We start from the raw sequence: 45,889 nt of genomic DNA on the forward strand, positions 1-45,889 counted from the left end.
CTTCGGCCAGCTGTAGTACGCTCAGCCGCTTGTGCGCTACTTTCTCGGCGGGGTCTTTGGTGGTTATTCGTGTCTTCATGACTTAACTTTTTTCTAAATTTAATAAACTTAAATCGTTATGCATGAAGACTAGCTGTACATATAAAATATTAGTTCCAAACTATCGCCTGCAAAATTAGCCATTAAGACAAATGCCTTGTCTGCCTAGACGAAAAGCCAAATAGTTTAGACAGAGGCTTGATTTATCAATCTCCTAACAGCGTGTGGGCACTGCTGCTATTTGCATACGTACTGTAGCGGTATTTTGGGCTGAACGAATCAAACAGAGAACTGGACGCCAGGAAAAGGATTAGGTATCAGAAAAAATACTTGCTTATAGTTAGGCATTTATGCCTATTAAAGTCTCTGAAACCACGTACCGCACCCCCAGGATCGTTCATATATTTAGGTGGCGCTAGGCCGGTCGGGCTTGGCCGGCCCCTTGCTTCCAGTCCCACAACCTATCGCAGCTTGCTGGCTTCCAAGATCAGAATGCTCTCCTGCACCAATGCAAGCACTAGTTCATCCGCATGGCCGCAATGCTCATACCATACCAAATACCGAACCTGCTTTAGTTCCTCCCCGACCAGAATACCTGGCATAGGCACGAGCAAGTACCCACTGGCAAAGCCAAGCTGAACAAGTGGGGGGCCGCCTGGGTGGGCGGGGCAATTGAGGAAGAACAATCTACTCCCTCCCAGATAATAGTAGGGTAGCTGATAAGCAGTCCGCAACTCAAGCCGAGGGTCCGCGTGTCGCAGCAGTTCATCCAGCTGGTAGAGGCGCTCCTGCTGCCAACCCAGCTGCCTTGCGCCAAAGTCATCCAAGATGCTCACTTACCCTTACGCTTCAGCACAATCTCTATGGTATACAGCAGGATGCGAATATCCCAGCTTAGGGACATGTTCTCCAGATACAAGAGGTCGTACCGCATGCGTTCAATCATCTCATCCACGTTGCTGGCATATCCATAGCGTACTTGGCCCAGGCTGGTAATGCCCGGCTTTACTTTCAGTACATTCAAGTATTCGGGCGCCTGCTCGGTTATCTGGTTTATCCAGAACTGCCGCTCGGGCCTAGGCCCTACCAGACTCATATTCCCGATAAGCACGTTCCAAAATTGCGGTAACTCGTCCAGCCGGGTCTTGCGGAGAAACCGGCCAACAGGCGTAATACGGGGATCCTGGTCTTGGCTCAGTGCCGGACCTGCTTCTTCAGCATTCGTAATCATGCTGCGAAATTTATAGATGCGGAAAGGTTTTCCATTCTGCCCGATTCGCTCCTGGCTGTAAAACACAGGGCCACGGCTGCCAAACTTGACCACACAGGCCAGGATAAAATACACGGGGCTAAGCAGTACCAAGGCAAAGAGACTGGCAAAAATGTCCATCAATCGCTTTTGAAAAGCAGCGAACGGTTTCTGGAAAGAGGAGTCTATCTCCACCAGCGAATAAACCATATCGCTGCGAATATGAACCTTACCTAGTAGAGTATCATACATCTCTGGCACTGCCGCCACAAGCACCTGGGCATTCTGTAGTGCTTTCATTACCTGCAAGTACTGCCTATGGTCGGGCTCATCGAGCGCGAGTAGTACTGCCTCGGCCTTGTATTGCTCTATCATCTGAGGCAACCCCCTTAGCCTACCCAACAACGGCAAGCCGGGTAGCACCGCGTGGTCCACATCCAGCTGCACGCAGCCAAGAAGCCGATAGCTAGGCCCTTTGGCATATTGATCTATCTCAACAATGAGTTGCTGCATCCGTGGCCCCGTGCCCACAACCAGGGTAGGAAGTTGAATCCTTCCCCGCTGCAAGCGGCCGTGGATGCTGGTAGTAATGGCAAATCGGCTAGTACCAATCAGGACGGATTGCACCAAAAAATAATATAAGATTGCAAGCTGCAAGTCCGCGTAATTCTGAAATGGATCATCGAAAAGGAGAAAGAACGCTAGCACCACTACCCCCAGGATGTTGGACTCTAGCAGTAGGCCAAGCTCCTTGGTCCGGCTATCGCGATAGGTATCCCGGTACAGTCCAAAGGCCTTATATAGACCCAGCCAACCAAGGCCTACCGCTATGCACTTCAGGATCAGCGTGCCATTGAGTTCACTCGCATATCCGCTTGAAAACAGACTACTGCGCAGATACCACACCAGCAGCCAGCTGAATGCGCTCAGCACAAAGTCAGAAATCAGGTAGGGTATTCGAAGGCGAGTACGTCGCATTCAGGTAAATCTTATTGGAAGTGCAAAATTCGAATGTCATCCAGATACAGACTGCGATCGGATCCGTCTGATATGGCAAAAAGACGGGCCCGAAATCTGGCACCGGGAAATCCGATAGACAAATAGTTGGTCAAGTCAAAATAGGCGGCTCTCCACTGCCCGTCATCCGTATAGCCATCGGTCATGAGCAGTAGGGGCATCTCCCCGTCGGTGATGCCAAAACCCTCGGCTACCAACGCAAAAGCGAACCTGATATTGCCCCGAAATTTCACCTCGGCCCACACAGGGCTGGTGCCACGGGGTAGATCGAGGGTACCGGTACTTACTACGTCGAAATAGGTCCTATCAGCATCAAAGTGCACCACGCCACAGGCTGCTCCCCGAAAGGGACCGAGGGTGGTGCGCCTTAGGTTTGCAGTATCCAGGCGCGTGGGATTAAAGGGTTGCAATGCCTGGTCCTGTCTCTCAAAGTTTTCGTCATAGGCATATTCAATCAGGGTATCCGGGAAATAACGAAACACAGGCTGAAAGCTCACAGACTGGCCCAGAGATAGCTGCTGCCTCAGTGTATCAAACCGCATAAATGGATAGGCAGCATGAGACTGGCTGTCGAAGTTTCTCCACACACCGGCTTGGGCAAAAAGCTTGTTTCTTCCTGCCTCCTCTACGCGGACAAAGGGCAAGCGGGTGGGAGGCACAAAGGTGCCATAGTAGTCATTACCCTGAAAGAGCCACACATCTGGTACCACATTCTGGAATGTATCGCCATCCTCCACCAGCAGGGGTGCCTCCAGCCGGGCAAAGGCGGGGGCTGGCTCCTCGGGATTTATGGCGTCGCAGGCACACAACAGGGCTAGCCAGACGAATAGGCCATACCGCATTAGGCCGGGAAAGGGTTGATTTTTTCCAGAATCTGATGGGCTACATCCAGCGCACGGTAGCCATCGTGAAAGCTAACCGGAGGCTGCTGGCGCGTGTGGATGGCAACAGCAAAATGCTTTAACTCCTCCTGAATGGCATTGGCCTCGGGCACTGGGGGATGGCTTACCTGCAGATACCGAGTAGCCCCCTTTACCTCGAAGGCGAAGGGAATGCCAGACTGTGCCGGCTGGTCACCTATCTGGTATATCTCGGTTTTACGCTCCAGGAAGTCGAGACTCACATAGGCATGCTGCTGAAACATACGCATCTTTCGCATGTTTTTTACGCTAATCCGGCTGGCCGTCAGGTTTGCTACCGCTCCATTGTGAAACTCGATACGGGCGTTGGCAATATCCGGCGTATCGGTAATAACAGCTACACCACTGGCACTAATGCGCTTGACTGTGCTCTGTACCAGGTGTAGTACAATATCAATGTCATGTATCATCAGGTCCAGCACCACCGATACATCTGTGCCCCGGGGATTCCACTGTGCCAGGCGATGCCCCTCAATAAACATGGGGTTCATGGGCTGGTCCTTCATGGCCAGCATACAGGGGTTGAAGCGCTCCACATGCCCTACCTGAGCCACCACACCGGCCTCCTTGGCCAGGGCTACCAGCCTGCGTGCTTCCTCCACGGTATTGGCTATGGGCTTCTCGATGAAGATATCCTTGGACTGGCGGATGACGTAGTTGCCAATATCAAAGTGGCTGAGTGTGGGGGTTACCACATCCAGGGCATCCGCGGCCTGCACCAGCTCTTCCAGGCTACTCCAAGCCTTCAGCCCTAGCTCGGCGGCTACGGCTGCTGCCTGCTGTGCGCTCTGGTCGTAGAAGCCCAGTAGCTCATACTCGGGCAGGTCCTTGAGTATACGCAGGTGGATCTTTCCCAGGTGCCCGGCCCCTATAACTCCAATCTTGATCTTCGACATAATAAATGGCAAATAGAGGTAGTTCCTGTTGTCCGCGCGCCTGTTACTTAACGTGTATCACCTGCTTTTCCACTACATAGTAGTAGTCCTCTTCTCCATCGCGGCGCAGCATCCACAGCACGGTATTGTTCCCCCTCTGTAGTTCCAGTACATCGGGCAGGTTATAGGTAACGCACACTTCTGTCTCCTCGCGCTTGTATTGAAAGCTCTGCTTGGCTGTATAGGCCTTCTCGCCATCGGTGGTGGAGAAATAGCCACTGCCCATGGAGGGGGTATGGTATATCTTTCCGTCTGGGCCATATAGCAGCATGTACAGGGTTTTCAGTCCCACTTCGGCTACATCGTTTTTCACCAGGGTCAGGCAGCCCTTGAAGCCACGCATCCGGCGCTGCTTCAGCTGGGGCCCCAGCTCCTCCTTACCACGGCTATTGATGCTGTAGGTCTGTACCCCGCCTGCCTTCAGCATGCTGGCTACTTTTAGCTTCTCGCGCTGTACAATGTTCTGGCCCTCCAGGGTATAGGTCAGCGTCTGCAGGCTATCCATGCCTGCTGTCAGCTCTGTAATGCGGCCTTCCTTCTGCCGCAGCACATCCTCCAGCTCCTTTATCTTCTCGCGATACTTTTCGTTGTAATAAGCCAGCTGGCGATACTTGCCCTCATACTCCTCCTTCAGGCGCTTATCCAGCGTACCCTCATCTATCGCCTTTTGCAGGCGCACCTTTAGGTACACAATCTCCTCATTCAGCTTCTTCACCATCTCCCGCTTCTCCTCGTTGTCCAGCTGGGCCTGGCCTAGTGCGCGGTCCAGCTCTTCCACCTTCAGGTCCAGCTGCTCCAGTTCTGCCTTCAGGTCATCGTTCTGCTTTTCCAACTTGTTGTTATCAGCCTGTATGGTCTCCTTTTGGGTAAAGGTGTAGATAAGCAGGGCACCAAGGATAACCAGCAGGGTAGCCAGAACGTACGGGAAGCTGCGATTCTTTTTGGGCCTCTTCGGATCCCCGGACGGGGGGGCCAATGGTTGTGTTTCCTCCATAAAACAAAATTAAATGCATTCGAGATTCCCTGTGTAGTCGGGGCAGAAATCTTTCGACAAAGCTACCAAAAAAAAGATCGGCCACCCCTGTGTGGCCGATCTGTTCTTGGTGCTTTACAGCAGTAAACCAAGCTTACTGCTTAACAATCTTCTTCAGGGCTACTCCCTGGTCCGTCTGTATACGTACCAGGTAGATGCCGTCGGGGTAGCTTTGCAGGTTTACATCGTAGGTGTATTCGCCTACAGCATAGCTCTGCGTGCGTGCTACCGTGCGGCCCTGCAGGTCCATTACTTCCAGGCCAACCGTGGTAGGCTCATCAAAGTAAGTGTCTATGCTCAGGCTGCCACTGGTGGGGTTGGGATACACGCGTACCAGGCTGCTAAAGTCCTTCAGCTGGCTGGCGCGGCTTACGGGCAGGCAGGTGGTAGGCTGAGTACCATTGGCAGCGGTGGTAAATACCACGCGCAGGGTGTCGCAGCAGCCCTCTACACCCGGCTGGGTGCTGCTGGGCGGGGCCGAGCAGGTAACCAGCGAGATGGCGCGTGTACCGGTATTTTCCCAGTAGAAGTCCAGAATATCCGTGCCCTGCTGGCTTACAGAACCCAAAGTACCATCGGCAATTTGCAGCCGAGTGTTATTTGGCTCAGGTAGCCAGTACTTATGGGTGATGGGGGTAATGCCGGCGGTGGAGGTATTCGTAACCCGTACACGGCAGGCAGAAGACATGGACAGCGTCTGCGGGATGTTGCTCGTGAAGCTTACGCGGGTGCTATCCCACAGCGTTACGGTCTTTGTAGCCTGTGCCGGGGCATTATCCGGTATACAGTTTAGTGTCGCCTCGTCTTCGGGCCGTGCCTGTAGCACAAGCTCGGTGGTATGTGTTTGCAGGTAAGTACCCTCCTGAGTATTGGGAAACAGGGGACCGATGGCCGGGTTTTTATTCTCGCGCACAAAGTTGACCGCATTTCCGCCAAAACCCGCAGTGCCATACGCACTCGGCTTAGCCGTTACCTCCCATCTGTACACGGCGTCATCAAAATTGCCCGTTGCGGCGGTAGCGCCATTCAGGACGAAGGTAGAGCCGTTCCGATTGTAGAGGCAAGCCGTGGAGGGCTGGGCATTCAGATTGGCCTGCAGATCTGCGGATGTGATATTCCACACACGCAGCTGGAGCGTCTGCTCTGTAAAGCAACCCGTATTGTTGTTTGTTACCCGTGCGGTGTATTCGTCGCTCTGTGTTACCAATATCGGGCTGGGGGTGGTAGTGCTGGCAACAAAGGAGACCCGATTGCCTACCGGGCCGCGAAACCACTGTACGGCATATCCATCCGGGTTTCCGGCGGGCACAATACTCACGTTCATACCAGCTGCACCACACACCTGGTATTTGCCATTCACCGGGGCGATGGCAGCACCACCGCCTACGGCTGTTACGCTCAGGCTGGTGGTGGGCACGGGCTGAATCAGTATCTCTGTGTCGTCCGTCACCGAGTTGCAGCCAGCAACGGTAGAGGTTACTACCACACGGACGTTGTGGTTGTATGCAGTTGGGCTCACAGCGGGGCTGTACACCAGCGTACGCCCCTGATTGGCGGGACCATTGGTGGTACTGAATCCCACCAGGCCTGGATCTCCCAGTGGCAGATAAGGACCTGTTTTGCCTAACTGCACACTCCAGCTGAAGGTATAGGTATTGCCACCTACATTCTCGAGCCCCGTCTCTATGGTTACTCGCTCGCAGGCCTGTATCAGGTTTGAGGCAAAGACATTGTTATTGCCTCCGTTCACAACGACGCGCCTGCTGCAGAGGGTGTTGTTCTGCAGCTTTCCATCGTTGTCGCAAGACACTATGGCGCGCATCTCGTAGGCGCCGGTGGTAGCAAAGTTGGCAAGTCCATTAGCGGGCACAGCACCCTGCCAGTTCCGCAGCCCGGTCTGGTTTGCAGGTGTATTGTCAAAAACAACATCCAGTGTGGCGCCTACGGCCAGCGCACTAGCAAGCTTCAGGCGCCGGATGCGGTAGGTGGCCAGGTCATTGTTCACGATATAGGCTACTGAAATGGAATCCAGCGTGCTGGTACCACTGTTCCTCACCCGGATGGTAACGGGCTGAGTGCCCACACCGCAAATGTTTTCGCCGGGGGCAACAATGCTGACAATCTCCAGGTCGCGGGTAGTGGATTCAAATTCGGCGTCGGTGTAGTTGCGGTCGTCTATGTAGTAGAATTTTACCGGCTGGTCCGCATTGCCATCGGGGGCCATAAAGACGGTGGGCTGCTCATAGGTGCCGCTGGTACCCAGCACGGTGGGTGCACAGGTGGGGAAGTAGATTTCGTTCCGGAACGTGATTCCTGAGCCAGTTGTCTCGCTCTTTACATCGGTAGTGGATTCGTCCGATACGTCTCGTGCGCGGCCATACAGGTTAGGCTGCATGGCGGTTGCAGCCCGGTTGCGGGTTGTGTCATCCACCCAGCTGTAGAACACTTTGTCTCCAGCTTCCGTACGGCTTATCTGCGGGTAAGGGCCGAATGCGAGCTGATTATTGGAGTTCTTTACAACCCCAGACTGCTTAAACAGTGCACTCACAAACTGGGGAGTCCAGCTGCACCCACCATCATAGGTGGTGATATCCCACAGGCCTGGTGCTACCGAAGGATAGAAGCGAAAATCTCCGAACGCAGCATCTGTGGCGGCATTTGCCTTTACACCATTAATGGACGTACTGTCTGCAGCCAGGCGAATCTCGGTGAGCATGTGTGGATTTCCGGCTTCGTCTACCACGATGTCAAATGACAGGGGAAGTGGAATACGAGTGGAGGTTACCGTAGAATCCTGCCCCTTCGAACCCGTAACCGTGAAATTCCCGGCCAGGGAGTCGGTAATGGAGCTGTATTCGCTGAGGTGCACAATATAGGGCCCGGTCCAGTTGGTACCACCGTCTTCAGTTTTGTAGAGGATTGGCTTGGGCGCTACATCATTTGGGCGGCTATCGCTGCGCACCAGGGCCACCAGGGCCAGCCAGCCTACACGGCCATCGGGCGAGAAGGCCATGTTGGGACCCTCCAGAAAGCTGATACGTATGTTATTGTTACTTCTTAAGCGCACATACGGTGGCTTGAAAGAACGATAGTAGGCATACGCCACCGAATCGTTCGAGGTATTATACGTACCCCTGAACAGGAGCACGCTGTCCAGCGTAGTACCACTGTTGTTGCCCGAAGGGCGGAAGGCCAGATCCGCAAACCAAACGTGCTGGTCTACACCGCCCATGGTCTTGCTTACCGTCAGCCCACCAGGTAGTAGCACATTATTGCTGTTGTTGTTGTTACTTAGGAAGCCAAACTTTGCGGTAGAGCGTTTTGCGCCCGAACCAAATGGGGTAGCATTGGTGGAGCCATTGGTAAGAGTAGACTGAAGGCCAGTTGCGTTGCCCCACAGGTAGTTGCCCCAGTTAGTGCCATCCGTAGCCGGAGAGATCCACGCAAAGTGGCTACCATCTACCGTGCCCGTATTCTCGGGGTCGAAACGGACAACCTGCGGATAGCGCGCCCGGGCCGTATTGGGGTAGGGCACAGGGTTCAGCGGGCCGGCATTTTGTATCCAGCTGGTACCCCCGTTGGTAGAATAGGCGATGCGCGAGATCCCGTTGGAGGTAGTGCCAGGCGCAGGCTCCGGACTGATCTGGTCTACGTTCTGGCGGTGAATGAACGCCACTACAGCGGGGCTATTGCTGGCAACAACCTGGCTCTGGCGATTCTGTATAATGGTATAGGCATTGGAAGCGGAGCCGATTAACCGAAACGCACCAGCCTGGGTTTTATCCAGCCCTGTTGCCTTGTTTAGCACCGGTGCTACCGGCGGCCCCAGCTCTCTGCTCATCTCCGCACGCAGGTAGTCGGCTTGCCAGTTTCGAACTGGTTGTGGGCCCGCCTTCCCAATATTGCTGAGCGGGCGCGCATCTTGCGCCCTGGCCGTGGCCCCAAGCGAAAGAAGCAAGAGAAGTAGATACTTCCGTCTCATAATCATTTTTACTTTAGAATTTAAACCGTGAAATTGATGCAATTAAAGTGTGTGAACAAGCACACCCTAGCAAAGATCATAACAAGTATAGCGCATTCGGGTGAATTAAAATATTCACGGCTGCAACTTACCCAAAAATTCACATTTCGCCAGTACACGTGTGTAGCTATCCACACTAGCTGCAGAGTGGTGGATGCCCGCTGTAGATAGAATATATATACAATATACCTAGCAGGCAGACAACTACACAGCCGGGGGCCGTACCTTTGCACCTGTGCGCACAGCCACCAGCCTCTCGTACCTACGCATTGGGCTAGCCTGCTCCGTCATCGTTCTTGCCTCGCAGCTGCCTACCGCCCTGCGGGCACAGCAGTTGCCCGCATTTTATGAGGCCCAGGCCACCTATTTTGATGCGCTTTCGCTGTTTCAGAAGGAAAGCTATGCGGCGGCCTACGAGAAGTTTCGCACTTATCTGGGCGAAACAGGCCAAGATGACCAGGCACCCCAGCTGCAGCAGCCGGCAGCCAGCCTGTTGCTGTCCGACGCACGCTTCTACGAGGCACTATGCAGTTTCTATCTCCTGCGCAGCAATACGGAGCTGCTCTTCACCCGCTTTCTACAGGATTATCCCCTGCATGCCAAAAGCACGCTGGCCCACTTCTACAAGGCCAAGCTTCTCTTTATAAAGCGCTACTACAGCCAGGTTTACCCGGAGCTGGAGCAGATGAACTGGCAGCAGCTGGACGAAGCCCAGCAGGCCGAAGCCAGCTTCATGCAGGGCTTCAGCTACCTGGATGCAAGCAAGCTGGACCAGGCCGCACAGGCGCTATACCCCCTTACGCAGCAGCTGGGGCCCTGGCACGACCAGGCAAACTACTACCTGGCTATCGTATACTACCGGCAGCAGCAGTATGCCGAAGCCTTCCGGCTCTTGCAGGCCATCGAGCAGGCACCCAGCTACCAGGCCAAGGTACCCCTATACATAGCCGGCAGCCTGGTGGCCCTGGGCCAGTACCCGCTGGCCGAAGACTATGCCGATAAACTACAGGCACGCAGGCTAGAGTGGGAGCAGAAGCCCCTACTGTACCGGGAACTGGGCACCGCTATTTATGAAAATGGCCACCTACAGAAGGCTCTGCCCTACCTGAGCCACTATGCCGAGGCTGCACCGTCGCCGCAGGATCGTGCCAGCCTTTTCCGGCTGGGCCACTGCCACTATGCCGCCCAGCAGTACACTGCCGCCACCCGGGTGCTGGAGCCCCTGCTAGCCGGACAGGACAGCCTGGCCAGCGCAGCCAGCTACTACCTGGGTTTCTGCTACCTGCAGCTGGAGCGACGGGAGGAGGCTCGCCTGGCTTTTCAGACTGCCTACGCCGCCCGGCTGACGACGCCCTTTACCGCCGATGCCCTATTTGAATACGGCAAGCTATCGCTGGCCACCCAGTACTACACTGCGGCAGAGCAGGCCCTGCGCAGCTACCTGGCCAGCTATCCCACCGCCCCACACACCGAAGAGGCAAACCAGCTGCTGGGTGAGGTGCTATACTACGGAGGCTCCTTTGCCGAGGCGGTACCCTATTTTGAGAAAAGCCCGATCCAGAATATCCGAACCCGCAAAACCTACCAGCGCGTGTGCTACTACCACGGCCTCTCGCTGCTGGAAAAGGGGAGTGCCCGGGAGGCCACAGCATTCCTGGAAAAAGCCGTACAGGCCTCGGCAGATGCCGACTTCACCCAGCGTGCCCGCTTCTGGCTGGGCGAAGCACTGTTCTACCAGAAGCAGTATGAACCAGCACAGCGCAGCTACCAGCAGTTTGTGCACAGCACGGGTGCCAGTGGCATGGCCTATTATCCCCAGGCCCTGCTGGGCCTGGGCTGGTGCCAGCTGCGCCGCCAGGCCTATGCCGAGGCGGCCCGCACCTTCCAGGGTCTGCAGCAGGTACACCGCCTGGCCCAGCTGCAGCCACAGCTGTACCGAGAGGCCGTGGTGCGCCGCGCAGACGCCCTCTTCCTGCAGAAACAATACAAGGACGCCAACTTCCTGTATGCCCAGCTGGCAGATAGCACGGGCTACCTGGCCGACTATGCCCTGTACCAGTACGCCCTGTGCCAAAGCCGCATGGAGCAGCACAAACGGGCCATTGCAAAACTGGAGCTATTCCTGAAAAAGCACCCCAATAGCCCCCTGAACCCCGAGGCACTGTATGCGCTGAGCGAGGAGTACCTAAGCTGGGAGCACAACGCCAGCCAAGCCAGGGCTTATGCCAACCGCATACTCAGCTCCTACCCGGGTAGCGGCTTTGCAGCACGGGCCCATGTGCTCATTGCACAGGCAAACCTGAACCTGGGGCAGGAGCCGGAAGCGATTGATCACTACCGAACCGTACTAGCCCAGTATGGCAACGAGGAAGAACCCGTACGAACGGCATTTGCCGAACTGAAGCACCTGCTAGGCCCCAGCCAGATAGACAGCCTACTGACTGCCTACGAAAAACAATACCCCGGGGGGCAGACCTTCCTGGACGATGCCAGCTTTGCAGCAGCCCGAGACCTGCTACTCATCGACCAGCAGTATCAAGCTGGCGTGGCACGCCTCAGCCGCTTTATCCGCCAGTACCCAAACAGCCAGCACCTGAATGAAGCCCTGCTACTACGGGGCGAGGGCTACCAGCAGCTGGACTCTACCAGCCTGGCCCTGGCAGACTATGAAGCACTATTTGCCCAAAGCAGGGTGCCGCCCGAGCTGCTAACACGCGCCCAGCTGCAAGCTGCCTACCTGTACCTGGCCACAGACGCTGGCCGAAGTGCCGAACTGTACAGCCTGGCAGCCCGCCAGGCAGCCAATAAAATAGACAGTGCCCAGGCCCTAATCGGCTGGGCCGAAGCCCAGGTACGGCTAGGCCAGCCAAAGGAGGCCCGGGCCGTGCTAAATAACATCTATGGCATGCGCGTGCTACCCGCCTACACCCGGGCTAAAACAGGCCTGATACTGGCAAAACTGGAAGACCAGCTGGGAGACAGTGCCCAGGCCCTAAAGCTATATGAGGACGTAAGCCGGCTAGAAGCCGGAGCCCTGAGGGCCGAGGCCCTGTACTACACCCTGGAGCTACACTACCGCCAGGGAGCCTATACCAGGCTAAGAGACAGCCTGTATGCCCAGAAGGCCCTGCTGCGAAACCAGGACTACTGGCAGGCCAAGGCCTACCTGCTGCTAGCCAATGCCTTCTGGCAGCTGGAGCAGCACCAGCAGGCACTGGAGACCCTGCGCTCCATTGCCCTGCACGCCCAAGACCCCGGCCTGAAAACGCAGGCCAGCCAGCTGCTGGAGACGCGGACCAAGGCCCTGGAAGCCCTGCAGGCCGAAAATGCCGCACGCCTGCAAGAAAAAGCAGCGGCAGAAAAAGCCAAACTGCTGAAAGAAGAGCGTGCCGATCCGGTAGAAGAAGTTTCCCCCAAAGACCCCCGACTCGATGAGGCCAAGCCCAGAAAATAAGCCGCGTGCCCTGGGCCACCTGCTAGGCCTGGCTGCCCTGCTGTGGCTGCCCCTGTGCAGCCTGGCGCAGTATAACCCCCTGGCAGGGCGAGATACCCTGACCCTGGTGCGCGAGCGCATAGAAAGCCTGCCCCCCAGCGCAAAGCCCACCTTCAGCATACCCCAGCCCGATCTCAGCTTTGACGGGCAGGGCCTGCAGTTCCAGCCAGACTCTATTGCCTATGCGCCCCGGGCCGGGGCATTCCCGGTGGGGTACGAGGCTGTGCCCAAACCCGTGTGGGAGCGGCTGAAGAATAACTACCTGATGGTCGGCCTGGGAGCCTATATCACCCCAGTCTTTCGAGCCTATGTAACGAATGGACGCAGCACCAAAACCCACTGGGCACTACAGGCCGAACACTTTAGCAGCCCAAATGGACACACAGACTACGCAAACTTCAGCGAGCAGGACGTACAAGCCAGTGGGCGGATCCTGCGCGAGCGTTACAGCCTGTTTGGCCGGGCACACTTCGCCTACCAGCAGCGCAACCACTTTGCCGATACGCTGGTAGACCGCTGGAAGGCCAACGAAAACTCCGTAGACCAGGTGGCCCTGGAGCGCCAAATCCGGCAACGCTTTTTTGTGATCGAGCTGGAGGGCGGAATAGAGAACAACAAGCGGGATGCGCGCCTGGACTACCGGGCTCCCCTCCAGCTGAAAAACTATACCGACCGCCGGGGCGTACGCGAGTGGCACCTTGGCACCCAGCCCTACCTGAACTACCGCATATCCGACCAGTGGCAGCTGAAGCTGGAAAGCACCCTGCAGTATGCAGCACTGGAATTCAACAACCTGGATACAAACCGCTACCAGGCTGTGGTGCAGCTTAGCCCCATACTCAGCTACCGGCAGGGGCCCCTGCGCCTGGCGGCCGGCCTTGGGCTGGGATATGCCAGCCTGACCGACAGCAGCAGCACCCGCGTATACCCACAGCTGCAGGCATCCTATCAGCTTCTGCCCGCCATCAGTCCCTATCTCGTCATCGCGGGTGGCATGCGGGCCCTGGACCGGAGCCGGATGATGGCGGATATGCCCTACCTGCGCGAAGACCAGTGGGTGCGACCCTACAGCGAAGACATCAACGTCAAAGCCGGCATTCAGGGCCATGGCCTGGGCCTGCACTACGACCTGGCCGCCACCCTGCGCAGCCTAAAGGGGCTGCCGGTATACTTCGGCACTACACAGGCGGGCGTATACTTTGGCCAGGAGCTGGCACCCGGCTACTTCTTGTACCTGAGCGAAAAGAGCTTTACGGCGGCCGGGCTGGAAGCCCAGCTGGGCTATACGTACAAAAGCTGGGAAACCCAGCTGCGGATGCAGTACCAGTCCTACACACTAGACCGGCTTCCCTACTATTTCCAAATGCCTGAATGGCAGGCCCAGCTACGCACCAGCTATCTGTGGGCCAATAAGATACGCGGCACCCTGCTGCTAAACCACTATGGCAGCAGAACAATGGGGCTAAGCCCGGAGGGCAACCCGATAGAGGCCGATGCGTACCTAGACCTAAATGCCGCGTTTGACTATGCGATTTCGCAGCAATTTTCCGTATTTTGTCAGTTCAACAATCTGCTGGGCAGCGCTTATGAACGATGGATCGGCTATCGGGAACGGCCGCTGGACTTCAGACTAGGAGGAACGGTAAGTTTCTGAAAAACGAGCTAAGCCTGTGCGATGACCGAAACCCCAACGCCATGAATGCCGACCACACTGCCTATCTACAGCTTGCCTTTCGCGAGCTGGCGCACTTTTCGCTTCCCGGCATTGGTACCCTGAACAAAACCCTGGCAGGGGCGCGCATAGATGCGAACTCAAACATCATCTATCCACCTACCGAACGCTTCGAGTTCACCCCAGGCACAGAGAAGTACAAAGATTACTTTGCCCAGCTGCTGGTACGCCGTGCCAGGCTGGACGAAACAGCCGCCGAACAGGCCGTTCAGCGCATCGTGCAGGAGATCCGCCACTCGCTGGACGACACCCGCGCGTTTGATGTGCCTGGCATCGGCAGGTTTGTACAGGCTGGCAATCAGCTCAGCTTCGAATTGACCAGCGAAGACCCCACCCTCCAAACCTTTGGGCTTAGGCCTGTTTCTATCTCCGAGGTAGGCAAGGAGCAACTAGAGAAAGTGCAAGAAAAACGAGAAAAGGCCCAGAGCAGCAAAAAGAAGAACGAGAAAAAACAAAAGTCGAAGGCCGACACGAAAGCCCGGGAGCAAAAGACACCCGCTGCCAAACAGACAGCCACTGGAGCCGGACGCAGGGGCAACAGGCGGATACGGCTGCTACTGGCAACACTGGCCGTGCTACTGGTGGGCCTGGGTGCACTCGTCTACCTGAACCGACACGAACTGGAAAAAAGCCTGGAAAAACAACCCGTAGCTACAGCGGAAGCAGACAGCCCGGCGGAAGCGGTAGAGAACCCCGCAGAAACATCTAGCCCAACGACAGAGGAGCCAGCAGCCACAGTGGAGGCCAGCAAAGCGGCGGAAACAGCAACACAAGCCAACGTGCCGGAGGAGCCTAAGGCCCAGACAAACACCACGAAACCTAGCCGGAAATTGCAGCCAGCACATGGCCGACCCCAAAAGGCTCCTGTAATCAACGAAAAACCGAGTAATACCCCTATCCAGACAGGTAATCTGAATGCCACCGCCCCTGCCACCGCCTACCAGCTGGTACTCAAGCAGGTATACAACAGCGAAGCCAAAGCCCGAGAAGAGGCCACATTCTGGCAGGAGTATGGCGGTACGCTGATCCGCCAGGGGCAGGGGTATACCATCCTATTCTACACCAGCAAGAGCCTGGCTGCCGTACGGGCACGGCAGAAACAGATGGAAAGCAGCGGCGATCTGTACGTTGGGCAGAGCAAGATTATTCCCTAATCCCGCGCACGGACCTGGGTAAGGACTAGAAAAACAAGACATGAAGGGCGGAGCAAAGAACGGTATACGGCAATGGACCCGGCGTCGGGCTACTTTTTTGCTGCTAGCCGTGTTTGGAGGGATACTGGGCAGCTGCGAAAGCAACAATCCTGCCGGCGCAACAGCCGAAGGAGCGGGCGGCCTGCGGGTGCAAACCGAATGGGTGCACTTTGAGCAACTGATGGATAGCCTGAACCAGGCACTGGCAAAGCGGATAGACTGCCAGCTATGGTACCAGCAGCATGTGGCCCCCCATCGGCGGATCCTGGCGCACTGGCTATGGGGCGGCGCACAGCAGGACATGACCGAGGATGAGTTGGCCCAGCTCAGCTATCGTATTGATAGCCTGGTGACCCGGCACCCTGCCCAGGCCGACCACGACCTGGGACGCATGCTATGCAGCTGGGTGCAAGACCCCCACACCCCCAGGCTGCTAGACAGCCTGCAGGCCCACCTAAGCCCAAAACTGCGGCTGGAGCAGCAGCTGCAGCCAGCACTAAACAAGCTACGGACGCTTTTCCCGAATGAAATACCCGGACGGGCCAAGCTGGGCACCATTGTAATGGGCTACGACCCGCGCCTCCCACTTAGCTACACCTACCCCAAGGATGAACTGATGACGGCTGTGCTGGATAGCACGCTGTATGTAATGATTGGGCTAGACTACTTTGCGGGGCCAGACTTCCCCATTCTGCACCCCGAACTATTGCAGAGTGCCTACTTCCGCCAGCGCTTTGCGCCCAGATATGCCACCAAGCGTATCCTGGAGGGCATTATCTCCAACCTCGTACATCCCCCCCGGCTGGTGCCAGCAGGCAGCAGCCAGCCGCCAACGTTTCTGGCCCACATGCTACACGAGGGCATAGACCTATACCTGCTACACCAGCTGCTGCCTGGGCTGCCGCTACAGGACCTGCTGTACTGGGATGCCAAGCAGCTGGAATGGGCACAGGCACAGGAACCCCTGCTATACAAGCACTTCCTGGGCTTGCTGTTCGAAACACAGGCGTATAAGTTTACCGACTACCTGTACCCCCGGCCCAGTGTGCAGATGCGGGGTATTCCGGGTGGGCAGGCTGCGCCGCCCTATCTGGGTGCATATATTGGGTATCAGATTATTTCTGCCTACCAGGCACAGCATCCAGGCCGGCCACTTGCCGAGCTGGTAGCCCAGCAAGACTGGCAAAAGCTGCTGAAGGAAAGCGGCTACAAGCCCGCGCTGTAATTAAGGAGAAAGAGCCCTGCTGACTATAGCACCGGCAGAAAGCGTGGGCCATGAATGTGGGTAAACAACAGAAACCGCCTGTTTTATTGCCGAATCCTGGCAAAGGCAAGTCGTATGGTTTGCACCCGCCGTTGACGCCACTACCATTCGAAAGCGAAGACCATGATGTCGTCGCTGTTTTCAGTCCGGGCTTCGTTCTTCCAGGCTGTAAAACTGCTCTTCATGGCCTGGAACTGCTCGTTCAGGCTTAGGTGGCTATTGGATAGAAGTACATCGCTAAAGCGCTTGGATGAAAATTTTCGGCGCTCGGGTCCGCCTATCTGGTCGGTAATTCCGTCGGAAAACAGGAATACCCGATCGCCCCTTTCCAACTTTAGTGTCTGGTTGGTAAAGGAGCTGTGCGCTATCAGGCTTCCTCCTATGGGCTGGCGGTCGCCCTTCAGCTCGTTCAGCTGGCCGTTTCGCAGGTGGTACAGGGGGCGGTAGGCACCGGCAAAGTCCATAAGTCCGGTCTCTGCATCGATGCTGACGAGCGCAATGTCCATTCCGTCATGGCCGCCCGTCTCGTCTTGCCTCAGGCCCTTGCGTACGCTTAGGTCCAGTTCGGCCAGTATAAGCCTGGGATTCACAATCTCCTGCTCATTCACAATCTGGTTCAGCAGGTTGTAGGCCATCACGGTCATAAAGGCACCCGGTACGCCATGGCCCGTACAGTCTACTGCAGCTACCAGTATGCGTCCCTTCTTCTTGTTTACCCAGTAGAAGTCGCCGCACACGATGTCTTTGGCTTCGTACAGGATCTCGTGCTGGGGCAGATGCTGGCCAATAACGTCCTCGGCGGGCAAGATGCTGTACTGAATACGCCTGGCATACTCTATGCTGTCGGTAATGCTGCGGTTTTTGTCCTCCAGTTCGCTGGTGCGCTCTGCCACCTTGGCCTCCAGCTTCTGGTACAGGTTACTATTGGCCAGGGTAGCAGCAGCATGGCGCGAGAAAAGATCGAGAAACTCCTGCTTTAGGGCATCGAAGTGGTCCTTTCGGTCGCTCTCTAGGTACAGCACAGCCATTACATTACCCCCACTATTTTCAATGCGGTGCACATACACCCCGCGTGTGCGGTGTGTGTGCACATAGCTATCCAGCCTCCAGGTGTCGTCTCGGTAGGCATTGGGGAGGATCAGGGGCTCCTGTGTATCGTTGGCATAGGTAAGGACTGGGGCTGGCAGGTTCTCCACCAGCTCGCTTTGATCCAGGTACTTCAGGTCCAGCTCTCCCTCCGGGTAGTAGGCCTGCACGGCATAGCGCAGCATGTTGTGGTCAAAGAGCAGGATGACACCCTTTTTGCTCGCCGTCTTGCTGGTGGCCAGCAGGATGATGCGCTCGAGCGAGCTATTGATGTTTACCTCCTCTGCCAGGATCTGGCCACAGAGGTTTAGGTCGGCCAGCATGTTTACCCGTGCATCCAGCTCCTTATCCAGCACATAGCTTTTTGCCGCCTCTTCTATGGTCATTTGCAGGTCCTTGCTGTCCCACGGCTTAGCCATGTAGCGGTACAGGTTGGCATGGTTCACGGCATTGCCCACGGCATCGGCACTGGCCTGGCCCGTAAGCAGGATCTTGCGGATGCGGGGGTTTATTTTGTTGACCTTGATCAGGAATTCATCTCCTTTCATACCCGGCATCAGGTGGTCGGATATAACAATGGCGATCTCGTGGGTATTATCCTGCATAGACTCTTGCAGGTAGACGAGCGCATCCTCGGCGTTATCGGAAATCTCCAGGGCAAACCGGTCTCCAAGCCCGAGTTTTAACTCCTCGCGCAGGCTGTTGAGGACGGTAACCTCGTCGTCCACGCACATGATGACCATTTTATCCATGCCTTGCGCTAAGCCGTTAGATTTACGCTCAAAATTGCCACAATAAACAAAAATATAGGCAAAGCTCGCCCGGCTGGCACAATAAAGTAAGCTGCCGACCTGCTCATACCTGGATCTTCTCCTCCTCGCTGGGGTCCTCCATTTCCCCCTCTCGCATAGCAGGCAGCTCTATGGTAAAGGTCGAGCCTTTGCCTGACTCAGAATCCAGGCGGATGGTGCCTCCATGCTTTTCGATGATCTTTTTGCAGATGTCGAGCCCCAGGCCGGTGCCCTCTCCTTTCTTTTTGGTGGTAAAGAAGGGTTCGAATATCTTTTCCCGAATGTCCTCGGGTATGCCGGGGCCATCATCCTGTATCCGCACCTTCACGCGCCCATCCTCTTCCCACAGCTTCAGGTCCAGCAGCCCCTTTCCGCCCATGGCCTGCACGGCATTAGCGATAATGTTGGTCCACACCTGGCCTAGCTCATCTCCATTGCCCAGCACAGGAGGCACGAGCCCGAAGCTTGTGTGCAGCTCTATGCCATGCTTTATTTTATTATGGTAAAGCACCAGTATGGTCTCCAGGCTTTCCTGCATGTTTATCGGTATCAGCACATCATCATCCTGGCGGCGGCTGTAGTTTTTCAGGTTAAAGACGATTTTGTTTGTTTTAGTAATGGCCAGCTCTATGTTCTTTGTGTTATTGTACATGGCACCTAGCTGGTATATCAGGCGGCTGAGTGCATAGGGATCATGAGCCTCAAAGAGTGGCAGGTATTTCTCCAGGTCTGTGCGGAAGCCTGCATCGATCAGGTTACGGGCCACTTCGTCCGCGTCCTCTACATCTTCACGCTCCAGGATGTTGATCATTGTCTTTCTCAGCTCCCGCTGGGCATTCAGGGTCATGTGCTCGGCAGGGCTATCTCTCAGGTCTCTCTGTAGGGCTGCCCACAGCCCCCGCTGCTGCTCATCCAGGGTGTTTACCAGCGGGGGCAGTTTATTCAGCAGGTCGGGCAGGTTTTCCTTAATGTTTGCAATACTACTCTTGATAGCGCCCAGGGGGCTATTGATCTCATGGGCTACGCTGGCCACCAGCTGGCCCAGTACGGCCATTTTCTCGCTCAGGATCATCTTGTTTTGCGTGCCCCGCAGCTCCGTCAGGGTGTTCTGCAGGGCCTGGGTGCGTTCATGCACCATTCGGTCCAGGTTCGCATTCATGTGCTCTAGTTGGCCATTGGCCAGGCGCAGCTTCTCCTCCGCCTCTCTCATTTCGGCCTGTGCCTTTTTTAGCTCTTTCACCGTGCCCCACAGTTTTTCCTCCTGTCTGCGCAGGTTTCGGTTACTTTCCTTATTCGTTGCCTCTTGCTCCCATAGCTTGTGCAGGGTATTTCCTACCACATTTGCCATCTCGTTGAAGCTCCTCACCAGGTCTCCTATTTCATCCTTGCCCTCATAGGCTACGGGTTCTTCCAGCTTACCATTCCGGATGATCTCCCTGGTGGCCCTGCGCACTTCCTGCAGGGGGGCAAACACGTTTGCCTCCAGCGCCTTGGGTATGCCTTTGCTGGCCTTATACATCTGCCAGATCAGCGTGATAGAAATAAGCCCGGAAACAGCCAACAGGATCCAGGCAACGGTGGTGGTTCGGTCCTGTCTGGCTGCCTGCTCTACAGCCAGGGCCTCTGCCAGCAGCTGTGCGATCGGGGGTTTTGCGCCCTCAAATGCGATCCGGGCTTGCTCCATTTCCACTACGGCAGCGTCATGCTGCCTGATTCCCTGTGCGGTTCTACTTTTACCCGTCCGCCTCAGCGCTGTTACTTGTGCGTCCGCCTTCGCATAGGCATCCGCCTGGCGCTCCAGCACAGTCAGGTAGCTTTCCAGCTTTGCATAGGCCGGCGCATCGGGCTCTGCGCTCTGCTGCCGTGCTGCTGCCAGGGTGCTGCGGGCAGCAGCCAGGGTGCCAGGCAGGCTGTATGCAGCCGTGTCCGGTGGGGTGCCGGGGTCTGCGCCGGCTGCAGCCACAGGGGCACCAGGCTGTAGCCGGGCTTGCCCTACCAGTGCATCCAGTTTTCCGAGTGCCTGTACGGTGGGGACGGATATCCCCGGTGACCGGAACACTTGTATGATAGCCGCTCCCCCCAGCAGGCTAAGCAGGAGCAGGAAAAGTGCCCATATAGACATTTTGCGAACCTGAGTGTCTATCAGCTGATGAATCCTTGTCTTTGCCATGGCACCGTTGGTTTTGGGTGGAGATAAGGGATACATGGAAGCCCGCGCTGGCCTCCGTGCAGTCGAACTTTTCAAAGTACGAAAAAAAGCGGGCCCCTACGCAAGCTGGGCACAGGTCTAAATCTCTTCTCCGGCCAGGTATCTGCGCACTATTCCGAGGGTTTGATCCACAAACCGCTGCTCGGCCTGCCAGCTCCAGCCGGCTATGTGGGGGGTAAGGATGACGGAGGGATGGGCCTGTAGGGCCTGCATCTGCCGCTGCTGCACAGCCGTTAGCCGATCCAGCTTTTCGTTCTCCAGCACATCCAGGGCCGCACCCAGCACCCGCCCACTGGCCAGGGCGGATAGTAGGGCCTGTGTATCTACCACAGGCCCCCTGCTGGTGTTTACAAGCCACAGCGGTTGTGCAAAGCCAGCCAGCCGGCGGGCATCTAGCCAGTGGTGGTTGGCCGGGTCTAGCGGGATATGCAGGCTGAGCACCTGGCACTGTGCCTGCAGTGCGGCAAGGGGTGCGGCCTCGGCGTAGGCATCGGCATAGTCGGCCTGGTCTCTGTCGTAGGCCAACACGCGCACCCCCAGGCCTGCCAGCCGGCGGGCAAAGGCCCTGCCGGTGTGGCCATAGCCCACAATGCCCACTACCTTGCCGCCCAATTCTTCGCCCATATTGGCCTGGCGCAGCCACTGGCCCCTCCGCACCTCGGCATCGGAGCGGGGTATGTGGTGTAGCAGGCCCAGCAGCAGGCCCAGCGCATGCTCGCCCACTGCATCGCTATTAGCCCCCAGGGTAGGCACCACCCGGATGCCGGCTGCCGCCAGGGCTGGCAGATCCAGGTGGTCCAGGCCTGCGCCGGTGCGGATAACCAGGCGCAGCCGGGGGGCCTGCCGTAGCTGATCGGCTGTAAGGGCCAGCTTGCTCCGCAGCACCAGCACCTCGGCATCGGCCAGGGCCAGGGTCGCCTCTGTGCCGGTGCAGTCGGGCACATAGCGGTAGGTAAGGCCTAGCTGCCCCAAGCCCTCTATCATACTATCCAGGTATCGGTCTATCAGAACCACATGCATGCCACAAAGGTAAGGGTCCGACGCAAGTACGGGTAGATCGGCCCGAATGTGTATGTTTGCAGCAAGCATGACTGCCCGTGCGAATCGCCCTGCTTATAAGCTCCCTTGTTTTTTGCCTGGCTGGGCAGGTGCCTGGGCAGGCCCGGGCGCAAGACACTACGCTGCTGGAAATAGATGACCTGGTGAAAGTGGTAGACAAGCTAGACAGCCAGGGCACACACATCGATACCGTAACGTACTGGACACTGGGGTGCAAGGCGAACCTGAACTATAGCATGGTTACGCTGGAAAACTGGGCACAGGGGGGCGAAAGCTCCATTGCCTTTTTGGGCACCGTAAACACCTTTGCCCGGTACAAGCGCGACCGCATCCGGTTTGAGACAACCCTGGATGCCAGCTACGGCATTCAAAGCCTGGGCGAAACGGGCGTGCGCAAGAATGAGGACCGGATGGACCTGAACATGACCCTTGGCTATGCCACTACTCCGGTGCTCAACTATTCTGCCCTATTTAATTTTCGTTCGCAGTTTACGCCCGGCTATGCGTATCCCAATGATTCTGCTGTTGTTTCGCGCTTCTTCTCGCCTGCCTACATCGTCGTTTCCGCAGGCTTGGAATACAAGCCCTTTCCGTACCTCAAGTTTAACCTGGCTCCCCTGTCGAGCAAGCTGACCCTGGTAACCAGCCAGCAGCTAGCCAACCAAGGGGCCTTTGGGGTAGAGCCTGCCGAGCGGGACGGAAGTGGGCGCATTGTGAAACCTGGCAAGGTGTTTCGCCAGGAAACAGGGGCCTCTTTCTTTGCGCGCTTTCAGCGGGAGGTGGCAAAGAATGTGGTGATAGACCAGAAGTTGGACCTCTTCAACGGCTATGCACAAGATAACCCGAGAAGCCGCGGAAAAGTGGACGTAAACAGCGAGACCAGTATCCAGCTAAAGGTGAATCGCTTCTTAAGCGCTAGCATCTTTGTGCAGCTTATTTATGACGAAGATGCCGAGGTTCCGCTGTATGAGCGGCGGGGTGGCCAGCGGGTGCAGGTGGGTACTGGGCCACGCACCCAGCTCAAGCACGTATCGGGTGTGGGCCTGAGCATGACTTTTGAAGAAAGACGCTGATGGGCCAGAGGCTGGGCCAGGAAAAGAGGTGGCCCGCCTGCGGTGGCCCAATCCATAACTTTCGTCTGTGAAATACCGTACTTACCTGACGGACGGTAAGCGTATCCGGTACATTCACCCTTTTCCCAATCGACCCATGAGGTTTTACAAAAGCACTGTACACTTCAGTATCTCGAAAGGTTGGATGCTTTTCAAGATGACTTGGATGAGCCTACTTTTCATCAGCAGCGGGGTTTTCTTCTCCGATTACGTTCTGCATACGGAAACTACTCCCGTGCATAGGGTTGCCCTGATTGCCGGGGCCTGTATGTTTTTTGGGCTGGGCATTGCCAGCGTATGGGTGCAGATCGGCCTGCTGCGCAGCAGCCGTCGGCTTAAGAAGCTACGCAAGGGCGGGGAGCATCAACCAGCACCCTGGGAAGAGAGCCATGCCCTGTAGCGAATATCAACAGACAGGAAGAATATCTGCGAAGTGCCTATTAAAAGACCCGAATAACTTATTCGTCTAGCCGCTGTATCAAGCCCGGCAGTTTAGACAAGCTGGCCTGCTGGCGCAGGTGCTTCTTGTGCTCGGCAGCCGGGCTGCCCATGTATATCTTACCGGGGAGCACGTCGCTAATCAGCCCACTCTGGGCCAGGATAACCGAGCCAGCACCCACCACTATGTCGCTGGGGATACCTACCTGGCCCCATATGGTCACATCGTCCTCTATGGTGCACACGCCTGCAATACCCACCTGTGCGGCTATTAGCACCCGTGCACCAATGTTGGTATCATGGCCTATCTGCACCAGGTTGTCTATCTTGGTATACTCGCCTATGGTGGTGTCTGCACTCACGCCCCGATCTATGCAGGTACCGGCACCTATGTCTACATGATCCGCTATCAGCACCCGGCCCTTGGTCAGCATCTTGTCTCGGCCATAGGGGCGCTTCTTGAAGTAGAAGGCTTCGCCGCCTATTTGTGCGCCTGCCTGTATGGTGCAGTGGCTGCCCACCACGGTATAATCGCCCAAATACACCTGGCTGTAGATGCGGGTATGTGCGCCGATGCGTACATGGCTACCTATTACCACATTGTGGCCAATTTCCGCCCCCTCGCCTATCTCCACGTCCTCGCCCAACACCACATGCTGGCCCAGGTGGGCGGTGGGGTGTACGGCCTGTGCACCTCCCTGCTGGGTAAGGCTGAGGGTGGGCTGAAAGTACTCGGTAAGGCGGTTGTAGTCGCGAAACGGATCGTCGCTGAGTAGCAGGCCCTTGCCAGCAGGTGGCTCTGTGCGCTCATTCAGCAGGATGGTGGTGGCAGCACTGGTTAGTGCCTTGTTGAAATACTTCTTTACGTCCACAAAAGTAAGGTCGCCCGGCTCTACTCGGTGTATCTCATTGATGCCCAGAACGGGATGATCTGCGGGACCTATATATTCGATGTTCAGGATGGCTGCCAGGCTGGCCAGCGTTTGGGGGGGCACTATTTTCATATGCTTCTTCTTCTAGAATTTGTTCTTCCACATCATGCTTTCTACCGGCCTTTCGGTACGCTCTGTGTACTTTGCGCTCTGCTTGGTATTGTATCGGGTGCGAACCTCGCCACGCACCTCAAAGTAGATGAGCTGGCCAATGGGCATGCCCTCGTATACCCGAACAGGCATGGAGACGGAGATTTCCAGCGTCCAGTTATTGCAAAAACCCACATCCCCCTTGCCAGCCGTGGCATGGATGTCTATACCCAGCCTGCCTACGGAGCTCTTCCCCTCCAGAAAGGGCACGTGGCGGTGGGTCTCGGTATACTCTTGGGTTACACCCAGATACAGTGTATTGGGCTGCAGCACATAGCCCTCGGGGGGTATAATGAGCTCCACAGTTGGGTTGTGCAGCCGGGCATCCAGCTCCTGGGTAGTATACACAGCCAGATATTTAGCCAGGTGCACATCGTAGCTGTTGCTACCCATACAGGTGGGGTCAAAGGGGCTGATTACAATGTCCCCCCGCTCCATACTAGCCAGTATTTCCGTATCAGCCAGGATCACAGATCTTCGCTTAAAGACTCAATGATAGCGGATTTATCCGAATGTTGGATTGCCTGATCGAAAAAAGAGCTACCCTGCCGCTTTTGCGCCACCGGCCTGGGTGTCGGCTTTTCGGGCAGTATCGGGTCTTGCGGAGCAGCCATCCGGATAGGCTCCAGGCTGGGCACCGCTTCCGGTTTTGGGGGTACCTCGGGCAGCGGCTCCGGCCTGCGGGGTGCCTCGGGGGTAGGGGTAGGAACAGGCGCTACGGTTGTCTGCACCTCCTGTATAGCTTCCGCTGTGGGCGATAGCGGCAGGTCAAGGGGTTGGCTGCGCCCAATCAGGTTGGCCTCGTGGTGCTGGAGCTGATCCAGCTCATTCTTCAGGAATGCCCTGAGCTGACCCATAATGGTAGCCCTTTTCTCCAGCAGATCCTGTAGGCGCATTTCTTCGCGCTGGCGCTCCAGCTGGGCCTCCGCGCGTATCTCCCGGGCCTGCTGCTCGGCGGCAGCCAGCTTCAGCTCTGCGTCTCTGCGTGCCGCATCCATGGTAGCCATGCTGCTCTGCTCGGCCTGGTAGAGGGTCTTGCGCATGATCTCCTCCATATCTGTGTAGCTGCGCAGGCTGGCCTGCGTACGCTCCAGCTCAGATTTCAGGCGGCGGTTATCCTCCAGCACCTGTTCCCACTCTGCCGAGAGCGACTGCAAAAAGGCACGCACTTCATCGGCATTGTAGCCGCGCATTGCTTTGCCAAAGTTGTGTTGACGTATTTCAATGGGAGAAATCATGATACAAGGGCTGGATGGGGTAGAATATGGCCATTTCCGGCTATAGCGGCGGCAGGTAGTTATTCAGAGGATGCCCGCAGGAAATAGACGGGCATGTGGCCAATGGTGTCTGGCTCATAGTGCTGCTGTAGCCACAGCAGCCGCTGCTGTAGCTCGGGCATATGGCCTACAGGGTCCAGTATGGCCTGCGGGCGGGCACGTAGCAGTTCGGCATAAAAATCGGCCAGGCTCTCGGGCCTGCTTATCGGCTCGGGGCGCTTCAGGTTTTCCGTTAGCCAGGTCATTCTGGCCCGCGCCATATAGAAGTTCATGTACTTTGTCTCGCCCCGCTGCTTCAGTGCAGTATAGAGCTCTGGCCTAAAGTCTACTACCCAGATACCACTTATCCCGCGCGACCGAAGGGCACTATCCAGGGCCTGTATGTTCGGGTCGGGCTGTAGACGGGTTCTCAGGCCGTGCATCCACCCAGCTGGGGTCAGTTTCGGCTCTGCCAGCCGAAACAGCCGCTCAGTGCGTGCCAAAGGGTAGCTGGCATATAGTACAGTAGTAGCCGCCAGGGCGAGCAGCAGTACGGCCGGGCGCAACCAGCGGGGCACCAAGTTTTGCAAAAAATAGACGAAGTAAAAGGTGAGCGGCGGGAGCACCAGCAGAAAATAGTGTAAATACATGCGCCAGCCACCCAGGGGGATGGAGAGCAGGCTGGCAATCAACCACCAGGCCATGATGGTCTCCATCCGACGCTGGCGGATAGCAAGGCTAAAGTAGTGACCCCGCAGGTACAGGAAGCCCAGCAGGGCCACCAGCAGGGGGACACCCCACACCTTCAGATATTCTACAAAGCCCCAGCCGTTTACCTGGCTATCGGGGTTCTGGGCAGCCAGCAGGTAGTCCAGGTTATACAGCAGGCCCTGCTGAAAGAAAGCCACCAGAGAGCCCTGAAAGTAAAGTATGAAGACGGCGGCCAGCAGGATCCATAGCGCACCGGCCAGTAGCACGAGCAGCTCTCGGAACCGGCTGGCAGCAATGCTGAAGTACGAAACCACAAAAGCCAGGGCCAGCAAGATGCCCTGATACTTAAGCAGCACCAGCGAGGCAGCCATAGCCCCAATGGCAAAGAGCCGGCCCCAGCTGCGCTGCTCCTCGATGAAGTAGTCTGCCAGGAAGCGTGCCATCAGCAGGCACAGGATCAGCATGGGCAGCTCTGCGTTTAGCTCCAGGGTGTACCAGGGTCCATTTAGCCAGCAGGCAAAGAGGAAGGCAGGCAAGGCGGTTTCGCGCGCACTAAAGCGGTAGCGGTTGTAGAGCGAACCCATGAGCACTGCTGCCCAAAAGGCCAACAGGATGGCCAAGATGCGGATGGCCCACAGCGCATGGCTGCCAAACAGGGCCACCACGGCGGCATACACCCAGGGCAACAGGGGGGGACGGTTATCCCACACCTCCAGGTACAGCGGATGGCCCTGCACCATGCGCTGGGCGGCCGCCAGGTGAAAAGACTCGTCGGTAGCGTAGTACTGGGGGTCGAAGGCGGGCCAGCGGAGCGCAACTGTAAGGCCCAGCAGCAGCAGGAGCAGCAGTGGGTTGCGAAAGCCCCGGATCACGGCCTAGAATCGATAACGATAGTCCTTTATGCCTGCCGCATCCTTCAGCCCCTCCAGGGCACTGCGTTGATACTCGCCCTGCTGGCGGCTCTGCAGCTGGCTGCGGTGCTGCTCTATTACCTCGTCGCTCAGTTTATCGGGCTGTGTTACACGCCTTACGTATACCAGATACACGCCTGCCTCCCCCTTTATGGGCTTGGACAGCTGGCCGGACTTGAGCTGCGTAAGCTTGCCGATCAGGACAGGATCCTGGGTGCCCTGTATCCCGGGAGAGTCGAAGGTAATGCCTGCCGCTGTGCTGGCAAAGGCACCGGGACCGAAAGCCGTAGCCACGCGGGTCAGGTTGGTGTCGATCTGTATCTTGCTCATGCGAGCCAAAATGGCAGCAGCCTTCTTTTCAGCCAGCACCTTGGCCTTCACCCGCTCTTCCACCTTGGAGAAGGCAAGGTAGCCCTCCGGCTTCCGCTCCTTCAGGGAAAGGACATAGTAGGCAGATTCGGTCTGTAGTACGTCGGCACGAACGTCGCCATCCACACGCTCCTCGTCCAGTGCCCAGCGGATAATCTCCTTGGCCTGATCGCCGGAAATACCCTGCGCTATGTAAGACTGACCGGAGAATAGGGGCTGACTCTGCTGCGTGGTATAGCCCAGTTTCTTGGCCTTTTCAGCAAAGGGTACGTCCGCTTCCTTCAGGGTTTCGGATATAAGGGCATCGGCCTGGCGCTTTAGGCTGTCCAGCGTTTGGTCGCTGGGGCGTATGTCTGCGGCAATGGTAGATAGGCGAATGGCGGAGGTATTTCGCTCTTGCACTTCCAGAATCAGGTAGGCTCCGGGCAGGGCTACCGGGCCGATAATCTGGCCTTTTTGTGCGCTGCGCACCGCTTCATCTATTGCCGCAAACTGGCCGTAGCGGTGCCAGCCAAGCTCCCCGCGATCCTGAAAAACGGAAGGGGCTTCATTTTTGCTCTGGTCAAACAGCAGCTGCTGGAAGTTTTCGGGTGTCGTCTCGGCCCGCAGGGCTTCTGCCTTTTTCAGGGCCTCGGCCTTTCCGGTCTGGGTGGTGTCGCGTATGGCCACCATCATGTAGCGCAGTTTTACAAAGGGGCGATCGGTCCGCTCTTCGCGTCCGGTCAGTTTCATGATGCGAAACTGGCTACCCATCTGCACGGGGCCAAGCAGTGCACCGGCTTGCTGGCCTGCTATCAGGTCTTTTACCTGCTGGTCCAGCTCTTCGCTGTTCTGCCAGCCGTTTGCAAAGCGTACGGAGCTCTGGTTATTTAGCTCCGCAAATGCCGAGTCATCAGCGGCCTGCTGCCAGCGGGCCTGTAGCTGCTGCAGCTGGCCACGTAGCAGGGCCGAGTCTCGGGCAGTAGCCGTGGTGGGGAAGCGCACAAAATCTACAAGAGCCTCATCCCGATCCTGAGCATAGCGCTCCAGGTTGTTGTTGTAGTAGGCCTGCAGCTCGCTCTCCTCTATCGGGAAGAGCGAATCGGCCAGGGCGCTATAGGTTACGGCACAGTAGTCCACATCATAGCGGGTGTTGGCCTCCAGGTAGTCTTGGCGGGCGTGGGCCTTGCTTACCAGTCCACCCATCTTCAGCAGGCTGCCATAGGCCTGCTGTACATGCTGGCGCTCTACATATAGCTTCAGGGCCTCGTAGTAGCGCTGGCGCTGGTAGTACTGCTGCTGCTGCTCGGGGGTACTGTTGGGGGGCAGTTTTTCATTTACGCGCTGGCGAAACTCGGCACCGCTGCCAAAGTTGCTGGTGATGATCGGGTGCGGATCCTGGCCGTAAAACAGCTCGGCATACTGGCGAGGCGTAAGCTTGTTTACCAGCACTTCTCCACCGCCGTTCCGTGCGCTGCGCTGCCAGCGCTCGGCATCGGTGTCGAAGAGGCCCACGGCCTCTACCTCGCGGCCTATCACAATCTGGTCCATCAGCTGCTGCCACACGCGGGGCTCCAGCTGCTCGGCTGTCTGGGGCTGGTTGGGGTTTAGCGCTTCAGATAAGCTCTGCTCTACATCCACCATGCCAGCATAGTATTCCTGGGGGATTTTTTCGCCGTAGGCTTCGCCAATCTTGTCCGCATCACCGCTGCCAAAAAAGCTCCCAAAGCTGGATATGGCATCCTGTGCCAGAAAGAGCACCATGGTTGCGCCCAGTACAACAAGCATCAGGCCTGTTTTGCTTCTGATTTTATTAATAACTCCTGCCATATTCCGGTATGTAAGCCGCTGAACGGGTATTCGGGTAAAGTGAATGCAAAAATACAGGAAAAGCGGGTTTGTACAAGCCGCCGACTTAGATGGCTTTATATCGTGCGCGAATGGTAATAAAACGGGTTTGAATGGGCTACCAAGCCTGCCTGTTGCCGCCGACTACTAGCCGATGCCGTGGGCGGCTACGCTGCCAGCAGGTGGGGGGTGCGGGTTATGGGGTGCTACACGCTGCGATAGCGATAGCCCATCATGGTTACATCATCTATCTGCTCATCGTCGGCTTTCCAGTCTTTCCACACCAGGTTGAAGAGGGCGCGCTGCACACTCATTTTTTCGTGGTGGTTCTCCATTACCAGCTGCTTTAGCTTTTTGGTGCCAAACTTTTTCTGGTCGGGCCCGCCAAACTGATCCACAATACCATCCGAGAACATGTAGAATACGTCTCCATCCTGTGGTTCGATAAGCTGGGTGGTAAACACGCGCTCCTCCTCCAGCTGCTCCCCGCCTATGCTCATCTTATCCGGGTCCACCACATTCAGTGCGCCCTGGTGTACCCAGAAGAGTGGGCGGTTGGCACCTGCGTACAGCACCTCGTCGTCAAACTTGCTGATGACCACGATGCTCATATCCATGCCATCGCGGCTAGGGTTTCGGCCCTCTTCCTCTTCATCTTGCTTCAGGGTAGCCCGCACCTCCTTGTGCAGCTCGCTCAGGATGCGGCCGGGCTGATAAATGCCCTGTTGTAATACAATCTGATTCAGCAGGTTATTGGCAATCAGGCTCATGAAGGCGCCGGGCACGCCATGGCCCGTACAGTCTACTATGGCGCAAAAGACCTTGTCTACTGTGCGCTTGAACCAGTAGAAGTCGCCCGAAACCACGTCCTTGGGCTTGTATATTATAAAGTAGTCGTCCCACTCATCATCCATTTCCTTCTTGCTGGGCAAGATCATCTTCTGTATGCGGCGCGCATACTTGATGGACTCGGTCATCTCTATATTCTTGAACTCAACCTCTTCTTTTTGGGTCATGAGTTCAGAGATGTCGTAGGCAATGCTGAAGTACTTAACCACCTTTCCCGCTGCATCCAGCACTGGGGCTATCAGGACATCTACCCAGTACGTCTGGTAGTTTTTCTTGCGGTTCTGTAGCTCGATGCGCCAGGCTCTGCCAGCGGTAATGGTGTTCCACAGGTCGGTAAACTTGCCAAACTCCGTATAGGAGCTTTGCAGGATGCTTACCTTTTCTCCGATCAGTTCTTCTCTGCTGTACGCGCTAGCTCGGCACAGCTCATCGTTTACGTCCAGGATAATCCCCGCCAGGTCTGTCTCCAGCCACATGGGGCTGGGGTTGAATTTGGCCAGGTGCTCGCCTGTTTTATCGATGATTTGGTGTACGTTTTCGGGCTGACCTTCCTTCTTGAGCAGGAGTAGATCGCTCAAAAGTGCAGCTTTACCCTGGTGCGACTGCCGAAGAAGCTGCTGAATGTGGTCGTAATCGTACATGAGTAGCGTATGGTGAGCGATCGGGGTGCCCGCAGGGCTGTGTGCAGAAGAGTAGGCTGGCGGCCTGAACACTGGCTAAACAGCCTGCCGGGCTGGCTAAAATTATGGAATTATTGGATGCGGGCGAACTGGTGTAGGAAGCGGATATCATTCTGGCTATACAGCCGCAGGTCGGGCACGCGGTACAGAAGCTGTGCGATGCGCTCCACGCCCATGCCAAAGGCAAAGCCGCTGTACACATCGGGGTCTATCTTGCAGTTTTCCAGCACCTGGGGGTCTACCATGCCACAGCCCATTATTTCTACCCAGCCCGTGTGCTTGCACACGGCACAGCCTTCGCCGCCACATATCAGGCAGCTCACATCCATCTCGGCGCTTATTTCGGTAAAGGGAAAATAGCTGGCCCTTAGGCGTATACGCTGGTTTGGGCCGAACATGGACTTTACAAAATAGCCCAATGTTTGCTTCAGGTCGGCCAGGCTAACGTTCTTATCTACCACCAGACCCTCTACCTGGTTAAAGTAGCAGTGTGCGCGGGCGCTGATGGTTTCGTTTCGGTACACGCGGCCCGGCGCCAGTATGCGTATGGGGGGCTGCTGGCGCTCCATTACCCGCACCTGCACGCTGCTGGTGTGGGTGCGCAGCAGCCAGTCGGGGTTCCGCTGCAGGAAGAACGTGTCCTGCATGTCGCGGGCGGGGTGGTTGGGCTCAAAGTTCAGGGCGCTGAAGTTGTGCCAGTCGTCCTCTATCTCTGGCCCGGCCTCCACGGTGTAGCCAATGCGGGCAAAAACATCGATGATTCTCCGCTCGGTGTCGTAGATGGGGTGGCGGGCGCCCGTTCGGTAGGGGCTGGCGGGCAGGCCCAGGTCCTCGGGCTGGCCCTGCACCGGGGCATGGGCCTGCAGCTGCTGCTGTGCCTCGGCATAGCGAGCCTCCGCCAGCTGCTTCAGTTCATTCAGCGGCTTGCCTAGCGGAGCCTTATCGGGCCCAGGCAGCTGCCTAAAGGCCTCGAACAGGGCGGCGATGGCGCCCTTTCTGCCTGTGTACTGCTGCTTGAAACGCTCCAGAGCGGCGGTATCGGATAACTCGGCTGCACACACGGCTTTCTCGAGTTCTTTTATCTTATCTAACACATCGCAAAAAAACGAAATTCTGCTTTAGATCGAGACATGGGGGCGTGGCAACCCGGATTCGATTGTCGAGCGACAAAAACCTTGAGTATTAAAACGGGCATGCCGAAGTAACAGCACAACTGACTTGTGCAAACATGCCTCCTTTAATGTGCGAACTAACTTTAGAGGAGAGACGTCCCGTCCCTTGAATCTGAGCCAGCAGGCAGAACAACCGCTGTATCGATTCGATCAGGCACCGTCCAGCGCTTCTTTATGTACCAAAATAGCCACAGACATGGTAAAAATAAAGCGGCACCTATCCCGTAAAACCAAGTCTTCATCCAAGGACCGTGAAAGTTTAACCACAGCTGTGACTGATAATGGTTGGGAGTCAATCCTTCTGACCACTCGTTAATGTAAACCCAGAAGCCAGAGAAAATAATGCCCAATCCAAGTAGTAGCGCAGTAAAAAACAATTGCCTCTTATGAGAGATCGAAATGGATTGAATTACTAGAAGGCTGAACAAGGGAATAAAAAATGTAATTCTCCGAGATTCACTGTCTAGTAAAAAAACAAAGAAGAGGCCTGTTACTAATATAAGTGAGTTATTAAGTTGTGAAATTTTTTTGTAGAAATTTTTATTAAAAACAAGGATCATCAATACAAATGAACCGTAATATAAAAAATGGGCCACAAAAGAGATTCCAGGGTTAACAAGCGGGATAAAGAACAAAATAGCAGGAAGATTCCAGAGTTTACCGCCCTTTAGATCAAGGATAGATTTTTCGCTACCTGAAGAAATTGAGTCAATAATTATTGACCTAAACAAAACCATGGCCAGCAAACAAACAAATACAATTGCAATCTTTTTCTGAAATTTGAAAGAAGCCATTGCAGTCAGCATTAATTGAGACCATTTTTTGTGAAGAAAAATCAAATAGCCAACATAAATTACAAGCGAAAGGGGCAGAAGATAGAAATTAACAGGTTCTGTGTGCGAAAATGGAGGCCTCCTATTTTGATTAAAAAGAGTATAAACATAGTAAGCCCAAAATAGAGTGAAACAAAGAATAAATGCAAACATCAGAAACTTATATACGATCGTCAACCTACTTCGAAGACTGTAATTATATTTGTCTGATTTGTCAAGATCTAGAAACAAAATTAATGGAAGAACAAACAGAAATGCGGCCGGATGTGAGAATAGAATAAGAAAATAGATGCCCAGCATCATCCAAGTTTTTGCCTGAATTACATGGAAGTATACTGCGGTAATAACTAACATGCTAACAAAAATATCCGTAAAAAGAGGGTCATAGCCAAATACCCGAAAAAATGAAAAATTCAGGAAACATACAATTAATGTCCACAATATTTGAACATTATTCATGCCAAAATGAGCCCCGAGTTTTCTAATAATCAGAAAAATTATTGTCATCCATAATGCGTTCAAAAACAAATGGGTCTGTGTCATGGATTTTACATCTCGGGTTGAATCCACTAATCCTACCTGAGAGAATGCCTTCTCTGCATAATGCGCTATTCGGGGTAAGAGCATTCTGCCAAGCCAATAGCTCTCGAATTTTCTATCCCTAAATTCTTGTTCACTTGAACGAGCCATGGTATAGTAGAGAAATCCATCTGAACCCACCCCTCCATTGATAATTTGCTTTTCAGAATTAAGGTTATACAGCAAAAAAACTGCTATGTATAGACCAAAAAATAGGCCAATTTGATAATTAGAAATTTTCATTTTCTTAGATTTACATCGAAATAGAGACCGTTAGTGGCCATAATTAAACACTGGGCATCCTATATGTAGAGCACCTGTGTCTTCGGCTTCTGGTTACAATCTTCATGCTCTAAGCCTCCTTCTCTATAGTGGATTTTATGGCACAATAGGCAAGAGGTAGCCTATGCCTGATAGATTGAAGCCCTAAGGTATTCGCTTACTTCAAGCTTGTCTAAGCTGGCAGCTGTCCCTCCTATACAGAAAATTTATAGCTCGCCCACCATATCTGCGGGCACCACGTAGCGGGCAAACTCCGCTTCGGTCAGGTAGCCCAGGGCCAGAGCGGCCTCTTTCAGGGTAGTGCCCTCTTTATGCGCCTTCTTGGCTATGGCCGCGGCTTTGTCGTAGCCGATGTGGGTGTTCAGGGCAGTTACCAGCATCAGGCTGTTGTTCAGGTGCTTGTCTACCATGGGCAGATTGGGTGCTATGCCTACGGCGCAGTGGTCGTTAAAGCTGCTTACTGCATCGGCCAGCAGGCGTGCACTGGTCAGCACATTGTGGATGATCAGGGGCTTGAATACGTTCAGCTCAAAGTGGCCATTGCTGCCACCCACGCTCACAGCCACGTCGTTGCCCATTACCTGGGCACACACCATGGTCAGAGCCTCGCACTGGGTGGGGTTCACCTTACCGGGCATAATGCTGCTGCCTGGCTCATTTTCGGGGATCAGGATCTCGCCTATGCCGGATCGGGGGCCGCTGCTGAGCAGGCGGATGTCGTTGCCGATCTTCATGAGCGAAACGGCTACGCGCTTGTAGGCACCGTGTAGCTCTACCAGGGCATCGTGGGCTGCCAGGGCCTCAAACTTGTTTTCGGCAGAAACAAAGGGCAGGCCAGTCAGCTCCGCTATCTTCTGGGCCACCAGGGGCGCATAGCCCTTGGGGGTATTGATGCCGGTGCCTACGGCGGTGCCACCCAGGGCCAGCTCGGCCACGTGTGGCAGGGCATTGCGCAGGGCAGCCAGGCCGCGGTCCAGCTGGGTTACATAGCCGCTAAACTCCTGGCCCAGGGTGAGGGGGGTGGCATCCATGCAGTGGGTACGGCCTATTTTCACCACCTTCCACATCTCGCGGCTCTTCTGGTGCAGGGTGCCACGCAGCTGCTCCAGGGCGGGCATCAGGGCCTCTACGGTTATTTTGTAGGCGGCTATGTGCATAGCCGTGGGGAAGGTGTCGTTGCTACTCTGGCTTTTGTTTACATCATCATTGGGGTGTATGGGGCTTTTGCTACCAACCTGGCCACCCAGCTGCTCTATGGCGCGGTTGCTCACCACCTCATTCACGTTCATGTTGCTCTGGGTGCCGCTACCCGTCTGCCAGATAACCAGGGGGAAGTGGCTGTCCAGCGCACCGGTCAGGATTTCATCGCACACGGTAGCAATGGCCTGGGCTTTTTCCGCAGGCAGCACGCCCAGCTGGGCATTGGCCTGGGCAGCAGCCTTTTTCAGGTAGGCAAAGGCGTGAATAACCTCGATAGGCATGCGATTTTTACCACTAGCCTGGCCGATCCGGAAGTTCTCCAGGCTACGCTGGGTTTGTGCGCCCCAGTAGCGATCTGCGGGCACTTGCACTTCGCCCATTGTATCCTTCTCAGTGCGGTAAGCTTGCGTTTCAGACAGATTTTTAGACATGGTATTTGGCGTATACATGCCCGTAAAGTTAGGCAATGGCGCATAGGGGTGCAACGCTATCTTCCTGGATCTTACACCCGCCCGGGCGGCTACCTGCCCTGCTGCTGCTCCCCGGGGGGCCTCCGCGCTGCATGCCTAACCAAGCAGCAGCCAGGCGGCCAGGGCACAGCCAAGTGTGAACAGCACAAGTCCGATTCCGGTACGATTCAGGCCCATCCTGCGCCGGTGGTACGTGCGTTGCCATTGCACCTTTGCGTTGTCGCATTCCATCTGTAGCAGGTTCCGGGGTTCCATTGCTCTACTCAAATCAAAACGTCTATCGGTCCAAACTACGTATCCCCAGCAATTATGGTGCCAGGTGCCCGCCGGATGGTTTGTATTCATGCCTGAATCGCCTGATAAAAAACCTGTATTCACAAAATCTGCATCTGTGAGCACGCGGTGCCGGTGGTAGCTGATATTTACGCAGCTTTTGAAACTTTTTTGGGGCGCAGCAGGCTCTTCTGTGTATGGAGTCTTTGCCACACAGGGCGCTCAGGATTGGCATGGTCTGTTATCCCACCTATGGGGGCAGTGGGGTGCTGGCCACCGAGCTGGGCAAGGCCCTGGCCCAGCGGGGCCATACGGTGCACTTCATCACCTATAAGCGGCCTGTGCGCCTGGAGGGGTTCAATGAGCATGTATTTTACCACGAGGTGTATGCAGAGGATTATCCGGTGTTCGACTTTCTGCCGTATGAGAGTGCACTAACTAGCCGCATAGTGGATGTAGCCCGCTACGAGCAGTTGGATGTACTGCATGTGCACTATGCCGTACCGCACGCCAGCGCCGCCTACCTGGCGCACCAGATACTGAAAAGCATGGGCCAGTACCTGCCCATCGTAACCACCCTGCATGGCACCGACATTACCCTGGTAGGCAAGGAAGCCAGCTACGAGCCTGTGGTAACCTATAGCATAAACCAAAGCCACGGGGTAACGGCTGTATCTCACTACCTGAAACAGGCCACGTATGAGAACTTCGAGATAAAACGAGACATAGAGGTGATCCACAACTTTGTGGACCTGGCACGCTTCCGCTCCAACCGGGCGGAAAACAAACTGCGCCAGGTGCTAAGCCCATGTGGCAATACGCGCGTGCTAATGCACGTGAGCAACTTCCGCCCAGTGAAGCGGGTGCACGATGTGCTGAGCCTTTTTGCACGCCTACGCAAGGAGCTGCCAAGCAAGCTGGTGTTTGTGGGCGATGGCCCCGAGCGCCCGGGCCTGGAGCGGCGGGTGCGCGAGGAACACTTGTCTTGCGACGTGCTGTTTCTGGGCAAGCAAGAGGCGGTGGAAGACATACTGCCCGCCGGAGACTTGTTCTGCATCCCCAGCGAGCAGGAGAGCTTTGGCCTAAGTGCCCTGGAAGCCATGGCCTGTGGCATGCCCGTGCTGGCCAGCCACGTGGGCGGCCTACCCGAGGTGGTAGCCGATGGCATAAGTGGCAGGCTGGCACCCGTGGGAGACCTGGATGCCATGCTGGAGGGCGCGCTAGACATACTGGCCGATGATGCCCGGCTGGTAGACTACCGACTGGCGGCCTATGCCCGCGCGCAAACTTTTTCGCTACCCTTTATCGTTAACCAATATGAGGCGTGTTATTTTCGTGCCGCCTCGTTGGCTGCGGTGCCCTCTCCCTCCTGAACTCCGGGGGTGTCCTACTGATACTTACTATGGGCTTGCTCAAGTTTATTATTGTAACGCTGATTATCTACCTGAGCCTACGGGTGCTGTGGCGGATATTTGGTGCGCGCATACTAAGGTATCTGCTAAGGCGTGTAACCCGGAAGATGGAACAGAACTTTTGGCAGCAACAAAACCAGCAGCAGGCCAGGTATGACCGCCACTATGAGCAAGAGCTAAACCTGAACGCTGAGGTAAAGCTGAAAGTACCCCATCGGGAAAAGCGGATGAAAAGCACCAAAGGAGCAGGTATAGAGGACGTACCCTACGAAGAAATACCGGAGTAACGGACGGGGTGTGGGTGTGGCCGCCCTGAAAGGCCGACGGCGGCATCGGGCAGGCTACTTAATATAAAAATCCAGTAGCTTCCGGCCATTTAAGAAGCCCTCCAAGTGGTCGCCTATCTGCACAGGGCCCACACCGGCAGGGGTTCCGGTAAAAACAAAGTCGCCAATTTTAACCAGAAAGTACCGGCTAGCGTGCTCCATGATCTGCGGGAGGGTAAAAAGCATCTCGTCGGTATGGGCCTTCTGCCTTGTCTCCCCATTTACCCGTAGCTCAAAATCCAGGCGATATGGATCGGGGAAGGCCTCGAGCGGCAACACCTCACTTACCGCCGCACTGTCATGAAAAGCCTTGGCCTTCTCCCAGGGTAGGCCCTGCTGCTTACAGGTTTCCTGTACATCCCGGGCCGTGAAGTCAATGCCCAAGCCTACCCCATCTATATAGGGTAGCGCATGCCGGGCGGAAATGTACTTTCCCTTTTTCCCTATTCGATAAAAGACCTCGCACTCATAGTGTACCGCCTGGGTCCACTCGGGTATATAGAAGGGTTTGTTTTCTCTCAATAGGGCACTATCTGGCTTAATAAACAGCACCGGCTCACTGGGTACAGTGGCACCCATCTCGGCAGCATGCTGGGCATAGTTTCGCCCTACACAGATAATCTTCATACGGCGGCCGGTTCTATTTGAGTAAAGTCGGCTGCCGTATGGTGCAGGTGGCTGGCCACGGTGCCGGGCCGAACCAGCTGGCAGGTACGCATGCCTGTAGCCCGGGCAGCATCCAGCTCTGCCTCCACATCACTCAGGAAGAGGACCTCCGACCCCGCCAGCCCTACATGCTGTAGAATGCGGGTGTAGCTGTCTGCTTCCTTTTTGGGCCCGATGGTGGTATCGAAAAAGAAGGAGAACAGGGGCGTAAGGTCTCCGGCCTCGGTGTGCGAAAAGTATAGGCGCTGAGCATGAACCGAGCCGCTGCTGTAGATGCCGAGTGCATAGCCCGCTGCCCTCCAGGCTTGCAGGCAGCTTGCCACCTCGGGATACAGGTGGCTTATAAAGTCTCCCCGATCGTAACCTTCTTCCCAGATTAATCCCTGCAAGCTTTTCAGGGCTGTATGCTTTCTGTCTGCCCGCAGCCACTGTTTCAGGTGGTCTACGGCCTGTGGCAGATCTGGCCGGGTACCTGTTTCCTTCTCCACCGTGCAGGCAGCATCATTCAGCAGGGCCTGCACCACAGCCGCCTGCCCATGGCGTAGCAGATAATCATCCATGTGCTGGAGGGCGTAGGGAAAAAGCACGTCGTGCACAAAGGAAACCGAACTGGTGGTGCCTTCAATATCGGTCAGAATAAGCTGGAGGGCCATTTGTAAGGAGAATCAGAGCGGATTGTTATGCCTTAGGGTCAGCCTGGTAGCGCTGGGCCAGGTCGCTACCCGTATAGTGGGGCACCCAGCCGGTAGGGTCTATAAAGATTCGGATGGCCTTCACGTAGGGTACGGGCTCCAGGTCGAACCAGTGCCGGGTGTGCGCAGGCACGCTGATGAGGTCGCCGGCCTCGCACTTTACACAGAACACGGGGTTCCCCTCCAGGTGAAACCAGAAATACCCACAACCTGCCACAAAGAAGCGAACCTCATCTTCGGTATGGGTATGCTCTGCCAGGAATTTATTTCGCAGCTCCGCCAGGTTTGGCATCTCCGGATAGATATTGATCACGTCGGCCACCTGGTAGCCATTGGCCTCCATATAGGGCCGGAGCACGGGCTCATAGGCCGTCAGTACTTCTTCCTGGGTAGCTTCCCGGCGTATAACTTGGCTGGCCTCCCAGCGGTCGTGCCAAACGCCTCGCTCATTCAAATACGCCTGGATCTCAGCAAAGGACCGAAGGGTCTGCCGCGTGTCGGGTATGTGGAGGTTTGCCATATAGAATCCATTAAACGAGTAAACGGTAGATAACTAAAAATCGAGCCTCAATGCACAGGCGAACAAAAATTCCAACACTTCCGTTTGCCTTTTCGCAGCTGCCACGCTGCCCGCCCAGGTATACATACCATGGCCGCGGAGTAGAAAAGCATGCGTGTGCGGATGCAGGGTCAGGTAGTGGCCTACTTCCTCGGCCAAGCTCGGTATATCTTGGCTATTGTCAAAAACAGGCACGATCTCGCGGTGCGCGTGGGTGCTCACACCCTCCAGTCCCTTCAGCATTTCATAGCCTGTAAGTACCACGGCATTTTCTGCTCGCATACTCAGCACGGTATTCGTTACCGTATGGGTGTGCAGCACACAGTTCGAAGACGGATATAGGCGGTAAAGTAGGGCATGCAGGGCTGTTTCGGCACTTGTTTTTATTTCCGGATCGGCTACGGGCCTACCCTGCAGGTCCGTTTCTATCAGGTCGATTTCCCGAAAATACTGCTTATCCACCCCGCTCCTGCTGATAAAAAGGCGATCGGGCCGGTGAGGCACGCGCATGCTGTAGTTGCTGCTGGTAGCAGGCGCCCAGCCCTGAGCGTGCAAGAATGCAATGACCTCCAAAAGCTCCGTATTCATACTGTCAGATCATTAGTAGTTAATCTTCGCTGCTCGATCAGCTGTCTCTGTTTCATTCTGAAGCTAACAGAGACATTTCGTCCTTTGTGATACAAGATATAAAGACCGGTGATGAGAAAGGGTAAAGCGGGTATCTTATAGCGAACCAGGTTGCCAAAGTTTCCGCTCGATATTCCTACAAAGATGCCAAATAATAGACTAGATATGAAAGCAAAAATCAGATACGGATCCTTATAGATGATGCGAAAGGCACGGCCCAGCCCCACGTACCAGAGAACGAAAAGAATGAATCCGAGAACAGCGGCACTCTCCAGGGCTGCCATAAACATAAGAGGATTTTTGGCCTCCCACATCCAGGGCCTCAGATAGGTAGCAACCAAGGCCGTAGGTGCCACCGAAAGTAGGCCGAATAGGTCGGGCTCATACTTGGGTATATGATATGTGCTGCCTGTTGTACGCGTGTAGTAATAAGACTGCTCCAGATCATGTTGTTTCCCCTGCGCCTCCAGCAAAAAGTCAGCCAGTGTATTCTTATCCGTGGAGACCAAGCTAAGTATAAAAAAGGCAGATATAAGTACCAGGGGCAAAAGAACCGGACTTAATACGGCAAGACTATTTCTCCTTATAGTACTTTGGATCGTTGATTGGTAACAAAATATGAACATGGATGGAATAAAAGAATAGGCAATGTATGGCTTAATATTTAGCACAGTATAGGCGCAGAGAACAACTATAAGGACAAGGAAAATCTTCCTAAATTTGCTGCAAAAGAAATAGAAAAGTGCATAAAGGAATATACCCATTGCACCTAAAGTAATAGAGTCTTTTAGAATTCCACTCCCCCAAATGATCGTGGAAGGTGTGAGATAAATGAACAACACTATATTTTGCTGGGCCATAGGATATAATCTAACAACAACCCGATAGAGACACCACAACCCTAAATGACTAAAGAAGGCCATGTATAGGGCTAGTCCAAAATAGGTCTGGATAGAAAGCAGGCATAATGGCACCAAGAGTTGCACAACAAAAAATGCCCTTTCGTCATTCATATAGATAACCCCAAAAACGTCGTGTCTGGACCTTATCTGCAATAAAAATTGCCTTGCTTCCAGGCTATTTAGATCCAGGCTCCCCCAAAGCCTCAGACCACTAACAGGATCTTCTAGCAAGACGGATGATATCGCCTGAGCGCCCTGAAAATAGACGTAGGTATCTCCCCCTTCATAGTACAAGGCATAGATAATACCGAGGAGAAGCGCACCTGCGGCTTTTACAAGAAAGCCACGGACAAACCATTTTCTAGAAATGGGATCACTCTTGTATCTATTTCGGGCAACTAGCTGACAAATAAAAAGCAGAAAACCAAAGATGACCGGAGTTGCAACAAACTCCATCGGTCCTCCTAAGTATACTTTTAGCAGATGCACGCTCATTGGCCCTATTGCATCTGCTGTAGCTTATATTGGTGCGCAGCGGCTACAAAAGCTCGGAAGAGCGGGTGTGGCTCCAGCACAGTACTTTTATACTCCGGGTGGTATTGTACGGCAATAAAAAAGTCGAGGCTTGGGTTTTCCATGATCTCTACCAGGTCATTATCCGGGTTGATGCCGGAAAACTGAATACCTTCCCCTTCAAATTGCGTACGATACTGATTGTTAAACTCGTAGCGGTGGCGGTGCCGCTCTGTAATTCTCTCTTTCTTGTAAATTTTGTGTGCCAACGTGTTTTTCTTGATGGCACAGTTGTAGGTCCCCAGGCGCATGGTACCACCCAGCTGGGTTACCTGCTTCTGGCTTTCCATCAGGGCTATAACCGGATGTGGGGTTTTTGCGTCAAATTCCATGCTGTTTGCCTCATTGAGGCCCAGCACATTACGTGCAAATTCGATAACCGCCATCTGCATGCCCAGGCAGATACCCAGAAAGGGTATATTCTGCTCGCGGGCAAACTGGATGGCATGGACCTTCCCTTGCGTGCCCCGATCTCCAAAGCCGGGAGCAACCAATATGCCCTGTGCATGGCCGAGCAGCCGCCTCACATTCTCCTGCTGCAGGTCTTCGCTGTGTATGCGCTCTACAACCACTTTTAGCTCATTGGCCGCACCTGCGTGCACCAGGGCCTCCAGAATGCTTTTATATGCATCTGCCAGCTCTACATACTTTCCCACGAGGGCAATGGTTATCGTATCTGTGGGATTTTTCAGCCTATGCAGAAAATCCTTCCATACAGTCAGCTCCGGCTCCTTACCCAGCTGGGGCAGGCTTAGCTTGTTGAGCACCACCTTGTCCAACCGCTCTTTCTTTAGCAGCAGGGGTACCTCGTAAATGCTGGAGGCATCCATACTCTCTATAACCGCATTGGGCTGCAGGTTGCAAAATCGGGCAATCTTCTGCTTGATCTCTTTGCCCAGGGCATGCTCCGTGCGGCACACCAGTACATCGGGCTGAATGCCGCTCTCCAGCATTTGCTTTACACTGTACTGGGTAGGCTTTGTCTTCAGCTCGCCTGCTGCAGCCAGGTAGGGCACCAGGGTAAGGTGTAGAAAAATCGCGTTCTTGCTCCCCAGCTCATAGTGCAGCTGGCGTGCCGCCTCTATGTAGGGCAGGCTCTCAATATCCCCTACCGTACCGCCTATCTCCGTGATCACAATGTGATACTCCCCCGTCTCGCCAAGCAGCAGGATCCGGCGCTTTATTTCGTCGGTAATGTGCGGTACCACCTGCACGGTCTTGCCTCCGTACTCACCATTGCGCTCTTTCTGGATAACACTTTGGTAGATCCTTCCGGTGGTTACATTGTTTGCCTGGCTGGTATGTATGTTCAGGAAACGTTCGTAGTGGCCCAGGTCTAGGTCCGTTTCGGCACCATCCTCGGTTACATACACCTCGCCATGCTCGTAGGGGTTTAGGGTGCCGGGATCTACGTTGATGTAGGGATCAAACTTCTGGATGGTAACGCTGTAGCCGCGGGCCTGTAGTAGCTTGGCGAGCGAGGCAGAGACAATGCCCTTGCCCAGGGAGCTCACTACGCCCCCTGTTACGAAGATATACTTGGCCTGTGCAGACATAGGTTGTAATGAGTTTGACAAAATTACAACCTTATTTTCCAATGGCTATGCCTGTATCGGATCTTTCAGTTTTTCCAGCACAATCTGGTTGCGCGTCAGGTCTTCCAGTGTTTCGGCCTTGCGAATCAGGTGCGCTTCTCCCCCGTATAGCAGCACCTCGGCAGGGCGCAGTCTGCTATTATAGTTACTACTCATTACATAGCCGTAGGCTCCTGCATTGTGTATAGCCAGGATGTCGCCCTCGCGCACCTCATTCAGTGGGCGGTCTGCACCCAGTGTATCTGTCTCGCATATGTATCCCACTACGGTATAGATGCGGGTAGTGCCCTTCGGGTTGCTCACATTTGTTATCTGGTGGTAGGCATCGTATAGCATAGGGCGAATCAGGTGGTTCAGTCCGCTATTAACTCCTACAAAAACGGTGCTCACCGTTGTCTTGATCATGTTGGCCGACACGAGCAGATAGCCCGCCTCGCTCACCAGAAACTTTCCGGGCTCAAACCATAGCTCCAGCTCGCGCCCATATTCTTCGCAGAAACCACGAAACCGCTCGGCAATCTTTTTGCCAAGGCGCTCTACATCGGTGTAAATATCTGCGGCCGAGTAGGGCACACGAAAGCCTGAGCCAAAGTCCAGGTACTTCAGGTCCGGAAACTCAAAGGCAGCCTCCAGCATTACGTCGGCAGCTGCCAGAAACACGTCCGCATCCAGGATATCCGATCCGGTGTGCATGTGTAGGCCGTCGATACTCATGCTGTGTGCCTGTACAATGCGTAGGACATGGCGCAGCTGGTGGATGCTGATACCAAACTTACTGTCTATATGGCCGGTGCTGATCTTGCTATTTCCGCCGGCCAGTATGTGGGGGTTCAGGCGGACACATACGGGTACGCTACCCCCATAGGCGTGGCCAAACTGCTCCAGGATGGTGATGCTGTCGATATTGATGCGCACACCCAGCGCTGCAGCCTGCTGATACTCGCTGAACGAGACCGCGTTGGGCGTAAACAGGATCTCCTCGGGCGCAAAGCCTGCCTGAAGGCAAAGCTCAATCTCCTGGATAGACACGGCATCTATACCACTGCCGCAGTTTCGGAGCAGCCGAAGGATATTCAGGTTCGAGAGGGCCTTGCAGGCGTATTTTATATGCAGGTCTACACCCGGAAAAGCAGCCTTCAGGCGCTGGTATTGCGAAGTGATTTTCTCCGCATGATACACATATACCGGGCTGCCATACTGCTTTACGATTGACAGGGCAGGCACGTCTCCTATTACATACTGTCCGTTTACAAGTTCCATTACCAATACACAGTTAAACTAAACACCAACCTGGCGATGCCCCTGGCACAAGCATGCCAAAGGCGGCGCAAATTTCCGGATTTTTTTACCGGTATCAAAAGACCCTGTCCGTAGGGGACGAAATGCTTGTTTTGGCTACTTTTGTGTATGCTGGGCCTAAGGCTAAAAACCGACCTTCGCTGGGCTGCGCTAGCCGAGCACAACCTGCAGGCGCTCCTGGTAGACCATGCCTACTGCGAGCAGAAAGCTGCCAGCAGTGCCATTTCGCTGATTGTGCACTTTCCGGAGCACGCCCCACTGGTGCAGGCCATGAGCCGGATAGCGCAGGAAGAGATGTTGCACTTTGAGCAGGTGCACCAGAAACTGCTGGAGCGGGGCTGGAAGCTGGGGCGCGAGCGAAAAGACCCCTATGTGCACGACCTGATGGCCTTTGTACAGAAAGACAAGGGCCGTAGCCAGCTGCTGCTGGACCGCCTGCTGTTTGCCGCCATGATAGAGGCCCGCAGCTGCGAGCGCTTCCGCCTGCTAAGCACAACCATAGCCGACCAAGACCTGCGCAGCTTCTACCACGAACTGATGGTAAGCGAAGCCAACCACTATGTAACCTTCCTGGACCTGGCACGCACCTACTGCGGACGCCAGGCCGCAGACAGCCGCTGGCAGCAGTGGCTGGCCTACGAGGAGGAGGTCATCACACGGTATGGCCACGCCCCCACGATGCATGGCTAGCCGTCTATTTTAATAGACAACCCTGGGCCTGTAAGGGGCCGCCATTTGGATAGGCTAGAGGAAGTGGGCCGCTGAAAATCATCTGGCATGCTTTTGGCAGCAGCTTGAAGGTAGAAACCTGAGCATCAGAAATCATGAAGGCTATCAACTCAATTCCCGTACTGGCGCTGGCCGCCCTACTCGCCCTGGTCAGCTATCCGGGCCAGGCTAAAGCAGACGTAGCGGGCGGGTGCTACGAGACCCAACGGATATGGAAAGAGGGCTACTGGCGCGTGAGCAGCCGTGGCCAGGTATGGATACCGGGCCGCTGGATAAGCAGGCAGGTAGCCGTACCCTGTCCACCCCCTGTCTACCCGGCTCCGGGTGGCCGTCCGGTGGTAGTTAGGCCCCATGATTACCCACCAGCTGCCCCCGCCCCCAGCATGGGCCCACAGGAGTATCAGGCTGTGCTGGCCCAGCTATC

General features: G+C 55.3%; 34 protein-coding genes. 10 read left to right on the plus strand and 24 right to left on the minus strand.

Annotated elements, in window-relative coordinates; genetic code table 11:
- Nucleotides 1-871 precede the first annotated feature (871 nt).
- The 5 genes from LW884_04080 to LW884_04100 form a co-directional block, all read right to left on the minus strand.
- Nucleotides 872-2,266 (minus strand): sugar transferase, encoded by a 1,395-nt coding sequence (locus LW884_04080; protein MCE3007512.1) that lies wholly within the window; start codon nt 2,264-2,266, stop codon nt 872-874.
- Between the two features lie 11 nt (nt 2,267-2,277).
- On the minus strand, nt 2,278-3,147 hold the full coding sequence (locus tag LW884_04085; GenBank protein MCE3007513.1) for a hypothetical protein: 870 nt from the start codon (nt 3,145-3,147) through the stop codon (nt 2,278-2,280).
- Nucleotides 3,147-4,121 carry a Gfo/Idh/MocA family oxidoreductase gene (locus LW884_04090; protein ID MCE3007514.1) on the minus strand — a complete coding sequence of 325 codons (975 nt, stop codon included), beginning with the start codon at nt 4,119-4,121 and terminating at the stop codon, nt 3,147-3,149. Before LW884_04090 ends, LW884_04085 begins: the two co-directional genes overlap by 1 nt.
- Before the next feature lie 43 nt (nt 4,122-4,164).
- Nucleotides 4,165-5,154, minus strand: a complete 990-nt coding sequence (locus LW884_04095; GenBank protein ID MCE3007515.1) for a hypothetical protein — start codon at nt 5,152-5,154, stop codon at nt 4,165-4,167.
- 133 nt (nt 5,155-5,287) lie between these two features.
- Nucleotides 5,288-9,175, minus strand: coding sequence for a T9SS type A sorting domain-containing protein (locus LW884_04100; protein ID MCE3007516.1), 3,888 nt, complete (start codon nt 9,173-9,175; stop codon nt 5,288-5,290).
- 274 nt (nt 9,176-9,449) lie between these two features.
- Between LW884_04100 and LW884_04105 the strand changes: the two genes are divergently transcribed.
- The 4 genes from LW884_04105 to LW884_04120 are packed head-to-tail and all read left to right on the plus strand — an operon-like array spanning nt 9,450 to nt 16,857.
- On the plus strand, nt 9,450-12,668 hold the full coding sequence (locus tag LW884_04105; GenBank protein ID MCE3007517.1) for a tetratricopeptide repeat protein: 3,219 nt from the start codon (nt 9,450-9,452) through the stop codon (nt 12,666-12,668).
- On the plus strand, nt 12,646-14,361 hold the full coding sequence (locus LW884_04110; protein MCE3007518.1) for a TonB-dependent receptor: 1,716 nt from the start codon (nt 12,646-12,648) through the stop codon (nt 14,359-14,361). Before LW884_04105 ends, LW884_04110 begins: the two co-directional genes overlap by 23 nt.
- Nucleotides 14,301-15,593: a hypothetical protein gene (locus LW884_04115; protein MCE3007519.1), complete on the plus strand. Its 1,293-nt coding sequence runs from the start codon at nt 14,301-14,303 to the stop codon at nt 15,591-15,593. Before LW884_04110 ends, LW884_04115 begins: the two co-directional genes overlap by 61 nt.
- Before the next feature lie 40 nt (nt 15,594-15,633).
- On the plus strand, nt 15,634-16,857 hold the full coding sequence (locus LW884_04120) for a hypothetical protein (protein MCE3007520.1): 1,224 nt from the start codon (nt 15,634-15,636) through the stop codon (nt 16,855-16,857).
- Nucleotides 16,858-16,997: 140 nt separating this feature from the next.
- Here the strand turns inward: LW884_04120 and LW884_04125 are convergent, their stop codons facing one another.
- The 3 genes from LW884_04125 to LW884_04135 all read right to left on the minus strand — a co-directional run bounded on the left by LW884_04125 (nt 16,998) and on the right by LW884_04135 (nt 22,002).
- Nucleotides 16,998-18,734 carry a SpoIIE family protein phosphatase gene (locus LW884_04125; GenBank protein ID MCE3007521.1) on the minus strand — a complete coding sequence of 579 codons (1,737 nt, stop codon included), beginning with the start codon at nt 18,732-18,734 and terminating at the stop codon, nt 16,998-17,000.
- Between the two features lie 103 nt (nt 18,735-18,837).
- Complete coding sequence (locus LW884_04130) at nt 18,838-20,943, minus strand: ATP-binding protein (protein MCE3007522.1); 2,106 nt, start codon at nt 20,941-20,943, stop codon at nt 18,838-18,840.
- A 117-nt stretch (nt 20,944-21,060) separates the two neighbouring features.
- Complete coding sequence (locus LW884_04135) at nt 21,061-22,002, minus strand: phosphoglycerate dehydrogenase (GenBank protein ID MCE3007523.1); 942 nt, start codon at nt 22,000-22,002, stop codon at nt 21,061-21,063.
- A gap of 77 nt (nt 22,003-22,079) precedes the next feature.
- On the opposite strand from LW884_04135, the gene LW884_04140 reads away from it, so the two are divergent.
- Together LW884_04140 and LW884_04145 are read left to right on the plus strand one after the other, a co-directional pair.
- On the plus strand, nt 22,080-23,114 hold the full coding sequence (locus LW884_04140; GenBank protein MCE3007524.1) for a DUF3078 domain-containing protein: 1,035 nt from the start codon (nt 22,080-22,082) through the stop codon (nt 23,112-23,114).
- A gap of 67 nt (nt 23,115-23,181) precedes the next feature.
- The gene (locus LW884_04145) at nt 23,182-23,553 is read left to right on the plus strand and encodes a hypothetical protein (GenBank protein MCE3007525.1); all 372 of its coding nucleotides are present in this window, start codon (nt 23,182-23,184) and stop codon (nt 23,551-23,553) included.
- A 58-nt stretch (nt 23,554-23,611) separates the two neighbouring features.
- On the opposite strand, the gene lpxD is transcribed toward LW884_04145, so the two are convergent.
- The 9 genes from lpxD to fumC all read right to left on the minus strand — a co-directional run bounded on the left by lpxD (nt 23,612) and on the right by fumC (nt 35,773).
- A complete protein-coding gene (lpxD, locus tag LW884_04150) occupies nt 23,612-24,595 on the minus strand; it encodes a UDP-3-O-(3-hydroxymyristoyl)glucosamine N-acyltransferase (GenBank protein MCE3007526.1) in 984 nt (327 codons plus the stop codon).
- A gap of 12 nt (nt 24,596-24,607) precedes the next feature.
- Nucleotides 24,608-25,144 carry a dCTP deaminase gene (dcd, locus tag LW884_04155; GenBank protein MCE3007527.1) on the minus strand — a complete coding sequence of 179 codons (537 nt, stop codon included), beginning with the start codon at nt 25,142-25,144 and terminating at the stop codon, nt 24,608-24,610.
- Nucleotides 25,141-25,911, minus strand: a complete 771-nt coding sequence (locus LW884_04160; protein MCE3007528.1) for a DivIVA domain-containing protein — start codon at nt 25,909-25,911, stop codon at nt 25,141-25,143. Before LW884_04160 ends, dcd begins: the two co-directional genes overlap by 4 nt.
- A 59-nt stretch (nt 25,912-25,970) precedes the next feature.
- On the minus strand, nt 25,971-27,512 hold the full coding sequence (locus LW884_04165; protein ID MCE3007529.1) for a glycosyltransferase family 39 protein: 1,542 nt from the start codon (nt 27,510-27,512) through the stop codon (nt 25,971-25,973).
- 3 nt (nt 27,513-27,515) lie between these two features.
- Complete coding sequence (locus LW884_04170; GenBank protein ID MCE3007530.1) at nt 27,516-29,687, minus strand: peptidyl-prolyl cis-trans isomerase; 2,172 nt, start codon at nt 29,685-29,687, stop codon at nt 27,516-27,518.
- A 266-nt stretch (nt 29,688-29,953) separates the two neighbouring features.
- A complete protein-coding gene (locus LW884_04175) occupies nt 29,954-31,174 on the minus strand; it encodes a SpoIIE family protein phosphatase (protein MCE3007531.1) in 1,221 nt (406 codons plus the stop codon).
- 173 nt (nt 31,175-31,347) lie between these two features.
- On the minus strand, nt 31,348-32,370 hold the full coding sequence (gene pheS / locus LW884_04180; protein ID MCE3007532.1) for a phenylalanine--tRNA ligase subunit alpha: 1,023 nt from the start codon (nt 32,368-32,370) through the stop codon (nt 31,348-31,350).
- Between the two features lie 161 nt (nt 32,371-32,531).
- Complete coding sequence (locus tag LW884_04185) at nt 32,532-34,103, minus strand: hypothetical protein (protein MCE3007533.1); 1,572 nt, start codon at nt 34,101-34,103, stop codon at nt 32,532-32,534.
- Between the two features lie 245 nt (nt 34,104-34,348).
- Nucleotides 34,349-35,773 (minus strand): class II fumarate hydratase, encoded by a 1,425-nt coding sequence (fumC, locus tag LW884_04190; GenBank protein MCE3007534.1) that lies wholly within the window; start codon nt 35,771-35,773, stop codon nt 34,349-34,351.
- A 545-nt stretch (nt 35,774-36,318) separates the two neighbouring features.
- Between fumC and bshA the strand changes: the two genes are divergently transcribed.
- Nucleotides 36,319-37,458 (plus strand): N-acetyl-alpha-D-glucosaminyl L-malate synthase BshA, encoded by a 1,140-nt coding sequence (gene bshA, locus LW884_04195; GenBank protein MCE3007535.1) that lies wholly within the window; start codon nt 36,319-36,321, stop codon nt 37,456-37,458.
- A gap of 35 nt (nt 37,459-37,493) precedes the next feature.
- The gene (locus tag LW884_04200) at nt 37,494-37,784 is read left to right on the plus strand and encodes a hypothetical protein (GenBank protein ID MCE3007536.1); all 291 of its coding nucleotides are present in this window, start codon (nt 37,494-37,496) and stop codon (nt 37,782-37,784) included.
- Nucleotides 37,785-37,838: 54 nt separating this feature from the next.
- On the opposite strand, the gene LW884_04205 is transcribed toward LW884_04200, so the two are convergent.
- From LW884_04205 to lysA, 7 genes are read right to left on the minus strand one after another with little or no spacing between them, the layout of a single operon-like run.
- Entirely contained in the window at nt 37,839-38,450 is a 612-nt protein-coding gene (locus tag LW884_04205; protein ID MCE3007537.1) for a fumarylacetoacetate hydrolase family protein, read from the minus strand.
- On the minus strand, nt 38,447-39,142 hold the full coding sequence (mtnC, locus tag LW884_04210) for an acireductone synthase (GenBank protein ID MCE3007538.1): 696 nt from the start codon (nt 39,140-39,142) through the stop codon (nt 38,447-38,449). Before mtnC ends, LW884_04205 begins: the two co-directional genes overlap by 4 nt.
- Nucleotides 39,143-39,167: 25 nt before the next feature.
- On the minus strand, nt 39,168-39,701 hold the full coding sequence (locus LW884_04215; protein MCE3007539.1) for a cupin: 534 nt from the start codon (nt 39,699-39,701) through the stop codon (nt 39,168-39,170).
- Nucleotides 39,702-39,734: 33 nt separating this feature from the next.
- The gene (mtnB, locus tag LW884_04220; GenBank protein ID MCE3007540.1) at nt 39,735-40,328 is read right to left on the minus strand and encodes a methylthioribulose 1-phosphate dehydratase; all 594 of its coding nucleotides are present in this window, start codon (nt 40,326-40,328) and stop codon (nt 39,735-39,737) included.
- Nucleotides 40,325-41,725, minus strand: a complete 1,401-nt coding sequence (locus tag LW884_04225; GenBank protein ID MCE3007541.1) for a hypothetical protein — start codon at nt 41,723-41,725, stop codon at nt 40,325-40,327. Before LW884_04225 ends, mtnB begins: the two co-directional genes overlap by 4 nt.
- Before the next feature lie 44 nt (nt 41,726-41,769).
- Complete coding sequence (locus LW884_04230; GenBank protein ID MCE3007542.1) at nt 41,770-43,398, minus strand: CTP synthase; 1,629 nt, start codon at nt 43,396-43,398, stop codon at nt 41,770-41,772.
- Nucleotides 43,399-43,443: 45 nt separating this feature from the next.
- Nucleotides 43,444-44,697 carry a diaminopimelate decarboxylase gene (gene lysA / locus LW884_04235; GenBank protein MCE3007543.1) on the minus strand — a complete coding sequence of 418 codons (1,254 nt, stop codon included), beginning with the start codon at nt 44,695-44,697 and terminating at the stop codon, nt 43,444-43,446.
- A 147-nt stretch (nt 44,698-44,844) separates the two neighbouring features.
- On the opposite strand from lysA, the gene LW884_04240 reads away from it, so the two are divergent.
- On the plus strand, nt 44,845-45,426 hold the full coding sequence (locus LW884_04240) for a tRNA-(ms[2]io[6]A)-hydroxylase (GenBank protein ID MCE3007544.1): 582 nt from the start codon (nt 44,845-44,847) through the stop codon (nt 45,424-45,426).
- A gap of 134 nt (nt 45,427-45,560) precedes the next feature.
- The coding region (locus LW884_04245) for a hypothetical protein (GenBank protein ID MCE3007545.1) at nt 45,561-45,889 on the plus strand (329 nt) is incomplete at its 3' end.

The organism is Bacteroidota bacterium (genome assembly GCA_021300195.1).
Classification (GTDB): domain Bacteria; phylum Bacteroidota; class Bacteroidia; order J057; family JAJTIE01; genus JAJTIE01.

Bases quoted from the DNA above. Each gene is read 5' to 3' on its own strand.
- LW884_04080 (MCE3007512.1), bottom strand. From the start codon at position 2,266: ATGCGACGTACTCGCCTTCGAATACCCTACCTGATTTCTGACTTTGTG.
- LW884_04085 (MCE3007513.1), bottom strand. From the start codon at position 3,147: ATGCGGTATGGCCTATTCGTCTGGCTAGCCCTGTTGTGTGCCTGCGAC.
- LW884_04090 (MCE3007514.1), bottom strand. From the start codon at position 4,121: ATGTCGAAGATCAAGATTGGAGTTATAGGGGCCGGGCACCTGGGAAAG.
- LW884_04095 (MCE3007515.1), bottom strand. From the start codon at position 5,154: ATGGAGGAAACACAACCATTGGCCCCCCCGTCCGGGGATCCGAAGAGG.
- LW884_04100 (MCE3007516.1), bottom strand. From the start codon at position 9,175: ATGAGACGGAAGTATCTACTTCTCTTGCTTCTTTCGCTTGGGGCCACG.
- LW884_04110 (MCE3007518.1), top strand. From the start codon at position 12,646: ATGAGGCCAAGCCCAGAAAATAAGCCGCGTGCCCTGGGCCACCTGCTA.
- LW884_04115 (MCE3007519.1), top strand. From the start codon at position 14,301: ATGGATCGGCTATCGGGAACGGCCGCTGGACTTCAGACTAGGAGGAAC.
- LW884_04120 (MCE3007520.1), top strand. From the start codon at position 15,634: ATGAAGGGCGGAGCAAAGAACGGTATACGGCAATGGACCCGGCGTCGG.
- LW884_04125 (MCE3007521.1), bottom strand. From the start codon at position 18,734: ATGGATAAAATGGTCATCATGTGCGTGGACGACGAGGTTACCGTCCTC.
- LW884_04130 (MCE3007522.1), bottom strand. From the start codon at position 20,943: ATGGCAAAGACAAGGATTCATCAGCTGATAGACACTCAGGTTCGCAAA.
- LW884_04135 (MCE3007523.1), bottom strand. From the start codon at position 22,002: ATGCATGTGGTTCTGATAGACCGATACCTGGATAGTATGATAGAGGGC.
- lpxD (MCE3007526.1), bottom strand. From the start codon at position 24,595: ATGAAAATAGTGCCCCCCCAAACGCTGGCCAGCCTGGCAGCCATCCTG.
- LW884_04160 (MCE3007528.1), bottom strand. From the start codon at position 25,911: ATGATTTCTCCCATTGAAATACGTCAACACAACTTTGGCAAAGCAATG.
- LW884_04170 (MCE3007530.1), bottom strand. From the start codon at position 29,687: ATGCTTGTTGTACTGGGCGCAACCATGGTGCTCTTTCTGGCACAGGAT.
- LW884_04185 (MCE3007533.1), bottom strand. From the start codon at position 34,103: ATGAAAATTTCTAATTATCAAATTGGCCTATTTTTTGGTCTATACATA.
- fumC (MCE3007534.1), bottom strand. From the start codon at position 35,773: ATGTCTAAAAATCTGTCTGAAACGCAAGCTTACCGCACTGAGAAGGAT.
- bshA (MCE3007535.1), top strand. From the start codon at position 36,319: ATGGTCTGTTATCCCACCTATGGGGGCAGTGGGGTGCTGGCCACCGAG.
- LW884_04205 (MCE3007537.1), bottom strand. From the start codon at position 38,450: ATGAAGATTATCTGTGTAGGGCGAAACTATGCCCAGCATGCTGCCGAG.
- mtnC (MCE3007538.1), bottom strand. From the start codon at position 39,142: ATGGCCCTCCAGCTTATTCTGACCGATATTGAAGGCACCACCAGTTCG.
- LW884_04215 (MCE3007539.1), bottom strand. From the start codon at position 39,701: ATGGCAAACCTCCACATACCCGACACGCGGCAGACCCTTCGGTCCTTT.
- mtnB (MCE3007540.1), bottom strand. From the start codon at position 40,328: ATGAATACGGAGCTTTTGGAGGTCATTGCATTCTTGCACGCTCAGGGC.
- LW884_04225 (MCE3007541.1), bottom strand. From the start codon at position 41,725: ATGGAGTTTGTTGCAACTCCGGTCATCTTTGGTTTTCTGCTTTTTATT.
- LW884_04230 (MCE3007542.1), bottom strand. From the start codon at position 43,398: ATGTCTGCACAGGCCAAGTATATCTTCGTAACAGGGGGCGTAGTGAGC.
- lysA (MCE3007543.1), bottom strand. From the start codon at position 44,697: ATGGAACTTGTAAACGGACAGTATGTAATAGGAGACGTGCCTGCCCTG.
- LW884_04240 (MCE3007544.1), top strand. From the start codon at position 44,845: ATGCTGGGCCTAAGGCTAAAAACCGACCTTCGCTGGGCTGCGCTAGCC.